Below are 54,669 nucleotides of genomic sequence, written 5' to 3'. Positions count from 1 at the left end.
GTCGCCGGCAGCCTGGCCAGCTGGATCCCGGCCGACCAGTGCCAGTACTCGCGGGTGAGCGCCATGCCCTCGACGCTTCTCCACAGCCGCCCGCGGTCGTACTATTTCGGAAATAGCCGAAAGAGACGCCACATGATCGAGCTCGAGCTGACCGCGCCGGGCACCCACCGGATCCGGTTCGCCATCTCCCCGCTGGAGGAGGCGCTGGGTGCGGTGCAGGTGGTGCTCGGCCTGCGCGGCCACCCCGCGTACCTGCCCTGGCTCGACGGTGCCCGGCGAACGGCGGCGCGGTTGCCGATCGACGGGCTGCGCCGGGTGCTGTCCGCGCGGCACTACATCACCGATTTCCTCAGCCCGCCGCCGGACAGCCCGGAAACCACCGCCGAGCTCCAGCTCGCCGCGATCCGCCGGACCCCGCCCGCCCAGGTCGCCGCCGAACTGGCCATGGTCGACGCCGATCTGGCGGAACTCCCGGCGGATCCCGGACTCGCGCGTGACCGGCTGGCCGAGGAAATGGCCATCGTGTGGTCGGAACTCGTCGCGCCGCACTGGACCCGGATGCGCGCGGTGCTGACGGACGACATCGCGTACCGCTCGCGGCGTCTCGCCGAGGGCGGAACAGCGTTGGTGCTCAACGAGTTGAGCCCGCGCGTCCGGCTGGCAGGCGACTCGCTGCTGGTCGAGAGCCGCAGCCGCGCCCGCGGGCGCATCGACGAACGCGGGCTCCTGCTCATCCCCTGCACCTTCGCGTGGCCACGCGTCGGAGTGATGTTGCTCGAACCGTGGCAGCCCGCGCTGCTGTACCCGGCGCGAGGGGTCGCCCGGCTGTGGGCGGCCGAGCGGAAACCCGACGCCCGGCTCGCCGCCGTCCTCGGCCGGACCAAGGCGGCTTTGCTTGTGGCGCTTGACGAACCGGCCGGCACGACGGCGCTCGCGCGGCGGCTCGGGCTCTCGGCCGGCACCGTCTCCGAGCACCTCACCGCGCTGCGCGACGTGGGCATACTCACGGCGACCCGTACCGGACTTCAGGTGCGATACCGCCGGAGCGATCTTGGCGAGTCTCTGCTCGCGGGCCTACGCTGACCTGGTCATCTGCACGAGGAGTGAACCACGATGCGCATTGTCCACTATGGACACGCCTGTGTGCTGCTGGAGACCGACGGCGAGCGGATCCTGCTCGACCCCGGCGCGTTCTCCGAAGGGTTCGAGAAAGAGCGCGAGCTGTCCGCGGTCTTCATCACCCACCAGCACTTCGACCACATCGACGCCGAGCGGCTGCCGGGCCTGCTGAAGGCGAACCCGGACGCGAAGCTGATCGTCGACCCCGGCACCGAGGAGACGGTGGCCAAGCTGGGCCTGGAGTTCCAGGTCGCCCGGCCCGGCGACGCGCTGGAGATCGGCGGCACCGCGGTGCACGCCGTCGGCGGCCAGCACGCGGTGATCCACCAGGACATCCCGGTCATCCCGAACGTCGGGTTCCTGTTCGGCCACGGCGCCTTCTACCACCCCGGCGACTCGTTCCACGTGCCGGAGCAGAAGGTGGACGTGCTCGGCCTGCCGACCGGGGCGCCCTGGCTCAAGGCCGGCGAAGCGGTCGACTTCCTGCGCGCCGTCTCACCGCGGCTCGCGGTGCCGATCCACGAGGCGGTCCTCGCGAACCCGGCGCTGCACTACGGGTTGTTCACCAACCTGGCGCCGGAGGGCACCGAGGTCCGCGTCGCCGCGAGGGGCGAGTTCGAGAAGGTTTCGTAGGTCGCGCCGAAGGCCCGGTTCTCCAGCGAGACGTCCACGGCGTCGAGCAAGGCCTGCCGGAGGCCGGGCCTGGCGAGGTCGGGAGCGTGCACGCCGAGCCGCACGAGCCCGCCGCGTTTGGCGATCCGGGCGGCGGCGAGCACCAGCGCGAAGCAACGCACGGTTTCGGTGCGCTGCTGGCTCGAAAACTCCTGCACCCTGGCGCGATGCAACGCGCCGGTGCGCAGGTTGTGCACGGCGGTGAGGCTCGCGCAGAGCCGGAAACCCTGCCCGCGCAAGGCATCCAGCGTGCCACGCGACGCCAGCCAGCGTGGCGGTGCGAAGCCGTCGGCGGTGAGCCCGGCCTGCTCCAGCGCGGCCTGCGCGGCGATCAGCCGGAGCCGCGCTTCGTGCGCGGGCAGCGCCGCGAACTCGGCGCGACGGCCGAAATGCGGCCGGTGCGACGGCGTGACCTGATGGTCGGAACCGTGCAACAGCAGTCCGTCACCCTTGTCCTGACGGGTGCGGATCCATTCGTCGACGGCGGGCGTCCTCTCCGTGCGCGGCGCGAACAGCAGCGACAACGGGACTTCGCGCCGGTCCAGCTCGGCGGCTAGGTCGGCACATCGATGGAGTGTCCGGGGACCGATGCCGGACAACGAGACCAGCAGACGGGCAGCCATGACCTCATTGAGACAGCCGAGTGTGACCTCACGTTGAACTCACAGCACCCGCGAGCCGAACAGTCGCTACAGGATCGGCTCCGGCACGTAGTTCGTGGCCTCCGGGAAGCGGGTCAGCACGTGCTCGACCTGCTTCGCGACCGCGGTGACCTGCGAAGGGGCCACGCCGGTGAACGAAAGCCTGTCCGCCAGCAGGCCGTCCAGGTCCTCCCGGCTCAGCGGTAGCCGCTCGTCCGCGGCGAGCCTGTCGAGCAGGTCGTTCTCGGTCAGGCCCTGTTCCCGCAGCGCCAGTGCGGCCGCGACGGCGTTCTCCTTGATCGCCTCGTGCGCCGTTTCGCGGCCCACGCCCGCGCGGACAGCCGCCATCAGCACCTTCGTCGTGCCGAGGAACGGCAGGTACCTGTCCAGCTCGCGCGCGACCACGGCGGGGAACGCGCCGAACTCGTTCAGCACCGTCAGGAAAGTCTCGATCAGCCCGTCGAGCGCAAAGAAGGCGTCCGGCAAGGCGACCCGGCGGACCACGGAGTCGGACACGTCGCCCTCGTTCCACTGGTCGCCGGCCAGCTCGCCGATCATCGACAGGTGCCCGCGCAGCACCACGGCCAGCCCGTTGACCCGCTCGCAGGACCGCGTGTTCATCTTGTGCGGCATGGCCGACGAGCCGACCTGCCCCGGCTTGAAGCCTTCGGTGACCAGCTCGTTCCCTGCCATCAGCCGGATCGTCTTGGCCAGGCTCGACGGGGCCGCGGCCAGCTGCACCAGCGTGGAGAGCACATCGAAGTCCAGCGACCGCGGGTAGACCTGGCCGACGCTGGTGAACGTGCGGTGGAAGCCGAGGTGCTCGGCGATCCGCCGCTCCAGCAGGTCCAAAGTGGACTGATCGCCGAGCAGGTCGAGCATGTCCTGCGCGGTGCCGACCGGGCCCTTGATGCCGCGCAGCGGGTAGCGGCCGATCAGCTCGTCGAGGCGCTCGAAGGCCACCAGCAGCTCGTCGGCGGCGGTCGCGAACCGCTTGCCCAGCGTTGTCGCCTGTGCCGCCACGTTGTGCGAGCGGCCCGCCATCACGAGGTCCGCATGCTCGACGGCGAGCGCCGCCAGCCGAGCGAGCACGGTGGCGACCCGGCCGCGCATGAGTTCGAGCGAACGCCGGATCTGCAGCTGCTCGACGTTCTCGGTGAGGTCACGCGAGGTCATGCCCTTGTGCACGTGCTCGTGCCCGGCGAGCGCGTTGAACTCCTCGATGCGGGCTTTCACGTCATGCCGGGTGACACGTTCGCGTTCGGCGATGGAGGCCAGGTCGACCTGGTCGAGCACGCGCTCGTAGTCGGCGATGACGCCGTCTTCCACCTCCACGCCCAGCTCCTGCTGTGCCCGCAGCACGGCCAGCCACAGCTCGCGCTCGAGGGTCACCTTGCGCTCCGGGGACCAGAGCGCGACCAGCTCCGGCGAGGCGTAGCGGGTGGCGAGGACGTTCGGGATGCTGGGCTTCTGCGTCACGGCCCAAGCGTAGACGGCCCGTGGTCAACCCTGCTGGGGTTGGTCGGCGGGCAGTGCCCGGCGCAACATCGCGCGGGCGGCCGCGCGCGGATCCGGGTCCACCTCGATCAGCGCGTTGACCACGGCCCCGTCGACCAACGCGATCAGTTCCTTCAGCCGGTGTTCGTCGATCGGCACGTCGGAGCGGCGGAAGATCTCGGCGAGCAGTTCGTGGAACTCGCCTTGCATGGCGCGCATCAGCGGCCGCAGGTACGGCCGCCTGCCGGTGGCGACCAGCTGTTCGTAGCGCAGCAACACGGCTTCGTACCGGGTGTCCACGCCGAGCAGCTGGTCCAGCACCAGCTCGACCACCGCCTCGCGGTCCCGGTGCTCGGTGCTCAGCTCGGCGAGCTGGGCCCAGCCCTCGTCCAGCTCCGCGCGGCCCTTGTGCCCTGCGGCCGCGGTGATCAGGTCGTCGAGGGAGTCGAAGTAGTAGGTGGTGGACGCCAGCGGCAGCCCGGCCCGCTCGGCGACGGCGCGGTGCCGGATCGCGTCGAACCCGCCCTCGGCGAGCAGTGCTGCGGCGGCTTCGATCAACGCGGAGCGCCTTCGCTCGCCTTTGGGCGTGCTGGCTGCGGTCATGCCTGGAGTTTAGAAATGAGCCGCCAGGTCCGCCGCGATGCGGGTCAGCTGGTCGGCCAGTGGGGCCGTGCCGCCGGGGCCGGGGACGCTGATCACCACGATCGTGCCGCCGCTGATCGCGGCCCTCTGCTGAGCGACGGCGCTGCCGGGCTCGGACGCGGCCGGGACGGCCGTCCCACGCGGGATCAATGCCGCCGTGACGAACCCCTGCTGCACGTGGAACTCGGCCGAGCGGGCGCCCGTCACACAGACCTGACCGGGGAACGGCCCGGTCCTGCCGGTCGCCGGAAGCTCGCCAGCGAGGGCAGTGGCGAGCTCCCGGTCGACCTTGTCGCACCCGGAGGTGCTGTCGGCCGAATGGCCGTCCTCTCCGGTTCCGGCGGTTCCCTGCGAGGCCGACGGAGCGGAGAGGATGCCTGGAGGACGTTCCGGCGCGTTCGCGGGTTGCGCGGAGGACGACTCCCCACCCCGAAAGTAGGTCAAACCGACGACCCCGGCAGTGCCGAGCAGCAGGACCAGGCAGGTTGTCACGAGCAGCGCGAACTGGTTGCGGCGCGCCTTGGCGCGGGCGGAGCCGCTCTTCACCGAGTCGAGGCTGAACCTCGGCGCCGGTGGCTCGCCGGGCGCGGACCGGAACAGCTCGGCCAGCTCCTTCTCATCCATGCGTCTCCACCTCCTCGCCGAGTGCCGTGCGCAGATGCGCCAGCCCGCGGGCCGTCTGGCTCTTCACGTTTCCTTCGCTGCAGCCGAGCACTTTCGCGACCCCGGCCACGTCCAGGCCCTCGAAGTAGCGCAGCACCAGCACCGCGCGCTGCTTCGGCGGCACCTCGCGCAGCCCGGCCATCAGGTCGGCGCGCGTGGCGACCTGCTCGTCCAACCGCACCCCGGTCGGCTCCGGCTCGGGCAGCCGTTCGGTCTGCTGCTCCCTTCGCCACGGCCGCCGCGATTCGTCGATCGAGGCCCTGATCAGCGTTTTCCGCAGGTAGGCGTCGGTCGCGTCGCGGTCGCGGATCTTGTGCCACCGCCGGTGCAGCGCGACGAACGCCGTCTGCGCGAGATCGTCCGCCCGATGCCAGTCACCGCACAGCAGGTACGCGGTCCGGCGCACGGAGTCCCGCTTGGCAGCGAAGTACTCCGCGAACTGGCGTTCCCCGTGCTCGTCCACCGGCCTCCCGAACGTCTCTCCTGTTAGACGGAAGGTGCGCACTTTACGGTTGCATAGCGGGTTGTAGATCAACTATTTCGTGTGATGTGATCTCCTCGTGACCTCTAACGACGGCGCCACGCTCGATTTCCGCTCGGACACTGTCACCCGGCCGGATGAAACGATGCGGAGAGCGATGGCGTCGGCGGAGGTGGCGGACAACGTTATCGACGTCGATCCCACGATCAGGGCCCTCGAGGAGCGCGCGGCCGCGGTGCTCGGCATGCCGGCGGCGCTGTGGACCCCGAGCGGGACGATGGCCAACCTCATCGCGCTCAGTGTGCACCTGCAGCGCGGCGACAGGTTCCTCGCGCCGAAGGGCGCGCACGTGCTCAACAACGAACTGGGCACGGCGGCCTGGCTCGCCGGCGGGATGCCGGAGCCGCTGGAGCACGACGCCGGCCCCGGCAGGCCCACCCCGGAAACGCTTTCCGCCGCCATCGGCGCGCGCGGCGGCCCGTACTACGCGCTGCGCACCACCCTGCTGTGCTTGGAAAACACGCACAACGCCGCCGGTGGCGCGGTGACCCCGCCGCACGAGCACGCCCAGCTGCTGTCCACCGCGCGGCAGGCCGGACTGCGCGTGCACCTCGACGGCGCCCGGATCTGGCACGCGGCGACGGCGCTCGGGCTGCCGCCCGCGGCGCTGACCGTCGGGGTGGACACGGTTTCGGCCTGCTTCAGCAAGGGCCTCGGCGCCCCCGTCGGTTCGGTGGTCGCGGGGAGTGTGAATTTCGTCGAGCGCGCCCGCCGGATGCGGCAGATGCTCGGCGGCGGCGTGCGGCAGGGCGGCATACTCGCCGCGGCGGGCCTCGTCGCGCTCGACCGCATCGCCGACCTGGAGCAGGACCACGAAAAGTCCCGCAGGCTCGCGGCGGGACTGGTCGAACTGGGGTGGGAGGTCAACGCCCCGGAGACCAATATCCTGCTCGCCCGCGTGGCGGACATTTCGGTCACGCTGGAGTCCCTGCGCGCGCTCGGCGTGCTGGCACTGCCGATGGCCGGGAAGGTACGGTTCATCACGCACCGGGACCTGTCGCTCGACGACATCGACGAAGCGTTGCGCCGGATCAAGGCTGGGGGCCATCCGTGACCAACTGGGTCGTTTTCGACTACGGCGAAGTGATCTGCGGTCGCAACGAAGAGCTGCCGGCGCTGGCCACCACGCTCGGAGTCGAACTCGCCCGGTTCGAGCCGGAGTACTGGGGCAGGCGCGACGTCTACGACCGCGGCGCCACGGACCTGGAGTACTGGAGCGCGATCGGCGCCGCGCTCGGCGTGTCCGTCGATCAGTCCACTTCGGACAGACTGACCGAGATCGACATCGCGGGCTGGTCGAACGTGCGGCCGGAGTCGCGGGAACTACTCGCCGCGCTGGACGACGCCGGAGCCGCACTGGCGCTGCTTTCCAACGCCCCGTCGTCCTTCGCGCGTTACGCGGAGAAACAGGCGTGGGCGGAGCACTTCCGCGTGCGGGTGTTCTCCGGGGACGTCGGCGTGGCCAAACCGGACGCGAAGATCTTCGAACTGCTGCTCGCCCGCCTCGGTGCCGAGGCGGGCGAGTGCCTGTTCTTCGACGACCGGCAGTCCAATGTGGATGGTGCGCGCGCGGTGGGGCTGCACGCGCACCGATGGCTCGGCGTCGAAGCGGCGCAGGCGCTCCTTTAGCGCAGCCGTTTCGGCTCGTTGCGGTTCTTGATGGCGCCGTAGGCTGCGGTGCCGAGGAAGACCGCACCCCCGATGATGGCGATCCAGACGACGGCCTTGAGCAGGAAGCCGATCACCGATCCGATCACCATGAACGCCAGCCAGGCGACGATGAGTGCCCCGACGATCTTCCAGAACATGGCATCCCTCCGGTGTTGCGTCGCGGACCATCCGGCCCGCTAGAGCAAGGTTGCCAGGTCCTGGCCAACGAAGCTCGTGTTCTGGCCAACGTTCAGGGGAAAGCCGGGGTTCCCCCTGAGCGGAGCCAGCCGCCGAGCCGCCGCACGCCTTCCTCGACCTCGGCCGCGGCACCGGCGAACGAGAACCGGACGAACTTCCCGCCGTCGACCGGGTCGAAGTCGATGCCCGGGGTGATGGCCAGCCCGGTGTCGGCGAGCAGGCGCTGGCACCAGCTGAGACTGTCCACGGTGTGCTCGGAAACGTCCACGTAGGCGTAGAAAGCACCGTCCACGGGTGCCACCCTGTCCAGCCCGATCCCGCGCAGGCCGTCCAGCAGCAGGTCCCGGTTCGCGCGGTAGTGCGCGACGTGCCCGTCGAGTTCCTTGTAGGACTCCGGCTCGAACGCCGCCACGGCCGCGTGCTGCGCGATCGCCGGGGCGCAGATGTTCAGGTTGCCGGTCAGCACGTCCACCGCCCGGTGCAGCCTGCGCGGCACGAGCATCCAGCCCAGCCGCCAGCCGGTCATCGCGAAGTACTTCGAGAACGAACCGAGCACGATCGACTCCGGCGAGCTCTGCCACGCGCAGCCGAGCTCGGTGTCGTACGAAATGCCGTGGTAGATCTCGTCGCTGATCAGCTGCACGCCGCGGCTCGAGCACCAGCCCGCGATCGCGGCCAGCTCGCCCGGCGGTAGCACGGTGCCCGCCGGGTTCGTCGGGCTCGCCACCACCAGCCCGGACAGCGGGCCGAGCTCGTCGAGCAGTTCGACGGTCGGCTGGAAGCGGGTGCTCTCGTCGGTGGCGAACTCGACGACCTCACAACCCAGTGCCGTCAACAGGTTCCGGTACGCCGGGTAGCCGGGCCGCGCCATCGCGACACGGTCGCCCGCGTCGAAGGCACCGAGGAACGACAACAGGAAGCCACCGGAGGAACCGGTGGTCACGATGACGTCCTCGGGGCTGACGTCCAGCCCGTACCGGTGCTCGTAGTGCCCCGCGATCGCCTCGCGCAGTTCCGGGATGCCCAGCTGCACCGTGTACCCGAGGTTCTGTTCCCGCAGCGCCCTTTCCGCCGCCGCGACGACCGGCGCCGGTGCCCCCGCCGTCGGCTGCCCGGCGGCGAGGGAGATCACGTCTCCGTGGGTGCGCTGCCGCGCCTCCGCCGCGGAAAGCACTTCCATCACGTGGAACGGCGCTACCTCCGCGCGCCTAGCCGGACCTGGGAACGCCGCGATATCGACCATGCATCCCAGGTTAAGTGGTGCGCTGAGTCACCCGGGCGGCATTGTGCGTAATCAGTAACCGACGTACCCGCCGCCATGCGACATCGACGCCAGGCCCGGCGTGTTCGCGATGCTGCCGTAGCGGCCGATCGTGTAGCGGACACCGGCGATGATGTTGTCCACCGGGTTGTAGATGTTGTCGTGCCCTGGCAGTTTGTTGGCGTTGAAGGTCGAGTCGATGCACTGCATGAGCCCCTTGGACGGGTGCCCGGCCTGCGCGTTGGAGTCCCACAGGTTGATGGCGTTCGGGTTGCCGCCCGACTCGTGCTGGATGATCGCCCAGATGTTCTTGACGTCGGCCTCGGTCACGTTCACGCCCGCCGCCTGCAGCTCCTTGATCGCCTCGTCGATCCACTGCTGCACGTTGCCCGGCGGCGCGCTCGTGGGCGGGCCACCGCTGGAGCCGAGGCCGCCGGCACCGCCGCCGCCCCCACCGGAACCGCCGCCGCTGGAGTGGTGCGAGCCGCCGCCGGTCAGCCCGCCGGTGCTGTGCGCCGCGGCCGGTGCCGTGCCCAGCGGCGGGACCGAGGAGTAGCCGCCCTCGACGTCCTTCTGCACCAGGCCCATCACGCGCTGGATCTCCTGGTTCGCCGCGTCGAGCTTGCCGCCGATCTGGCTCTGCGCGTCGTTCGCGATGCCCGTGGTGACCTCGAGGTTCGACGCGATGATCGCGTCCGGGGTCTGGGCGGGCATGGTGGCGCCGTCCTTGTGCGCGTTGGCCGCGTCCAGCTGCGCCTGCGCCGCGTCGGCCTTCGCCTGCGCGTCCTTGTTCAGCCCGTCGATCTTGGTGTGCGCGTCGTCCCGGAGCTGCTGCACCTCCTTCTGGGTGCGGTCTAGGAACGACTGCAGGTTGCCCAGTTCGGTGGCGACCTCGTCGAGGTGGTCGTTCACCTTCTGGCCGGCGTCCCCGATCTTCTTCACGTAGTCGAAGAACGCGTCGGCGGACGGGCCGGTCCAGGTGCCGCCGCCGAGGCCGGCCGTCGCGTTGCGCAGCGCCACCGTGTGGTCCGCGGAGTCCTTCGACGCCTGCTGGAACTGGTCGGCGACGCCCTGGATCTGCGCCGGGTTGACCTTCTCCACCTGCTGCGTCTTCGACTCGACGTCCTGCCAGTTCGGCGGAAACTCAGCCTTGGCACTCATGTGTCCAGACTTCCGTCCTTGACGGTCAGGCTGTCCTTCGCCGCGTTATCGGCTTCGCGCAACGCCTTCGCCGCCTCGCGCAGCGCGCCGCCCGAGGACTTCATCAGGTCCGCCGCCGCGTCGAACTGGCTGTGCATCCGGTCCTTGAAATTCCCGAGCGCCTGTACCGCGTGCTCCGAGGGGTGCGGCTCGCCGGGGCGGGTGTCGGGGTGCTTGATCTCGCCGAACGGGTTCTGCCCCGTCACCCCGGTCATCTTGGCCTTGGAGTCCTTGAAGTGATCGTGCAGGACTTCCACCTTGCCCGCCACGTGCTCCAACGAGTCCGGATCGCTCTGCTGCGGCACGCCTGTCATCCCCCTTCGCGCGGCTGCTTCTCTCAGCTCGGACGCTCCCGCGGGAGCACCGGTTCCGGACTCTTTCTAGCACCGGAAACGGGTGCTCACACCTCTTCCAGCAATTCCCACACCCGCGTCGCGAGCAGGTTGTTGTCCGCGGGCGCGACGGTCAGCCAGTCCTGCCCGTCACCGCCCCCGCCGAGCTGGACGAGGTACCGCCCGGCGTCGGTGTCGTGGAAGGCGATCACCCGGCCCGCCCGGTGCATCGCGCCGTCGCGGCCGAGGCGTTCCACCCCGAACTGGCCACGCGCGAGCACGCCGACCATCATCCCGGCCAGCTCCTGCGCCTGCCACAGTTCGACGCCCTTGTCCTCCAATGCCGTGACCAGCGCTTTCGGATCGCCCTTGGCCTCGGAGTCAGCCGTGCGCAGCAGGCCGTGCGGCAGGCTCACCGAATGGCCGACCCCGGGCGCCAGCTCCCCGGCGACCGAAACCGCGGACTGCGGCAGCGACGTGTCCCGCGCCGGGATCAGCCACACTTCGCCGCGATCGACCACGCCGAGCAGCGCCTGGCTGCCCGTGCTCACGGCCAGCCCCTTGATCTCGCGGTCGCTCCACACCCAGACGTCGATGCTCACCTTGGGGTTGGCCAGCAGGTTGAGCTGGTCGACCAGCTCACCGGAGGCCCTGTCCCCGCGGGCGAGCCCGCGCGCGCCGAGCGATTTCCACGCCTTGCCGACCAGCTCGCGCCGCTCGGTGTGGGTGCGGCCGGGGCTGAGCACGCGCAGCGCCGGATGGGGCGGCGGGAGTTTCGCGGACTCCCACAGCACATCGAATTCCAAAGTGGACAGTTTGGTGGTCACGGGCGGTCGTCCGGCACCGCGCGCTCACCGATCACGTCCGGCGAGACGCCCCGCTGGTCGGTGAACAGGTCCCGGTCGTCCACGCCGAACCGGCGGATGTGCTCACCGTCCTCCTCGCCGTCCTGCGTGGCGGCCGGTTCGAGGATCGACCTGGTGCGCTCGCGGCTCGGCGGCTCCGGGGCCGCCTTCTTCGCGAGCTGGGCCTCTTCCTCCTCCGGCAGGTCGCCGACCGGCAGTTTGTGCACCCGCTTGCCGGCGTCGGTGTTCTTGCCGAACCCACGGCCGGGCCGCTCGTTCTCGCCGCTGGTCGCGCCGCCCGCGCCAGCGGCACCGATCGCCGGGGCGCCCTCGGCGACGCTGCCGACACCGGCCGCGCGGACGTTGGTCAGGCCGGGGCCGACGTTCGTCGACGAGGAGCTGATCGGCGACGAACCGAACACCTTTCCCTTGCCCAGCGCGGAGGATTCCCCGCTGCCACCCGGCTTTCCTTCCACCGCACCGGGTTTACCCCAGGCCGATGCCGACCTGTCGCCGGCGGGCGCACCCCCGGGCGCGCCACCGGTGACCGGGCCGCCGGTGACCGGGCCGCCGGGCGTCAGCGTGCTGCCGCCCGGGCCGACCTGAGTGGCCCCGCTGCCCTGGGGAATTCCGCCTGGCCGCTGCGTTTCCCCTGTCGCGCCGGGCTTCTGCCCGCCGGACGTCCCGCTGATCGGGGCCGTGACCGGGGTGACGTTCGTGGAACTCGGCGCCGTGGACTGTGGCGCTGTCGCCGAGGAACCGCTCGACGGCGCGACGATCCCCATCGCCGGGGTCGGCGCGCTCGCCGCCGGGGCGGAGGACACCGGGGCCTGGTGGACGACCGGCGTGGAGTGCGCCACCGGTGCGTCCTTCGCACCCGCCGCGACCGTCGGCGACGTGTCCGGCACCGAAGAGACCGGCGGCACGGGCTGGATCGACGGCGTGCCAACGGATTGCGCGGCCGCGCCCGGCGAAGCGAAGGTCTCCATCGACTGTGGTTCGCCCACCGGCTGCGACGAAGACAGGTAGTCGCCGGTGTCGTGCGCGTAGTCGTTGAGCGCGTCGATGGCCTGCGCCTGCGCCTCGATACTGCCGCGCACCGCCTTCGCGTGGTCGGTCTCGAACCCGAACAGGCTGAACAGCGAATCCGTGGCCGAGTACGTGCCGCCGCCCTGGCGCAGCGCGTCCGGGTCCGGCAGCTTGTTCTTGGTACGGCTGAACGCCTCGCCCTGCTCGAAGATCAGCTGCGCCGCCTGCGCGACCTTCGTGTTGGCATCACTGGAAAATCCGGCCTGATCGGCGAGTACCGCGCTGGCCTGCCCGCCGGCCTTGCTCTCCCACGTGACGCCGAGCGCCTTCAGCTGGTCCCGCAACGTGGTGTCGGTGTGCGACAGCGCGCCCGCGATCTGCTTCAGCGCGTCCACCGCGTCGCCCATGCTCGCCGTGCCGCCACCGCCGCGGAACTTCTCGACCTCGCGGGCGAGGCTTTCGGCGTCGTAGCCGTCGAAGCGCTGGTCCCGCAGTTTGGCGATCAGCGTCGGGATGTCGTATTGGCTGCTGTCGAAGGTGGTCACCGCAACGTCTCCAAGGTCTGGACGGCCATTTTCGCCACGTTCGTGGCCATGTCGCAGAGCTGCTGCTGACTGAACGAACTGTCGTCCGGGGCGGTTTCGGCGCGCAGCGTCTGCCCCGGCGCGACCCCGACGAGCGCCTCGCAGTCCTGGATCCCGTTGCTGGGCGCGAAGTTCACCAGCGCCGGGAATCCGGGCACGGACACCGGCTGCTGGGTCATGCTCGTCTTGTGGTGACCGCCGGACAGCCAGTCCTCGATGTCGGCTGTCGTGACCGTCTCCAGGTAGTAGGTGTACGAGGGCGCCGTGGCGTCCACGTCGAACGCGCAGGTGGGCCCGTCGCGCTGGGGAGCCTGCCGCGGCGCGCCGTTCTCCTTCAGCTCGGTCAGCTGGGGCGCGGTGAGCAGCGTGCACGGGTCAACCCCTTGCAGCGAAAGGTCCTTCGTGCGCGCGGCCAATCGCGGCACGGCGGAAGCGGACGACGGCGGGTCGGCCACCCCGGCCACGCTCGTCGTGCAGCCACCGAGGGTGATCATCGCGAGCAGGCCAGCCGCGGCGGCCTCAGCCTTGGCTGCCATCGCGGTCCCCGAACGCCGCGATCTTCTCGTCCTCGCCCGCCTGGTAGTGCTGCGCCGCCTCGCGAAGCTGGCGGGACAGCTGCCGCAGGCCCCTGATGTAGTTCTGCACCCGGTGCGCGTAGGAACCGTCGCCGCGGGCGACCAGCCTGTTCCACGCGTCGGACGCCGTGGAGCTGACCACGTCCGTCGCCGGCGCGTCGATGTTCAGCTCGACGAGCAGCTGCCGGGTGCGGTCGTCGAGTGCGTCCGCCTCGTCGTTCACGATCTTGGCGACCTGCAGCAGGTGTTCGGGTTCGACCTTGATGTCCAGCAGTCCGGGGACCGCGGGCACGGCCGTGCTCAGCGCGCTGACGGTGTTCTCTGCCATTGCCGGACCCACCTCACGTTACCGACGGTAGCCAACCGGTTCCCGGGGAAAGGCTACCAACGCGAGCGTCAACGGGGGTTCAGTTCCGCCGAGCCGGGACGGTGACTTCGCCCTCGGCCGCGCGCAGCCCGATGTCCGTGCGGTGGTGCGAACCGGCGAGGTGCACCTTCGCGACCCGCGCGTACGCCTCCTCGCGGGCGGCGCGGAGATCCGGCCCCGCGCCCACGACGGACAGCACCCGGCCGCCGTGCGCGACCACGGCACCGTCGTCACGGCGGCGGGTGCCGGCGTGCAGCACGCCCTCGGCCTCGCCGCCGGTGATGACGTCCCCGGCGCGGGGGACGCCCGGGTAGCCGTCGGCCGCGATGACCACGGTGACCGCCGCGCCGTTGTGCCAGCGCAGCGGCGGCTGTTCGGCGAGGGTGCCCGTGGCGACGGCGTTGAGCAGCCCGGCCAGCGGTGTCTCCAGCAGCGCCAGCACCACCTGCGTTTCCGGGTCGCCGAAGCGGCAGTTGAACTCGATGACCTGCGAGCCTTCGGAGGTCAGCACCAGCCCGGCGTAGAGCAGGCCGGAGAACGGGGTCTCGCGCGCGGCGAGCTCGTCGACCACCGGCTGCACGATCTCGGCGACGATCTGCTCGACCAGGCCATCGGGCGCCCACGGCAGCGGCGCGTACGCGCCCATGCCGCCGGTGTTCGGGCCCGCGTCCCCGTCGCCGACACGCTTGAAGTCCTGCGCCGGCAGCAGCGGCACCACGGTGCGGCCGTCCACGAGGCAGAACAGCGAGACCTCCGGACCGTCCAAAAAGGACTCCAGGAGGACCGGGTGGCCACCGTCGAGCAGCGTCATCGCGTGCGCCCGCGCCTGGTCGTAGTCGGTGGTCACGACGACGCCCTTGCCGGCGGCGAGCCCGTCGTCCTTGACCACCCAGGTGGGGCCGAAGCGGCTCAGCGCCGCGTCGAGGTGGGCGGGGTTGTCGACGATCTCGCTGTGCGCCGTGGCCACCTTCGCGGCCGCCATCACGTCCTTGGCGAAAGCTTTCGAGCCCTCGATCCTGGCCGCGGCCGCGGACGGGCCGAAGCAGGCGATACCGGCCTTCCGCACCGCGTCGGCGGCGCCCGCGACGAGCGGCACCTCCGGCCCGATCACGACGAGATCGGCCTTCCAGCCGGTGGCCACCTCGACCACGGCGGCCGGATTCGCCACGTCGACGCCGAGCTGCTCGGCGACGGCCGCGGTGCCCGCGTTGCCGGGGGCGCACGCGATCGCGGTCACCGCCGGATCGTGAGCGGCGGCGAGGACAAGGGCATGTTCACGGGCACCGGACCCGATAACGAGAACTCGCACAGGGCCTAACCCTAGACGGCCCTGAACAGCACGTTCCGTTCACCTGCCGGTCGCCGGGGCGTCGGGCGCCCGACTGGCGCCGGTAGTGCGCGGCGGTGAGAGTGGCCCCCGACGTCCCGAAGATCCCCTATGCGGAGGTTGGTCGAGCATGCGGAAACGATGGGTGGTGGCGCTGTTGTCCGGGCTCAGCCTGCTCGGCGTGGCCGGTTCCTCGACGGCGGCCGAGGACAGCAGGCCCGCCGACGACGGCCCGGTGGTCGTCGGGCATCGCGGCGCGCCCGGCTACCGGCCGGAGCACACGCTCGCGTCGTACGAGCTGGCCTTCCGCCAGGGCGTGAACTGGGTGGACGTCGACCTGGTGCCCACCAAGGACGGGCAGCTCGTCGCCCGGCACGAGCCGGAGATCGGCGGCACCACGGACGTCGCGCGGCACCCGGAGTTCGCCTCGCGCAAGACCACCAAGGTCATCGACGGCGTGAGCATGACGGGCTGGTTCACCGAGGACTTCACCCTCGCCGAGCTGAAGACGCTGCGGGCGACCGAGCGCATCCCGGACGTGCGGCCGAACAACACGATCTACAACGGACTGTGGCAGATCCCGACCTATCAGGAGGTGCTGGACCTGACCCAGCGCCTCGGCCGCGAGCTGCACCGGACGCTGGGCACGTACCCCGAGGTCAAGCATTCCACCTACTTCTCCTCGATCGGCAATCCGACCGAGGAGAAGCTCGTGGACATCCTGAACCGCAACGGGTTGAACAAGAAGGACGCGCCCGTGGTCATCCAGTCCTTCGAGGTTTCGAACCTGCAGGCGCTGAGCAAGCAGGTGCGTGTCCCGCTGCTGCAGCTGACGTCGGCCGCCGGCGCCCCCGCGGACTTCGTTGCCAAGGGGGACAAGCGAACCTACGCGGATCTGGTCACCCCGGCCGGACTCAAGGAGGTCGCCACCTACGCCGACTACCTCGGCCCGGACAAGTCGCAGATCATCCCGCTCGACGCCGCCGGCAACCTGACCGCACCGACCTCGCTGGTGCGCGACGCCCATCAGGCCGGGCTGAAGGTGGCGCCGTACACCTTCCGCAACGAGAACAACTTCCTGCCGGCGAACCTGCGTTCGTCCGCCGACAAGACGCGGTACGGAAACATTTTCGCGGAGGAATCCGCTTTCCTGGCAACAGGTATCGACGGCTTCTTCGCCGATCAGCCGGACACGGCGTTGCTGTCGGTGAGCGGTTCGTGACCATATTTGCCGAAAGCGAAAAAAGGTGGCGCCGGGTTTTTCCGTTTCGCTAATCTCGGGACAGGTCGAGGGGGTTCTCGCGGGGGCAGCAGTGCTTCTTCGGCTGCCGTCTGCCCATCTTCCAGCGAGAAACGGACCTCATGACTACAGCCGAAGCCAGACCGGCGGATTCCGGCAAACTCGATTCCGCCGTGCTGAAGGTCGCGGGCGTGGTCGTCCTCGGCGCCGTCATGGCGATCCTGGACACCACGGTCGTGAACGTCGCGCTGCAGGCGCTGACGCTGCAGTTCCAGACCTCGCTCGACACGATCCAATGGGTCGTGACGGGCTATCTGCTCGCGCTCGCCACGGTCATCCCGGTCACCGGCTGGGCGTGTGACCGCTTCGGCACCAAACGGCCGTACCTGTTGTCCATCGGGCTTTTCCTGCTCGGTTCGGTGCTCGCCGGGATGGCGTGGAACATCGAGTCGCTGATCGCCTTCCGGGTGCTGCAGGGCCTCGGCGGCGGGATGCTGATGCCGGCCGGCATGACGATCATGACCAGGGCGGCGGGCCCGCACCGGGTCGGCAGGGTGATGGCCGTGCTGGGCGTGCCGATGCTGCTCGGCCCCATCGGCGGCCCGATCCTCGGCGGCTGGCTGGTCGACGCGGTGAGCTGGCGCTGGATCTTCTACATCAACGTGCCGATCGGCGCGATCGCGTTCCTGCTGGCCTGGCGGATCCTGCCGAAGGACGAGCCGCGCGCGGCCGAGCGGTTCGACTTCCCCGGGATGCTGATGCTTTCGCCGGGGCTCGCGCTGCTGATCTTCGGCGTCTCCAAGATCCCGGCCGAGGGCGGCGTCAGCTCGCTGAGCGTCTGGCTGCCCGGGCTGCTGGGGCTGGCGCTGATCGTCGCGTTCGTACTGCGCGCCACCCGGATCCCGAATCCGCTGGTGGACCTGAAGCTGTTCAAGGACAGGACGTTCTCGGTAGCGATGATCACCATGACCTTCTTCATGGTGGCGTTCATGGGCGCGATGCTCGTGCTGCCGACGTACTTCGTGCTGGTGCGCGGGGAATCCGCGCTGCAGGCCGGGTTGCTGCTGGCGCCGCAGGGCATCGGCGCGATGCTCACCATGCCGGTCGCAGGCAGGCTCGCCGACAAGATCGGCGCGGGCAAGATCGTGCTGCCGGGGATCGTGGTGATCCTCGCCGGGCTCGCGGTGTTCACCCAGGTCGGCGCGGAGACCCCGTATCCGGTGCTGCTGGCCGGGTTGTTCGTGATGGGGCTCGGCATGGGCATGACGATGATGCCGATCAGCGCCGCGGCGCTGCAGACGCTCACGCAGCGTTCGGTGGCCCGCGCGTCTACGTCGATGAACATCATCCAGCAGGCGGCGGGCGGCATCGGGTCCGCGGTGGTGTCGATCATCCTGGCCAGCCTGCTCGCCGGGAAGTTCGGAGTCCCGACGTCGCAAGGGCAGCTGACGGCGACGGTGGCGCTGATGAACCCGCAGACGCACGCGATGGCGGCCGGTGCCTCGGCGGACGCGTTCGCGAGCACGTTCCTGTGGGCGCTGGTGCTGATCGCGTTGTGCCTGATTCCGGCGTTGTTCCTGCCGAAGAAGCCGGTCGCGCCCGCCGAGGATCCCGAATTGGTCACCACTGAGACAGCCGCTTGACCCGCGTTCGTCCACCGGGCTAGGTTTCTCCGATTCCGCAATGGAACGTTCGGAGACCTTTGGGGTGAGCCCGGTGGACGACGACAGTGCGAGGCTTCATCAACTCGGTTACGCCCAGGAACTCAGGCGGACGATGTCGGCGTTCTCCAACTTCGCCGTCTCGTTCACCATCATCTCGATCCTGTCGGGCTGCCTGACCCTCTACGGGTTCGGCCTCAAGACCGGCGGCCCGGTGGCGATGATCTGGGGCTGGCCGCTGGTCGGGGTGTTCGTCATCCTGATCGGCCTCGGCATGGCCGAGGTCTGCTCCAGCTATCCCACCGCGGGCGGGCTCTACTACTGGGCCGCGAAACTCGCGCCGTCCGGCGGCGCCGCCTGGTCCTGGTTCACCGGCTGGTTCAACCTGATCGGCCAGGTCGCGGTCACCGCGGGCATCGACTTCGGCGCGGCGCTGTTCCTCAACGCTTTCCTTGACCTGCAATGGGGTTTCGCCGCGACGCCGGGGCACACGATCATCCTGCTGGCGATCATCCTCGCGTTGCACGGACTGCTGAACACCTTCGGCGTGCGGCTGGTGTCGGTGCTCAACGGGGTCAGCGTGTGGTGGCATCTGATCGGCGTGCTGGTGATCGTCGCGGTGCTGGTGTTCGTGCCCGCGAAGCACCAGTCGGCTTCGTTCGTGTTCGGCCATTTCGAGAACCAGACCGGCTGGGGCGCGGCGCCGTATGTGTTCGCGCTCGGCCTGCTCGTCGCGCAGTACACGCTCACGGGCTACGACGCGTCGGCGCACATGACGGAGGAAACCAGGCAGGCGGACCGGTCCGGCCCGCGCGGCATCATCAACTCGATCCTCGTCTCGCTGGTCGCGGGCTGGATCCTGCTGATCGGGATCACCTTCGCGATCCAGGACTACGACGGCGCGGTCAACTCGAGCACCGGGGTGCCGCCGGCGCAGATCTTCATCGACGCCGCCGGCGCCACCACCGGGAAGTTCCTGCTGCTGATCGCGATCGGCGCGCAGCTGTTCTGCGGCATGGCATCGGTGACGGCGAACTCGCGGATGATCTACGCCTTCGCCCGCGACGGCGCGATCCCGGGGTCCCGGCTGTGGCACCGGATCAACAAACGCACCCGGACGCCGACCAACTCGGTGTGGTTCGGCGCGGTGGGCGCGTTCATCCTCGCGCTGCCGTACTTGTGGAGCGCCACCGCGTACGCCGCGGTCACGTCGATCGCGACGGTCGGTCTGTATGTGGCGTACGTGATCCCGGTGTTCCTGCGCGTGCGCAAGGGCGACGCGTTCGAGCGCGGCCCGTGGCACCTCGGCCGCTGGGGCAGGCCGATCGGGATCATCGCCACGGTGTGGGTCGTGTTGATCTTCGTGTTGTTCATGCTGCCGCAGGTGTCGCCGGTGACCGTGAGCACCTTCAACTACACGCCGGTCGCGTTCCTCGTCGTGCTCGGCGGGGCCACGATCTGGTGGTGGGCCTCGGCTCGGAAGTGGTTCACCGGGCCCAAGGTGCAGGGCACGACGGCCGAGCTGGAGGCGGTGGAGGAAGACCTTCGCGCGGTGTGAACCGCTGGGCTGAGCGAAGATTGCCCGCATGGAGTTGCTCGTCCTGATGGGAGTGCTGGCCGCCGCGCTCGGCCTGACCGCCCTCGCCCGCCGGTACAACCTGTCCGCGCCACTGCTGATCGTGGTGGTGGCGCTGGCGGTTTCGTTCATCCCCGGCGTCCCGCGGGTCGAGATCGACCCGGAGCTGATCCTGACACTGGTGCTGCCGCCGCTGCTCTACTCGACGGCGTTGGAAAGCTCCTTCGCGCAGTTCAAGGCGGCGTCCCGGCCGATCATCGCGCTCGGCGTGGTGCTCGTGGTGGTGACGGCGGTGATCGTCGGGTTCGTGGTGCACCTGCTGCTGCCGCAGCTGCCGATGGCCTCCGCGCTCGTGCTGGGCGCGGTGGTGGCGCCGCCCGACGCGGTGACGGCCGTCGCGATCGGTCGCAGGCTCGGGCTCCCGCGCCGGCTGATGACCGTGCTCACCGGCGAAAGCCTCGTGAACGACGCGGCGGCGCTGACGCTGTACAAGATCGCGCTCGCGGCCGTGCTCGGCACGGCGGGCTCGATCGGGCACGGGTTCCTGATCTTCCTCGTGGCCGCGGTGCTCGGGATCGCCGTCGGACTGCTCGCCGGGGTCATCGTCGGGGCGATCCGGCGGCGGCTCGACGATCCGCTGATGGAGTCGGCGTTCGGGATCATCGTGCCGTTCGCGGTGTACGTGATCGCCGAGCACCTGCACCCGCTGTCCGAGGACTTCAGCGGTTCCGGGGTGCTCGCCGTGGTCGCGGCGGGTTTGTACCTCGGCAACCAGTCGCTGCACGCGGGCTCGGCGACCCGCGTGCAGGATTCGACGATCTGGGCCTCCTTCGACGTTTTGCTGGAAACACTGGTGTTCGCGCTGATGGGCCTGCAGCTGCCGTTCGTGCTGGAGGACACCGACAAGGCCGCCGCCGACAACGGCACGCTCGTCGTGTCCGCGCTGATCGTGCTCGTGGTGACGATCGCGATCCGGATCCCGTACGTGTTCCTGTCCGGGATCGCGCCGCGGGCGATGCGGCTGTTCGGCAAGGAACGCACGAAGATTCCATGGCGGTACTTCACTGTCCTGTCGTGGACCGGGATGCGCGGCGTGGTGACACTGGCGGCGGCCACCGGTGTGCCGTTGGTGACCCACGACGGGTCGCCGTTCCCCGGCCGCGAGGAGATCCAGCTGTTCGCCTTCGTCGTCGCTGTCGGCACCCTGCTGATTCAGGGCCTCACCCTGCCCGTGCTCATCCGCAAGCTGGGTGTCAGCAGCGACGCCGAGGCCGAGCGCGACGCGGCCGAGGAGATGCACGCCCGCGAGGCGGCGATGGAGGCCGCGCTCGCGAAACTGGACACGATGATGCCCGATCTGCTGTCCAAAGTGGACATCACGCCCGAGCGCGCGGAACGGCTGACCTCCCGGCTGCGCGGTCTGGTCGAGACGCGCTACCGCGGTGCGATAGCGGCGATCTCGCTCTCCGCGGACGAACGGGAGTCCAGCCCGCACGCCGCTTTCGTACAGGCGCGCCGGGAACTCCTGCTGGCGCAACGAGAAGCCGTACTCGCCTGCCGCGACGAAGGCGAGCTCGACGACGACGTGCTCCGGAAGGTGTTGCGGGAGCTGGATCTCGAAGAGCTGGCGCTGTCGGACACCCTCACGTCGCGACTGGCCTGAGCGGGACGAGCATCTCCACCCCGGTCGAGACCATGCTCTGGATCTCGTCGGCGCGGGGCCGGAACTTCCTTTCGTACTCGGCGAAAGCGGTTTCGTGGTCGGTGTGCTCGGCCAGAGCTTCGGCGAGCGCGGCCGCGCCCAGCATGGCCGCGCTCGTGCCCATGCCCGTCAACGGCGACGGGCAGGCGGCGGCGTCCCCGATCAGCGCGATCCGGCCCCGCGACCAGCTCGGCAGGTCGACCTGGCTGACCGAGTCGAAGTAGAAGTCCTCGGTGTCGAGCGCGCCGTCGAGCAGCTGCGGCACGATCCAGCCGTGGTCGGCGAACGTTTCGCGGAGCAGGTTCTTCTGCCGGCCGATATCGCGGTAGTCGTAGTCGAGCCGCGGGGCGCGGAACATGAACGCCGCCTTCCCGGTGCCGCGGAAGCTGTACACGCCGACCAGCCGGCCCGGGGTCTGCCGCATCAGCCCCCAGTCCGGTTTCCCGAGCGCAGGGTCGCAGGGGAAGATCGCGACATACACCCCCACGTGCCGGAGGAACTCCTGCTCCGGTCCGAAGGTCAGGCGGCGGACCTGTGAGTGCAGACCGTCGGCCCCGAAGACGAGGTCGAACCTGCGCGGCGCGCCGCGGGCGAATTCGACGTCCACCCCGGCGCCGTCGTCGTGCAGCGCGGTGACGCCGTCACCGTAAATGTATTCGACCTCGTCCTTCGTGGCGTCGGTCAGAATGCGCACGAGTTCGCCGCGATACAGCTCGATGTCGTGGTCGTCGGTGTTCGGGATCGTCTGCGCCTCGGCGCCGTCGGCGTCGACGAACACGATGCCCCGCGTGTTCCCCCGCACCGCTTCGACGGCATCGAGCAGGCCCATTTTCGCTGTCAGTTCAACGGCTTCCGCCCGGATGTCGATCGGTGCGCCGCCGAGTCGCCGCCCGGCGGCGCGCTCCACCAGCGTCACCTCCGTGCCCTGGCGGGCCAGCCAGTACGCCAGCGAAGGTCCCGCGATACTCGCCCCGGAGATCAAAATTCTCATGTGCCCCTCCTTGTTTACTGACCGTCGGTCAGGCAATTTCGAAGGTAGTCGACTGACCAGTGGTCAGGCAACGGTAAGCTGAGAGAATGCTGAACACTCGGGCGAGGATCCTGGACACCGCGCAGCGGCTGTTCGCCGAGCAGGGTTACCAGCACACGTCGGTGCGCCAGATCGCCGAGCGGCTCGGCCTGACGAAAACGGCCGTGCTGTACCACTTCCCGGCGAAGGTGGACATCCTGCTCGCGCTCGCCGAGCCCTTCCTGGCCGACCTGGAGGCGGCGGTGGGGGTGGCCGAGGACAGGTGGGGCGCGATCGAGGGGCTGCTCGAGGCGCACCTCAAGCACCGGCATCTGTTGCACAACAACGTGTTGCAGGACCTGGCGATGATGGCGCAGGAGTCGGTCGCGCGACGGTACGCGCGGCTGATGCTGGAGGCGAACCGGCTGGTCGCCGGGCCCGGCCCGGACTTCGCGACGAAAGTCCAGGCCGCGCAGGCGATCGCGATGCTGAGCGACCCCGTGATCATCTACGCCGACGCGCCGATCGACGACCTTCGTGCCGCGGTGCTGGCCGGGGTCAAGGCTTTCTATTCAGACGATTCAGAGTGAGCCGAGCAGTTCGAAGGATCGTTGCTGGTCCTCGGGGCCGTTGATTTCGGTCGTCGAGACGATCACCTCGGTCGCGCCGGCGTCGTAGTAGCGCCGGACGGTGTCGGCGAGGGTCTTCTCGTCGCCGATCGCGGCGAGTTCACCGGCGCGGGTCGCGCCCTCGGCGGCGATCACCCGCTGATACGAGGGCACCTGCTCGTAGAAAGCCATGTTCGACACGGCTTTCTCGCGCACCGCTTCGACGTCGGAGGTCACCACACCGGGCACGAAGGCGACGATCCGTGGCGCCGGGCGCCCGGCCTTCTCGGCGGCTTCGGTGATCGCAGGCACGATCTGCTCGCCGAGCGTGCGCGGCCCGGCGAGGTACGGCAGCGTCCCGTCGGCGAGCTCCCCTGTCACGCGCAACGCCTGTGGGCCCATCGCGGCCACGAGCACCGGCACCCGCGGCTCCGCACCGGGCACCTTCGCGGGCAGGTTCGGCGCGGCGGTGAGCAGTTCGCCCCGGAAGTCGGCGGCGCCCTCGTCGAGGAGCGGGCGCAGCGCGGTCAGGAACTCGCGCAACCGTTTGATGGGCCGCTCGAACGGAAGCCCGAAGGAGTTCTCGACGATGAACCGGGCGCCGAGCGCGAGCCCGAGGTGGTAGCGGCCGTGCGTGGCGGCCTGCGTCGTCTGCGCCTGCGAGGAGACGAGCAGCGGATGGCGGCCGAAGATCGGGATCGCGGAGGTGCCGACGTGCAGCCCCGGCACCTCCCGCCCGACGATCGCGGCCAGCCCGGCCGAGTCGTAGTCGAGCCGCTGCCCGAACCAGGCGGACCGGAGGCCCGCGTCGGCCGCCTTCCGCGCCAGCTCGACCGACGAGTCCACGTAGTTGGTGGTGTCCGGAACCGTGAGCGCTACCCCGATGGTCATGATCACGCCAACCCGGCGCGCGTGGCCCGCATTTCCGCTCCCACGTTCTGGGAGGACTCGCGTGTGGCGCGCCGCGGTGGCCACTGTGGACGCGTCGAGTCGCCGAGCACGAGGAGCGCCGGGAATGTCTCTGAACGACGTCATCGAAGGGACCCGCGCGGCCGTCGCGGTCGACCCCGCCAACGCCGCGGTGTCTTTCAGCGTCGGGCACGAGCTGCGGTCCGGCACCGCGACCGTGGTCGAGGTCAACGTCCGCGAGCACTCGTTCACGGTGGACGAACCGGGCGCGCTCGGCGGCACCGACGTGGCCGCGAACCCCGTCGAGTACGCGCTCGCCTCGCTCGGCTCGTGCCAGGTGATCACGTACCAGTTCTGGGCCGCGAAGCTCGGCGTCCCGCTCGATGCGATCAAGGTGACGGTGAACGGAGACCTCGACCTGCACGGGTTCTTCGGGTTCTCCGACACCCGCCCCGGCTTCACCGGTGTGCGGGTGGACGTGGAGCTCACCGGCCCCGCGGGCGCCGAACGCTACGCGGAACTCAAGCGCCAGGTCGACGAGCACTGCCCGGTACTCGACCTCTTCCGCAACTCGACGCCCGTCAGTACCTCACTGACCTAAGTTTTTGTTCCCAAGTGGCGGAGCCGCTTGCTGTGGGCCGTCACCTTGCACCGCCGGGGGTTTGAATAGCGGAGGCGCGAAGCGTCCGTTGAGGGTGGTGGTGGGTGACGGGAGGGGGTTCCTGGCGAGGACAGCGCCGACGAGGAGAAGGCGCGGTCGCGCGGAGCGCGTCCACCTGGGGTGGTGGTCGGGCTGGCGGGTGGGCATTCGTGAGGAGGCGATCCCACAGCCAGGGACGTCCTCAGGTTCCCCTACCGGCACCGCCACGCAAACCATATTTGAAACACTTTTAGGCGAACTCGTGGCGGACGATTGTCTGGTCGCGCCCCGGCCCGACGCCGATCGCCGACATGCGGGCGCCCGAGAGTTCCTCCAGGCGCTCCACGTAAGCGCGCGCGTTGGCGGGCAGCTCCTCGAACGTGCGGCACTCCGAGATGTCCTCCCACCAGCCGGGGAGCTCCTCGTAGATCGGCACGGCGTGGTGCACGTCGGTCTGCGTCATCGGCATGTCCTCGGTGCGGAACCCGTCCACCTCGTACCCGACGCAGATCGGCACCCGGTCCAGGCCCGAGAGCACGTCGAGCTTGGTCAGGAAGTAGTCGGTGATCCCGTTGACGCGCGCCGCGTAGCGGGCGATCACCGCGTCGAACCAGCCGGTGCGCCGCGAGCGCCCGGTGGTGACACCGAACTCGCCGCCCGCCTTGCGCAGGTGCTCGCCCATCTCGTCGTGCAGCTCGCTCGGGAACGGGCCCGAGCCGACGCGGGTGGTGTACGCCTTCAGGATGCCGAGCACCGTGGTGATCCGGCCCGGCCCGATGCCCGAGCCCGCGCTGGCCCCGCCGGAAGTCGGGTTCGACGACGTGACGAACGGATACGTTCCGTGGTCGACGTCGAGCAGCGTGCCCTGTGACCCTTCGAGCAGCACGGTCTCCCCGCGCTCGAGCGCCTTGTTGAGCTGCAGCCGGGTGTCGGCGATGCGGTGCGCGAACTTCTCGCCCGCCGCCAGCACCTCGTCCGCGACCTGCTCGGCGTCCAGCGCCTTGCGGTTGTAGACCTTGACCAGCACCTGGTTCTTGAACTCCAGCGCGGCCTCGACCTTCTGCCGGAAGATCTTCTCGTCCAGCAGGTCCTGCACGCGCACCCCGACCCGCGCCACCTTGTCCTGGTAGCAGGGCCCGATGCCGCGGCCGGTGGTGCCGATCTTGCGGCTGCCGAGGTAACGCTCGGTGACCTTATCGATCGCCACGTGGTACGGCATGATCAGGTGCGCGTCCGCCGAGATCAGGAGTCTGCCGGTGTCGACACCGCGCTTCTCCAGCCCGTCCAGCTCGTCGAGCAGCACGGCAGGGTCGACCACCACGCCGTTGCCGATCACGTTGGTGACCCCCGGCGTGAGGATCCCCGACGGGATCAGGTGCAGGGCGAAGTTGTCCCCGTTGGGGAGCACGACGGTGTGCCCCGCGTTGTTGCCGCCCTGATAACGGACGACCCACTGGACACGGTCGCCGAGCAAATCGGTGGCCTTGCCCTTGCCCTCGTCGCCCCATTGGGCGCCGATCAGCACGATGGCCGGCATGTGACACTCCAGGTAATCGGCAAAGAATGGAAAGCCGATGTATGAGCGTAACGGAGGGGCACAGGGTGCGGGCACAGGTACTGGTTTGCGGAGCGTCGGCGCCGCCACTGCCCGAGGTCGACGGGCTCTCCGTGCACCGGGTCGGCGAGCGCCCGGGGAAGGCCGAGATCGACCCGCTCCTCGACGACGGGCCGCTGATCGTCGAGGGTACCGACGCGGACCTCGCGGCGGTGGTGATCCGCTTGCTGCGCAAGGAAAAACTCGGCAGCACCCCGATCGGTTTCGTGCCTGCCGACCCGGCTTCGGAGGTGGCCGCGATCTGGGGTCTGCCGACCGATCCGGCACGCGCGCTGGCGGTCGCGCTGAACGCCGAGGTGGACCCGGTGCCGTTGATCAGGGACGACAACGGCGGCGTGATAGTGGGAAGAGGCACATTCGGACCTGTCCGGGGCGTCGCTTACTGCGATGACGAGATCGCTCTTCGTGGCCCTGCTCGCTCGATCGAGGTGTCGCCGGATCCCGACGGCGGGCCCGGGCTGGTGGTCCGGGTCGTGAAGGGCCTGCTGTTCAAGCGCCCGGTGATCACGGCGGGCCGGGCCTTCCAGATCGGCTGCATCCCGACCCGGCCGAGCCTGGACGGGGTTCCCTTCCCGCGCGCGATCACCCGCTGGACCTGGTACCGGCATACCGCCGACCTGAGGCTGATCCGCGGTCTCGGCTGAGACAACGGTCACTCAACGTTAACCTACTGTCGTCGGTAAATCACTCACAGGTATTGCTATCGCCATGTTCGTCAGCAAGGGTCGGGCACGTCCTCCACAGCTCACCCGAAGGCGGCAAAATGCGTCGTTCGTTGACTGTCCTGGCCGTGTCCACCCTCGTCGTCGCCGGCTTCGTCGGCACCGCGTCCGCTACTCCGCCCGGTATCCCTTCGGAGACCGCCGCCCGTTCCGAGCTCGCCGAATTGACCGTCGCGGCGGACGGTAGCCAGGACGGTTACTCCCGTGACAAGTTCCCGCACTGGATCGACCAGGGGAACTCCTGCAACACCCGCGAAGTGGTGCTCAAGCGGGACGGAACCAACGTGCAGACCGGCTCGGACTGCGCGCCGACGTCGGGTACCTGGGTCAGCCCGTACGACGGCGCCACCTGGACCGCGGCGTCCGATGTGGACATAGACCACGTCGTGCCGCTGGCCGACGCGTGGCGCACCGGCGCCTCGAAGTGGACCACCGCGCAGCGGCAGGCCTACGCCAACGACCTGAGCGACCCGCAGCTGATCGCGGTCACCGACAACGTCAACCAGGCCAAGGGCGACGCGTCGCCGGACCAGTGGAAGCCGCCGCTGCAGACGTACTGGTGCACCTACGCGGAAATGTGGATCGCGGTGAAACACAAGTTCGCCCTCACCGTGAACGACGCCGAGAAGTCCGCGCTGACGGACATGCTCGACCACTGCTGAGGTCCACGGACTGAGACACGGGATCACGGGCCGGAATTCTGCCTACCGTGATCCCGTGTCTTCCCGTCGTAGCGCGAAAATCGTCCCCGCCGCCGCGCTGGCCCTGCTCGCCGCCGCCTGTTCGTCCACGGCCGCGACCGGTGCCGACGCGGGCCCGCCGCGGCCCGGCGGCACGCTGACCATCGCCGTCGGCTCCAACCCCGACTGCCTCGATCCCCAGCAAGCAGGCACCAACGCCTCCCTCAACGTCGGCAGGCAGCTGGTCGACTCGCTCACCGACCAGGACCCGAACACCGGTGAGATCAAGCCGTGGCTGGCCGACAAATGGGAGAGCAACGCCGATTCCACGAGCTTCACCTTTCACCTGCGCTCCGGCGTGACCTTCTCCGACGGCACCCCACTCGACGCCAACGCGGTGAAGACCAGCTTCGACGGGGTCAAGGCGCTCGGCGCGAAATCCTTGCTGGGCCTGGGATATCTGGCCTCCTACACCGGCGCCACCGTCGTCGACCCGCAGACCGTGCGGATCGATTTCTCCGTGCCCAGCGCCCAGTTCCTGCAGGCCAGCTCCACGATGTCGCTGGGCATCCTCGCCCCGTCGGCGTACCAGAAGACGTCGGACCAGCGCTGCCAGGGCGATGGCCTGATCGGCTCGGGGCCGTTCGTCTTCGACAGCTTCAAACAGAACGCCGACGTCGTGATCAGCAAGCGCAAGGGCTACGCGTGGGGCTCGTCGCTGTGGCAGCACCAGGGCGCGGCCTACCTCGACAAGGTCGACTACAAGATCGTGCCGGAGCCCGGCGTGCGCACCGGAAGCCTCCTGTCGGGCCAGCTGGACGCGACCACCGAGGTGCAGCCGGTGGACGAAGGACAGTTCCAGGGCAACGGGTTCAGCGAGAACACCCGGCCCAACCCCGGCATCGTGTTCAACCTGCACGCGAACACCACCAAGGGCGTGCTGACCGACGAGAAGGTGCGCCAAGCGGTGTCGAAGGGGATCAACCGCCAGGAGGTCACCGACACCGTGCTCAGCCCGAACTACAAGCCGGCGACCAGTATCCTCGCCTCCACGACCCCGCTCTACGCCGACCTTTCGAAGGAGCTGGCCTACGACCCGGCGGGCGCGACGGCACTGCTCGACGCCGACGGCTGGGTGCCGGGACCGGACGGAATCCGGGTCAAGAACGGGCAGCGGCTGACCGCGAGCGTGGTCTTCGCCAGCGTGTTCAACCAGAGTCAAAGCGTGCTCGAACTCATCCAGCAACAGCTGCGCAAGATCGGCTTCGACCTGCAATTGCAGCTGCACACGAACACCGAAACCCTGCAGCTCCAGCAGAGCGGGAACTACGAGTTCCTCTGGTACAACGTGACCAGGGCCGATCCCGACATCCTGCGCAACAACTTCTCCACCAAGGCCGGTAACCGCAGCAAGCTCCAGCCGGGCAACCCGCTCGACGCGCAGCTGGACCAGGAAGCGTCCACTGTGGACAACACGGTCCGGAAGCCGGCGGCGGAGCAGGCGCAGCGGCTGATCGTCGAGCAGGCGTACGCGATTCCGGTCTTCGAGCTGACACAGGTGGTCGCGGTCGGCGAGAAGGCGCACGCGGTGAACTTCGAGGCGTCGTCGCGGCTCCAGCTGTTCGACACCTGGGTCTCATGACCGGCTATCTGATCCGGAGAGTCCTGCAGGCGGTGCTGGTGCTGTGGGCGGCGTTCACGCTGTCCTTCGTCATCCTCTACCTCCTGCCGGGCGACGCGGTGCTGGCGAAGCTCTCCGGCGGTGACGGCGCGACCGCACTCACCGCCGACCAGGTGGCGCAGGCTCGCGCCGCCTACGGGCTCGACGATCCGTGGCCGGTGCAGTACGGAAAGCGCTTGCTCGGCGCGCTGCACGGCGATTTCGGCCGCTCCATCGCCACCGGCGATTCGGCCACGCACCAGGTGCTGACCGCGTTGCCGCCGACGCTCGCGGCGGCCGGGCTCGGCCTGCTGCTCGCGGTGGTCTTCGGTGGCGGGCTGGCGCTGCTGGGCACCTTCACCCGGCTGCGCTGGCTGGGCACGTTCCTGCTTTCCCTGCCGTCGCTGGGGATTTCACTCCCGGTGTTCTGGGTCGGGCTCGTGCTCGTGCAGGTGTTCTCGTTCCAGTTGCGGCTGTTGCCGGCGTTGGGCAACCAGGGCTTCCAGTCCCTGATCCTGCCCGCGATCACGCTCGCGCTGCCGACCGGCGCGGTGATCGCGCAGGTGCTGGCGAAGAGCCTGCGCACGCAGCTCGGCGAGCCGTACACGGAGATCGTGCAGGCCAAGGGCGCGAGCCGGGCGCGTGTCCACTTCGGACACGCGCTGCGGAACGCCGCGATGCCCGCGCTCACCCTGACCGGGGTGGTCGCCGGGCAGCTGCTCGCCGGTTCGGTGGTGACCGAGACGGTGTTCTCCCGCGACGGGCTCGGCCGCGTCACCGCGAGCGCCGTGACGCAGCAGGACATTCCCGTGGTGCAGGCGGTGATCGTGCTCGCCGCGCTGTTCTTCGTGGCGCTGAACCTGATCGTCGATCTCGTGTACCCGCTGTTCGACCCCAGGGTGGCGAATCATGGCTGACCTCGCGCTCGAAAGCCGGACACGGTTCGTCGTCCGGCGGCCAGGGCTCATCCTCAGTGTGCTGCTGCTCGCGCTGGCCGTGGGTTGGGCGTTCGTGCCCGGCCTGTTCACCAGCTACGACCCGATCGCCGGGGTCCCGCGCCAGAAACTGCAGGCCCCGTCGGCGGCGCATCTGTTCGGCACCGACGAGACGGGGCGCGACGTCTACGCCCGCGTGGTGCACGGGGCGGCGCTTTCGTTGTGGGCCGCGGTGCTCGCCGTCGTGATCGCGCTGATCGCCGGTTCGGCGCTCGGCCTGCTCGCCGGGCTGCGGCCGGGCTGGGTGGACTCGGTGATCATGCGCGTCGTCGACGTGCTGCTCGCGGTGCCGTCGATCCTGCTGTCGCTGGCGCTGGTCACCGCGCTCGGCTTCGGCACCACGAAAGTCGCGGTCGCGGTCGGTGTCGCGAACGTCGCGCATTTCGCCCGGCTGATGCGCGCGGAGGTGCTTCGCGTGCGCACCGGCGTGTTCGTGGAGGCGGCGCGGGCGAGCGGCGTGCGCTGGTTCGGCGTGCTGTACCGGCACGTGCTGCCGAACTCGCTGGGGCCGGTGGTGGCGCTGGCCGTACTCCAGTTCGGGGTCGCCGTGCTGGAGATTTCCTCGTTGAGCTTCCTCGGTTTCGGGGCGACGCCGCCGACGCCGGAATGGGGCTCGCTGGTGGCCGGCGGCCGGTCGTACCTGGCCACCGCCTGGTGGATGACGACCCTGCCCGGCCTGGTCATCGCGGCGGTCGTGCTCGCCACGAACCGGGTTTCCCGTGCGCTGGAGGAGAGGACGGCATGACCGAAGAACTGCTGCGGATCCGCGGGCTCGCGGTTTCCTACCGGGGCCTGCCCGCGGTGCGGGGCGCGGACCTGACCGTCCACTCCGGACAGATCGTGGCGGTGGTCGGCGAGTCGGGCTCGGGCAAGAGCACGACGGCGCACGCGGCGATCGGGCTGCTCCCGCGCGGTGGGCGCGTGGACAGCGGGTCGATCACCTTCGCCGGACGTGAGCTGACCGGCCTTTCGCCGCGTGCCTGGCGTTCCGTGCGCGGGCGGGAGATCGCGCTCATCCCGCAGGATCCGACCGTGTCACTGGATCCGGTGCAGCGTGTCGGGCACCAGGTCGGCGAAGTGCTGCGCATCCACGGGCTCGCGGACAAGCGTTCGGCGCCCGGGCAGGCCGTGGAGTTGTTGCGGCGGGCGGGGATCGACGAGCCGGAGCTGCGCGCCCGGCAGTACCCGCACGAGCTGTCGGGTGGCCTGCGGCAACGCGTGCTGATCGCCGCCGCCCTCGCCGGACGGCCGAAACTGATCATCGCGGACGAGCCGACGAGCGCGCTGGACGTGACCGTGCAGCGGCAGATCCTCGACCACCTGGAGCAGTTGGCCACGGAGTCGAACACCGCGGTCCTGCTGATCACCCACGATCTCGGCGTGGCCGCCGACCGGGCGTCGCGGATCGCCGTGATGTCCGAGGGGCAGGTGGTCGAGGACGGGCCGAGCGGGCAGTTGCTCGCGGCGCCGGAACACGAGTACACACAACGACTCCTGGCCGCGGCGCCGAGCCTGTCCACCGCGCCGTTGCGTCCGAGGCGGCCCGAAAGCAGCCCGCTCGTCAGCGCACGCGGGCTGACCAAGGACTTCGCCGGGCGGCGTGCGGTGGACGAGGTCAGCTTCGACATCCCACGCGGGCAGACGCTCGCGCTCGTCGGCGAATCGGGCTCCGGCAAGACCACCACCGCTCGCCTGCTGCTTCGGCTGACCGAACCAACGGAAGGCGGGATTTCCTTCGGTGGCAAGGAGATCACCGGCATCCGCGGCCAGGAGCTGCGCCGGTGGCGGCGCCGGATGCAGCTGATCTACCAGAACCCGTACACGTCACTGAACCCGAAGCTCACCGTCGAACGGATCGTGTCGGAACCCTTGCGCGCCTTCGGGTTGCCGAATCGGTCGGCCGAGCTGCTCGACCAGGTGGCGCTACCGGCCGCGATGCTCAAGCGCAAACCGGCGGAGCTGTCCGGCGGACAACGGCAGCGGGTCGCGATCGCGCGGGCACTGGCCCTGCGCCCGGAGTTCGTGGTGTGCGACGAGCCGGTGTCGGCGCTCGACGTGTCGGTGCAGGCGCAGATCCTGGAACTCCTGGTGCGCCTGCAGGACGAGCTGGGCCTGACGTACCTGTTCATCTCGCACGACCTCGCCGTGGTGCGGCAGGTCGCCGACCGCGTGGGCGTGATGCGCGCGGGACGGCTGGTCGAACTCGGCCCGGCGGACGAGGTGCTGCACAACCCGCGAGACGAGTACACCCGCGAACTGCTCGCGGCTATCCCTGGCCGGGAGATCGAGGAGGCCGCGTGAGTGTCCTGAGGATCTCCCTTGCCGTGGCGTCGTTCTGGCGGAACGAAACGGCGTTCGTCCGTGGCCGGGTGAAGGCACCGGCCGAGCGCGCGCTCGTGTGGGGGCCGAGGGAAAACCAGCGCGGCTGGGGCGTGCCGTCCGGCCGCACCACCCGGCCGTCGGCGACGCGGGTGTGGATGCGCCCGGACGGGATGCCGCGCACGAGTTCTTCCGCCAGCTGACCGGTTTCCAGTAGCTGCCGGAGCAACCCGTCCGACGCTCGGGACAGGCTCGCCGCCGGCAGCCGGGCCTCGATCAGCGTGGTGGCCCCGACCTTGCCGGGGTGGCTCGCGCTGCTGCCGACGAACCGGCCGTCCTCCAGCGTCACGTCCATGTCCGCGCCGAGGAACGAAACCACCCCGGCCTGCTCCAGCGCGAGCAGCTCGTCCAGCCGCCGTGGTGGCGGTCCGCTGGCGAAGTAGCTGAAGAACCCGTGGAACCATCCGTCCAAATCGGACACTTGCGAGCGCGGGTCGAGCCGCCCGGTGGCGACGAGCCCGGGCAGCCTGCCGTAGACCGAAAGCAGCGCCATGAAGGCACCGAGGTCCGCGCTGAACGCCGGGTTCGCGCGGCGCGCGAGGTCGGCCTCGATGTACTCCCGCAGGTGTTTCCCGAACGCGTCCGCGGAGTCGAAACGCTTGTCCGCCAACGGTTTGTCGAGCCGCTCGAGGTCGAGCCGATCCTGCTCACCCGGCACGGACTCCTCGATCAGCTCGTGCATTTCCGTGCTGTCCCAACGGTGGTCCGCGAACCTGTCGGCGAACTCCCCGAAGCCGAGCCGCACGCGTTCGGGGTGGCCGTTGAACAGCTCGTGGTAGTAGCCCCAGGCGAGCTCCTTGGCGATCAACGGCCACAGCTGCGCGTAGAAGTCCAGCTCGCCCGGGATCTCGTAGATGGCCTCCGGGGTGAAGAACTTCGGCAACGGCGGGCGTTCGGCTTGCAGCTTGTAGCCGGGCTTCGCGTGGTACGGCACTCCGCGGCGCGAACCGACGTGGAGCACGGGCTCGCGCCCGCTCGGCTCGTAATGAAGTCCTCCGCACAGCTCCGTGAAACGCCCGCCGCGGCCTTCGGTGAGCAGCAACATCAGGTCCACGAACGCCAGCCCGAAGCCGCGCACCAGCACGTGCTCGCCGGGCGGGACAGCCGTGTAGTCGACATCGGCGGTGTAACCGGCCGGGTAGTAGGCCAGTCCGTGCGCGGCGGCCTCCTCGGCCAGCCTCGCTTCGGCGGGATGCGGTTCGGCGTCCAGGTGGCCGACGGTGAGCACCACGATGTCGGCTCGGATGCTGCCGCCGTCCGCCAGCCGCACGACGTCGTCGGAGATGCCGGTCGCGCGCGTGTGGTGTTCGACCACCTCGATGCCGTGCGGAAGATCGGCCAGCACCTGGTGGTAAAACCAGGCGAGATAGGCACTCTGCAGCCGCCGGGTCGGGAAGTCCGTACTGGCCAAGGAGTTCAGCTCGTCCCCCAGATCACCGGCGAGCGCGTGGTCCACCTCGCCTGCCCGCAGCCGCTCCACCCACTCGAACAACGAAGGCCCCGGCCCGATCGGCCCGTCGATCCGCACCGTCTCGTCGGTGAACATCGTGACGTCCTCGGTCATCGAGTTCATCCGCAGCAACGGCGACTGCTCGTACCGCCAGATCCGCCCCGGCCCCGGCGGGAAGGGGTCGATCAGATGCACGACCAGCCGCCTGTCGCCGAGCAGCTCCGCCGCGTTCGCGGAAAGCCGTTCCAGCACGCCGACGCCGCGCGGGCCCGCACCGATGATCGCGAGCTGGGCAGGCGGCATAACTTCGAAGCTACGACTCGATCCGCCGCGCCGCCGCTGTGTCCGCGATGTGGACGGCTACCGCATCCGCTCGATGACCCCCGGGGTCTGGCTGTAGAGCCGCAGCACGCCGCCGATGGTGAACTCGGTGAGCAGGTCGATGAGCGCTTCACGGTCCGGCGGCTCCTCCGGCCAGCTCAGGTTCACCAGCGCCTCGGTCATCGCGAAGTACATCGCGACCAGCGCCGTATCGGTGCGGCCCGGCTCGACGCCGTACGCGGCCCAGCGCTGCCCGCTGGCTTCGGTGTAGATCTCCGCCAGCCGCGCCCGAAGCCGGGTCAGCGCTCTGTTCCCCGCGCGCTCGGCTTCCTGCAGGACCGGGAACGCGTCGGGGTTCTCGGCGACGAAGCCGAACAGGTTCGCGTAGTTCTTGCGGGCCCAGGACCTCAGGTCCAGATCGGCATCGCCCGAACCGCGCTCGGCGATCGCCGCGTACGCCTGCTCCTCGATGTCGGCGACAGTCTGCTCGAAGAGCTCCTGCTTGTCGCCGAACAGTTCGTACACGGCCTGCCTGGTGAGTCCTGCCTGTTTGGCGATCTCCTCGATCGTCGCGCCTTGGGGACCGTGAAGAGCGAAGACGTGCCGGGCCGCGGCCAGTGTCTGCGCGCGCTGTTCGGCGACGGGCAGCTTCCGCGGCCGCCCCGGACCACGCTTTCGGGGCATTGACACCTGTACAACTCACCTCGATCCTTTTTCCGACAGTGTTGTCGGAAATTAACCCATCGGGGAAGCGGCTATGCGTCAGACACACCGTCGCCGGCTCACGGCGACCATCATCTCGGTCCTCGGCCTGGTCTCGCTCACCGTCGGCGCGGTACCGGCAGGCGCGGCCGACTTCTACGACCCACCCTCGCCGCTGCCCGCTGGGAACAACGGCGACATCATCCGGCACGAGGCCACCCAGTTCTTCCTCGACCCGGTGAAGCTGATCGCCGCACCGGCGAACGCGCAGAAGATCATGTACCGCTCCACCGACACCCACGGCGACCCGGTCGCGGTGACCGGCACCGTGCTCACCCCCAAGACTGCCTGGGCCGGCCCCGGCGAGCGGCCCATCGTCAGCTACGCCGTCGGCACGCAGGGCATGGGCGACCAGTGCGCTCCGTCCAAGGCGCTGATGGGCGGCTACGAGTACGAAGGCCCCTTCATCGCCGGCCTGCTGGCGCACGGCTACGGCGTCGTGATCACCGACTACGAGGGCCTCGGCACGCCCGGCGTGCACACCTACGTCAACCGCAAGGCCGAGGGCTACGCGGTGCTCGACGCTGTCCGCGCCGCGCAACGGCTCCCCGAAGCGAACCTGCCGGACACCGGCCCGGTCGCCATCGCCGGCTACTCACAGGGCGGTGGCGCTTCCGCCGCGGCGGCCGAACTTCAGAGCAGCTACGCGCCGGAGCTTGACCTCAAGGGCGCGTACGCGGGTGCCCCGCCCGCCGACCTCGCCGCTGTCGCGAAGAGCCTCGACGGGCAGTACGCCGTGGGCTTCCTGATGTTCGCCGTCGCGAGCATGAACGCCGCTTACCCGGAGCTGAACATCCCGGACCTGTTGAACGACAAGGGCAAAGCGCTCGAGGCCAAGGTCGAGAACGAGTGCACCGCCGACGGCCTGATCAACAACGCGTTCACCAAGACCTCGGACCTGACCGCCGACGGCAGGCCGATCACCGACTACCTCGCCGAGGAGCCCTACGCCTCGGCCGTCGCCGAACAGCAGATCGGCCGGACCGCGCCCACGGCCCCGGTTCTGGTCGCGCACAGCGCTTTCGACGACATCGTGCCCTTCGAGCAGGGCCGCCAGATGGCGCGTTCCTGGTGCTCGGAAGGCGCCGCCGTGCAGTTCGACACCGTCCTGGCGCCCACGCACGTCGGGGGCTTCGTCGCCGCGTACCCGAGCGCGCTGGCGTGGCTCGACGGGCGGCTGCACGGCGACCCCGCCCCCGACAACTGCGGAGCATTCTGAGAAATGGTTCGACTTACGGTCTACTTCAGCCCGGTCGCCTCGGCGGCGGCCGGGTCGGAGTCGGCGATGAACGTCCGGCAGCGTTCGAACTCCTCGGCTTCGCCGATGCGTTCGGCCGCCTTGCCGAGCACGGCGAGCGCGCGCAGGAAGCCCTGGTTCGGCCGGTGGCTCCAGGGAATCGGGCCGAAGCCCTTCCAGCCGGCGCGGCGCAGCTGATCGAGGCCGCGGTGGTACCCGGTGCGCGCGTAGGCGTAGGCGGTGACGGTCTCGCCGGCTTCCAGTGACTTCTCGGCCAGCGCGGCCCAGGCTTCACTGAAATCAGGGTGCTCCGCGGCGACCTCGGCCGGATCGGTGCCCGCGTCGAGCGCGGCCTCCGGGCCGCTGCGTTCGGGCAGCAGGGTCGGTTCGGGGCCAAGCAGGTTGTGCGTCATGCCGCCATCCTCCCTCTTCTAGAGGAAGAGGCTCGCCAGTACCCCGCTGCCCAGCAGCACGAGGCAGGCGACCAGAACCGCGGCGACCATCCGTTTCGGCATCACGGGCGGACACGATGCCGAACCGTGCCCCGTCCGCGCAAATCACTCACACCTCGGGGTGAACCCTGATTTTCGGACATACCCGCCCAACGGCTTGTCCCGGCCGTGTTTGATGAGCGCATGACGATGGCGGTGGCCGGCGGTCCGGTCGCGAAGACCAAGCAGTTCTTCGCCGAGCACTGGGAACGGGGCGCGCCAGGTACGGCGACTCCGCGGTGGGTGCTGCGGTTCGCCTACGGCATGTGGCTCGTCGCGTTCGCGTTCAAGCTGCTGGGTTCCTCGTGGGACGTGTCTTGGCACTTCAAGTTCATCCGCGACGATTTCGCGCCGCCGCATCTGATCAACACCGTGGGCACCGGGATCGTGATCGTGCTGGTGGCGATCCACAGCTACACCGGGCTCGGCTGCGACCGCCGCTCGCTGCGGCTGATGCAGGCGGGGCTCGGGCTGTTCCTGCTCGCCGCGCCGCTGGACGTGATCAACCACCGGGTCAACGGGCTCGACCTGACCGCGTGGAGCCCGACGCATCTGCTGCTCTACATCGGCACCGGCGTGATGCTGGCCGGGGTGCTCGACGGCTGGCTGAAGCTCGCCGAACCGGGCCGGTTCCGCACTCTCGTGCTGACCGGGCTGTGGGTGTTCTTCCTGGAGAACACTTTCTTCCCCAACGGCCAGCAGGAATACGGGATTCTCGGCCTGCGCGCGTGGGAGCGCGGCGCGCCGGAGGCGGAGCCTTCGCTGCTGAGCTTCGCCGCCCAGCAGATCGGGCATCCGGTGGACCGCACCGCCGTCCTGCACTTCACGATGCCGATCCCGGACTGGGTCTATCCCTTGTGGGGCATCGGGGTTTCGGCGCTGGTGCTCGGGCTGGCGCGGCACACGCTGAAGCACCGCTGGGCGGCGACGAGCGTGGCCGCGCTGTACGTCGCGTACCGGATGGTGATCTGGCCGCTGCTCGTGGCAGGCACCTTCCCCGCGTCGACGATCCCGTTCTACCTGGTGTTCGTCGGGCTCGCGGTGGACCTGGCACGCGGGCAGTGGGCGACGACAGCCGCGCTCGTGGCCGCCTTCGGCTACGGCGTGCTGTGGGTGCAGAGCCTGTTCGGCGCCGCGCCGCCGTTCGCGTGGTGGACCTTGCCGATCGTGCTCGCCGCCGTCGCACTGGCGTACCGGGCGACGGCGGCGAAGCAGTGGATCAGAGCTTCTTACCGGCGGACTTGAGGTTTTCCGCGGCCTGCACGACGCGGGCCGCCATGCCGGTCTCGGCCTTCTTGAGGTAGCTGCGCGGGTCGTAGGTCTTCTTGTTGCCGACCTCGCCGTCGATCTTGAGCACCCCGTCGTAGTTCTTGAAGAAGTGGTCCGCGATCGGCCGCGAGAACGCGTACTGCGTGTCGGTGTCGACGTTCATCTTCACCACGCCGTACGACAGCGCCTCGTGGATCTCCTCCAGCAGCGAGCCGGACCCGCCGTGGAACACCAGCTCGAACGGCTTCGAACCGGCGGCGAGCCCCAGCTTCTCCGACGCGACGGCCTGGCCGCGCTTGAGCACGTCCGGCTTCAGCTGGACCGCGCCCGGCTTGTACGCGCCGTGCACGTTGCCGAAGGTGGCGGCCAGCAGGTAGCGGCCCTTCTCGCCGGAGCCGAGCGCGTCGATCGTCTTCACGAAGTCGCCCTCGGCGGTGTACAGCTTCTCGTTGATCTCGTTCGAGACGCCGTCCTCCTCACCGCCGACGACGCCGATCTCGACCTCGAGGATGATCTTCGCCGCGGCGGCCTGCTCCAGCAGCTCCGCCGCGATCTTCAGGTTCTCGTCGAGGTCGATCGCCGACCCGTCCCACATGTGCGACTGGAAGAGCGGGTTCTCGCCGCGCTTCACCCGCTCTCGCGAGATCGCGATGAGCGGGTTGACGAACCCGTCCAGCTTGTCCTTCGGGCAGTGGTCGGTGTGCAGCGCGACGTTCACCGGGTACTTGTCCGCGACCACGTGGGCGAACTCGGCCAGCGACGACGCGCCGACCACCATGTCCTTCACGTTCAGCCCGGACAGGAACTCCGCACCGCCCGTGGAGACCTGGATGATGCCGTCGCTCTCCGCGTCGGCGAAACCCTTCAACGCGGCGTTGAGGGTTTCCGACGAGGTCACGTTGATGGCCGGGTAAGCGAACTCGCCTCCCTTGGCCCTGTCCAGCATCTCGGCATAGACCTCGGGGGTGGCGATGGGCATCGTTGGTCCTCCTAGCAGCGGGTACGCCTTGTTGCCCGAATCGTACGAGGTCCGCCGTCAGACCACTATGAGAGCAGGACCTCCGCCACAGCGCGGTAGCCCGGCAGCGGGTCTTCGCCGAGCACCTGGATGCAGACCTGGTCCGCGCCGGCGTCGAGGTGGGCGGTGATCCCGGCGGCGATTTCGGCCGCGGTCCCGTGCAGGACGAGCGCGTCGATCAGCGCGTCGCTGCCGCCGTCGGCGATGTCGGCGTCGCTCCAGCCGAGGCGCTTGAGGTTGCTCACGTAGTTGGTCAGGTGCAGGTACGGGTTGTTCACCTTCGGCCTGCCGATCGCGCGGGCCCGCTCGGGGTCGGTGTCGAAGACCACCTTGTGCTCCGGCACGAGCAGCGCGTCCGGGCCGAGGATTTCGCGGGCCTGGCGGGTGTGCTCCGGCGTGGTCAGGTACGGGTGCGCGCCTGCCGCGCGCTCGCCCGACAGCTTCAGCACCTTGGGCCCGAGTGCGGCGAGTACGCGCGCGGAGACGGGAACACCGGCCTCGTCGAGCCCGTCGAGGTACTCGACGATCTTGTCGTAGGGCTTCTGGTAGACCTTCGTCGCTTCGGGATGGCCGATGCCGACGCCGAGCAGGAACCGGCCGGGGTGCTTGGCGCTGATTCGCCGCCAGGACGCGCCGACGGTGGCCGCGTCGTCGGACCACATGTTCACGATGCCGGTTGCCACGACGATCCGTTCGGTCGCGTCGAGCAGGTCCTCGACGATCTTCAGCTCCCCGTCCGGCGAGCCGCCGACCCAGATCGCGCCGTAGCCGAGCTGCTCGACCTCACGCGCGAGTCCGGGGTTCAGCGCCGGCGCGCCCTGCCAGATACCGATCTTCCCGAGTGCGTTCACCATGCTCGTCCCAACAGGCGGCCACGGTGGATTCATTCCTCTATTTTGGGGACATGGCCAAAATCGGTGACAGCGAACTGGACGTGTACGGACTCAACCTCGGCGGCAACGTCTTCGGCTGGACCGCGGACGAGGAGCAGTCCTTCGCCGTGCTGGACGCCTATGCCGCGGCGGGCGGCAACTTCGTCGACACCGCCGATTCCTATATGGCGCGCATTCCGGGCAATTCGGGTGGCGAGTCCGAGACGATCATCGGCAACTGGCTCGCCGCACGCGGAAAGCGCGACGAGTTCGTGATCGCCACCAAGGTCGGCAGCTGGGCGAAACGGCCGGGCCTGTCCGCGCGCAACATCCGGGAAGCCGCCGAGGATTCCTTGCGGCGCTTGAAAACCGACCACATCGACCTCTACTACGCGCACCGCCCCGACCCCGAGACCCCGATCGAGGAGACGCTCGGCGCGTTCGACGAACTGGTGCGGGCGGGCAAGGTCCGCTACATCGGCGGGTCCAACTACACCGCCGAAGGGCTCGCCGAAGCACTGTCCACTTCGGACAAGAACGGGCTGGCCAGGTTCGTCGCGCTGCAGCCGCACTACAACCTCGTCGAGCGCGAGTTCGAGCAGGAGCTGGCGCCGTTGCTGCAGGAGGAAGGCCTGTCCTGCCTGCCGTATTTCTCGCTGGCCAAGGGATTTCTGACCGGGAAGTACCGGTCGCGCGAGGCCGGTGCCGCGAGCCCCCGTGCCGAGGGCGCGGTGGCGTACCTCGATCACCGCGGTGAGCGCGTGCTGGAGGCGCTGGACGAGATCTCGGCCGCGCACGGCACGTCGCCCGCGGCGGTTTCGCTGGCGTGGCTGGCCGCCCAGCCGACGGTGGCGGCGCCGATCGCGAGCGCTCGCAACACCGAGCAGCTGACCGCGTTGATCGACTCGGTCGAGCTGCGGCTCAGCGGCGACGAGCTGGCCCGGCTGTCCGCTGCTTCGTCCCCGAACTGACCCTACTGGGGAGTAGCTTACTGACGGTAGGGTGCGGTACGGTGCGGGGTATGGCCAACGTAAAGGGCAAGGTCGTGCTCATCACCGGAGCTGCGCGCGGCATCGGCGCGGGGCTGGCCGAACGGCTCGCCGCGCAGGGTGCCAAGGTCGCGCTCGTCGGGATCGAAGCCGAGGAGCAGCAGAAGGTCGCCGACCGGATCGGCCCGGCGGCGCACGCCTGGGAAGCCGACGTGACGGACTGGGACGCGCTGGAGACGGCGACGGCCGGGGTCGTCGAGCACTTCGGGCGGATCGACATCGTCATCGCGAACGCCGGCATCGCGACCACCGGATTCGTCCGCTCCATCGACCGGGCCGCCTTCGAGAAGGTCCTCGAGGTGGACCTGCTCGGCGTCTGGCGCACGTTCCGCGTCACCCTGCCGCACGTGATCGAGAGCAAGGGCTATCTGCTCGCGATCTCTTCACTGGCCGCGATCACGCACGCGCCGGGGATGGCCAACTACGCCGCGGCCAAGGCCGGGGTCGAGGCGTTCTGCAACAGCCTGCGGGCGGAGGTCGCGCACCTCGGCGTGAAGGTCGGCGTCGCGCACCCCACGTGGATCCGCACCGACCTGGTCGAAAGCGCCGACGCGCACCCGGTCTTCGGGAAGGTGCGCGGCAGCATGCCCGGCCTGCTCGGCAAGACGTACCCGCTGAACGTGGCGCTCGACCACCTCGAGGCCGGGGTGCTCAAGCGGGCGCGGACCATCCACGTGCCGAAGTGGGTCGGCGCGCTGAAACTGCTGCGCGCGTTCCTGCCGCCGATCATCGAACTCGGCTCGCGCACCCGGATCCCGGCCGCGGACAAGGCGGCGATCGAGGACATCAAGGCCCGCGGGGCGCGGGAATCCGCGATCACCGGGCACGGCGGGCGCGCCGCCACCCGCTGACGGCTACGGCACCCAGGAACCGAGGACGGGCGAGAACTCGCGCACGGTGCGCTCCGCGAGCGCGCCTTCGAGGTGGTACGGGTCGGCGTCGAGGATCTTCCCCAGCGCCTGCTCGTCCTCGGCCTGGAAGATCATCACACCGCCGCTGCCGTCGCCGAACGGACCGGCCACGGCGCAGGCGCCCTCCTCCGCCAGCTTCGCGAGGTACTCGCGGTGCCGCGGCCGGACCGCCGCGAACTTCTCCGGCACATAACGGGTTTGCACCAGGAACCAGGCCATCGAACGCCTCCCGAGCGACTGCGGATGTCTGCCCGCACGCTACCGGTCGTGACCTCTGGGCCGACCCGGTGCAACCCGATACCCTTGGCGCGCGTTGAAGGATTGACGACGGGCGAGGGACGGGCAGGACATACATGCCGGAAGGCAGTGCGGAACGCAGTGTCGAGGCCACACTGGGACATTTGCGCACCATCGACGGGCTCGAACAGGCGCCGAGCCAGCCCGCCGCGCCGCTGACACTGGAAGATCTCTACCGCACCCACCGCATGCGGCTGGTGCGGCTGGCGATCCTGCTCGTGGACGAGCCCGCCACCGCGGAGGACGTGGTGCAGGAGGCGTTCACCGGGCTGCATCGCAACTGGGGAAGGCTGCGCGACGCGGCGGCCGCGGTCGGCTACCTGCGGACGGCAGTGGTGAACGGGTCGCGGAGTGTGTTGCGCCGCCGGAAGACCGCGCGCGAGTACGTGCCGCCGCACGCGGTGAACGCCCGCTCGGCCGAAAGCCTGGCGATGTTGTCGAGTGAGCACCAGGCCGTGGTCAGCGCGCTGGGCAAGCTGCCGCCGCGGCAGCGCGAGGTGCTCGTGCTGCGCTACTACGGCGGGCTGAGCGAAGCCGAGATCTCCGAAGCGGCCGGGATTTCCAAGGGGACCGTCAAATCCACCGCGAGCCGGGCGCTTGAATCGCTACAGAAGGCGATGGGCGGCTGAGTTCACCGCTGTTGGTCCAGACCAATATATGCTGGGTCCCGTGACGGACCTCGTGCTCACCGGCGGCAAGCTGGCACTCCCCGAAGGCCTGGTCGATGACGGCTGGTTGTCGGTGTCCGGTGCGCGGATTTCCGGCGTCGGCACCGGTACCCCGCCGCCCGGAACGACGGTCGAACTGGACGGCGCGCTCGTCGTGCCGGGTTTCATCGACACCCACTGCCACGGCGGTGGCGGCGGCTCGTTCTCCAGCGGTGACCCCAAGGAGATCCTGCGCGCGATCCACGCGCACCGCGGGCACGGCACCACGACGCTGCTGGCCAGCCTGGTCTCGGAGCCGATCCGCGCGCTGGTGAACCAGCAGGCCGCGCTGCGCGAGCTGGTCGAAGAGGGCGAGCTCGCCGGGATCCACCTCGAGGGCCCGTTCATCGCCGAGGCCCGCTGCGGCGCGCACGACCCGGCGGTGCTGCTCGAACCGGACGCGGCCGCCGTGGACGCGCTGCTGCGCGCCGGGCACGGGGCGGTCCGCATGGTCACGCTGGCGCCGGAGCTGACCGGTGGCGTGCGCGCGGTCCGGCAGCTCGCCGAGTCCGGGGTCATCGCCGCGATCGGGCACACCGACGGCACCGAGGAGCAGATCCGGCCCGCCATCGACGCGGGCGCCACCGTCGGCACGCACCTGTTCAACGGGATGCGCCCGCTGCACCACCGCGAACCGGGCCCGATCGGCGCCCTGCTCGACGACGAGCGGGTCACCGTCGAACTGATCTGCGATCTCGTGCACGTCCACCCCACCGTGCTGCGCCTCGCCGCCACCCACGCCGGGCGCGGGCGGACGCTGTTGATCACCGACGCGATGTCGGCCACCGATGCCGCCGACGGCCGCTACCACCTCGGTCGGCTGGAGGTCGACGTCCGGGACGGTGTCGCCACGGTCGCCGAGACGGGCGCGCTGGCGGGCAGCACGCTGACCATGGACGTCGCCTTCCGCAACCTCGTCCGCGGCGCCGGGCTCACGGTGCCCGACGCGGTCCGCGCCACCTCGGCCCGCCCGGCGGAATTGCTCGGCCTGGCCGAGGAGACGGGCGCGTTGGAGGCCGGGCTCGCCGCCGACCTGGTGGTGCTGGACCAGGACCTTCGCCCGCTGAGAGTGCTCCGCCGCGGCGAATGGGTTTGACTTGATGCTAGTTACCGCTAGCATCTGCTGGCATGAGCGACGAGGTGCTCGACTGGGTCGAGCGGGTCTCGGTCTTCCTCGCTGAGCAGTACGGCCAGCCGCCGATCGCGGGCCGCATCCTCGGCTGGCTGATGATCTGCGATCCGCCCGAGCAGTCCGCCGCGCGGATCGGGGCTGCGATCGGCGCCAGCCGTGCCTCGCTGACCACCAACATGCGCCTGCTCGTCGGAGCCGGCCTGGTCAGCAAGCGCACTGGGCGCGGGGAGCGCACCACGTACTTCCGGATGGAGTCCGACGCCTGGGAACGGATGATCCGCCGGCGCATCGAGAGCCTCGCGTCGTTCCGGCAGATCACCCAGCGCGGGCTCGAACTCGCCGGGCCGGACCAGGAACGGCTGCTCGACGCCGACCGCGCTTTCGGCTTCATGGAACGGATCTTCGACCAGAAGGATCAGCGAGATGCCTGAAGCCGTGGTGGTAGGCGGCGGGATCGGTGGGCTGACCGCGGCGATCGCGCTGCGGAAGATCGGCTGGGCGGTCACGGTTTTCGAGCAGGCGCCCGAACTGCGCGAGGTCGGTGCCGGACTTTCCTTGGCGGCCAACGCGATGCGCGCGCTCGACGCGGTGGGCATCGGCGACCGGGTGCGTGCGCACGCGGCGGCTTCACAGGTCACCGGCAACCTGCGTCTCAAGTCCGGGAAGTACCTGCGCAGGTTTCGAGAGGGGCGAGACGTCGCGCTCGCCGCGTTCCACCGCGCCGAGCTGCACGGGGCGTTGCGCGCGGAGCTGCCGGAGGAATGCATCGAAACCGGAAGGCACATCAGCGAAATCCCCGAGGCCGATCTGGTCGTGGCGGCGGACGGGGTGCACAGCACGTTCCGCGAGTCCGTCGTGCCGGACGCGCCGCGCCCGGCCCGGCGGTATGTCGCGTGGCGCGGCGTCACCGAGCCGGGGGTAAAGGTCGACGGGAGCTTCACCTTCGGCCCCGGTGGCTACTTCATGATCCATCCGTTGCCCGGCGAGCGGGCCTGCTGGGCGTACGGCACGCGGACCGGCACGCTCGACGACGTGCGCGACTGGCACGCGCCGATCCCCGAACTGCTCGACGCGTCGCCGTCGGTGCTGCGCAACGAAATCCTCGACCTCGACCCGCTCCCGACCTACGTCCGCGACAACGTGGCGTTACTCGGCGACGCGGCACATGCGGTCACCCCGGACCTCGGCCAGGGCGCGTGCCAGGCGATCGAGGACGCGGTCACTCTCGCCGCCGCGCTGCGCACCCGATCGGTCCGGGCCGCGCTGGCCGTCTACGACCGCGAGCGGCTCCCGCGCACCCACCTCGTCACGCGGATGGCACGCAGGAAAGGGCAGGTCGGGGTGTCTTCGAGCCGTCTCGTTTTCGGGCTCGTCGCCGCCTCGACACGACTTGTTCCGGATACCGCCGTCCGGCGGAGTACGGCTCGGCTCTGGGATTGGACGCCGCCCCGACTAAGCTGAAAGGGGTGAGCGAGCTTCAGGATCCGGAGCGTCTGCTGGCCGAGGCGCTGAAAGCGCAGGCGCGCAGCGCGCCGCCGCCGGACCCGGCAGCGGCGCCCAGCCAGCTGCCGCCGCAGTACGGGCTGCTCTCGGGCGCCGACGGCGGAGCGCTCGAGCGGGAGCGGGCCGCGCTCGGCCCGCCCACGACGCGTCAACCCACCACCAAGGCGAAAACCACGCCGGGCGGCCTGCCCGCGTACTGGGTGCTGGCGCTCGCGGTGCTGCTCGGGCTCGCCACGGGTGCCGTCATCGGGCTCATCACACTGCTCTGACGGCGGCCTCAGCCGCGACACAGGGTGACCCTGTACCGTTTTATGGCGTGATGCTCGCCGAGACGACGACCACGCTCGCCCTGATGCCGAAGTGGTTCAACCCCGAGTACCTGCTGACCCAGTTCGGCGCGTACGTCATCGTCGGGTTGTGCCTGGTCATCTTCATCGAAAGCAGCATCTTCCCGGTACTGCCGGGTGACTCGCTGCTGTTCACCGCGGGCCTGTTCGTCGCGCAGGGTTCGATCCACGCGCCGCTCTGGCTGGTCTGCCTCCTGGTGAGCGTCGCCGCGCTGCTGGGCAACGCGGTCGGGTACTTCCTCGGCTACAAGGTGGGCCCGAGCCTGTTCAAGCGGCCGGACTCCCGGTTCTTCAAACAGGAGTACGTCGACAAGACGCACGCGTTCCTGGAGAAGCACGGCCCGAAGGCGGTCGTGCTGGCCCGGTTCGTGCCGTTCGTGCGGACGTTCATCACGTGGATCGCCGGCGTCGGCCGGATGGACCCGAAGAAGTACTTCACCTACACGATCATCGGCGGCATCCTCTGGGCAGGCGGCATCACCGCGCTCGGCCACGTGCTCGGCAACATCTCGTTCATCAAGAACAACATCGAGGCGATCTTCATCCTGATCGTGCTGGTCTCGGTGGTGCCGCTGGTGGTCGAGTACGCCCGCAACCGCCGCAAGCAGAAGCTCGCCCCGGAGCAGGACCCCGAGGCGACGCAACACATCCAGGACGTGGAAGCCACCCAGCAGATCCCCCGGATCGACCGCTAGTCCAGCGAGAACATCGACCCGGGGTTGAAAAGGTTCTCCGGATCGAGTGCCTGCTTGAGCTGCCGGTGCACGCGCATCGCCACCGGGCCCGCTTCGCGTTCCAGCCAGTCCCGCTTGATCTTCCCGACTCCGTGCTCCCCGGTGACGGTGCCGCCGAGTGCGAGCCCGAGGTCGAGGATCGCGTCGAAAGCCTTGCGGGCGCGGGCGAATTCGTCCGCCGAGTCCGGCGCGTAGACGATCGTCGGGTGCATGTTGCCGTCGCCGGCGTGCCCGACCACCGCGATCCGCAGACCCACCTCCTCGCTGATCCGCTCGCAGCCCGCGATCAGCTCGGCGATCCTCGTGCGGGGCACGCTCACGTCGTCGGTCAGCCACACGCCGTACTGCTCCAGCGCCGTGAGCACCACCCGCCGTGCCTGCAGCAGCATCTTCCCCTCGGCCACGTCATCGGTCGCGTAGGCCATGCCCGCCCCGCAGTCGAGGCAGATCTGCTCCAGTGCCGCCAACTCACTCCGTGCCGCTTCGCCACCCGCATCCGACTGGCACAGCAGCAAAGCCTGGCAGTCCGAGCCCGCGCCGAGGTCGGTGTTGAGATAGGACTCCGCCGCCTTGATGGAACTGGCGTCCATGATCTCCATCAGTGACGGGACGAGCCCTTCGCGCACGACGCGCGCCACGGCGTCGCCGGCCTGCTCGGTCGAGTCGAAGCCCGCGACCAGCGTGCCGGGCGCCTGCGGCAGCGGTCGCAGCGCGACGGTGGCCTCGGTGATGATCCCGAGCGTGCCCTCGCTGCCGATGAACAGCTTCGTCAGGTCATAGCCCGCCACGCCCTTCACCGTGCGCCGCCCGGTGCGCAGCACCGACCCGTCCGCGAGCACGACTTCCAGCCCCAGCACGGAATCCGTGGTGACCCCGTACTTCACGCAGCACAGCCCGCCCGCGTTGGTGGAGAGGTTCCCGCCGATGGTGCACCAGTCGTAGCTCGACGGGTCCGGCGGATAGAACAGCCCGTGCTCCTCCACCGCGGTACGGAAGTCCAGGTTGACCACGCCCGGCTGCACGACCGCCAGCCGGTTGCCGGGGTCGATCTCCACGACCCGGTCGAACTTCGTCATCACCAGCACGACGCAGCCGTCGATCGCGTTCGCCGCGCCGGAAAGCCCGCTGCCCGCCCCGCGCGGCACGATCGGCACCTTCGCTTCGGCGCACGCGCGCACCGTCGCCTGCACGCCGGCGACGTCCGTCGGCAGTACCACGGCGAGCGGCTTTCCGTTGGGGGCCAACGGCATCATGTCGCGCGAGTAGCTCGCGACGACGTCGGGATCGGTGAGTACGGCGTCTTTGCCCAGGGCGGCACGGAGTTCGGTCAGCAGCGCGTCCATCCCGCCATCGTAGGCGGGTTATCCGCAGTGTGGAAGATTCTTTCCGTATGGCGTCAGCGGACGAAACCGAGGATCCGCTCCACCGGGATCCGCAGCACGAGCCGCCGGTCCTTGACCATCGCCGCGCGGTAGTCGTCCCAGTCCGGGTGCTCGCCGGCGATCTTGCGGTAGAGGTCGATCAGCTCCTCGACGGCGTCGTCGTGCGGGTCCGCCGCCACCGGCGAAAGTTCCGCGGTGCCCTCGACGACCGCGTAGGACCAGCCGTCGGGCGTGCTGACGTGGTAGGTCGCGCGCGGATCGCGGCGCAGGTTCCGGGTCTTGGCGCGGCCGTCCGTGATCGAGACGAGGATCTTGCGTGTTTCGCCGTCGTAGAAGTGGCTGACGTTCGAGAGTTGGGGCCTGCCGTCCTTGCGGATCGTGGCGAGCACGCCGAACGGCCGGTCGGCGAGGAGTCGGAGCAGGGCGTCATCGGTCATGACTGCGGCAACGGCGGCCGCTGGGACGGGCATTCCCGTCGCCGGAAATTGTCGTACCCCCGGGCTAGTGTCCTGGGCATGGTTGCGGGCTGAACGGTACGAACCGGACAGACTACCCGCGGTTATTCAGTTGCTCTGGGCAACTAAAGTGTTTTGTGACACAGGGGTAGTTATTTGAGTGGCGCAACCAACCTCTTCGGGTGCATCCTTGCTTAAGGCAACTAGTTGCAGCCGCCAAACAAGCGAAGGTGATGATCCTGATGCCGTCTGCCGCACCGGAAGAGGTGTTCTCCGCGGCCGAGCTCGACGTCGCGGACGAGCTCGGCGTCCAGCTGGTCCGCTTCATGCGCCTCATCACCAAGAGCAAATCGCAGGTGGCGGCTGCGGGCCCCGACGGGATCGAGCGCGCCGCGTACGCGATCTTGTTCCACCTGATTCACGAGGGGCCACAACGCACCAGCAGGCTCGCCGAAGCGCTGCATGCCGAGATCTCCACCATCAGCAGGCAGAGCAGCTCACTGGTGCAGCACGGCCTGGTCGAGCGCCAGGCCGACCCGGAGGACGGCAGGGCCTGCCTGCTCGCCCCCACCACGGAGGGGTTGCGGGTCTTCGAGGAGAACCGCAAGCAACGCAACAAATGGCTGGCAGCCGTGCTGGCCGACTGGCCGGAGAAGGACCGGCAATCCTTGAACGAACTGCTGGACCGGCTCAACACCGGCATCGAAACGAACATTCCGAAAGTCGCCGACCCGATGTCGGCTCAGGGCAAGGGGGCTGACGCATGACGAGTTCCACCCGACAACAACCGGCCGCGGCGGGGGGTGCGCCGGCCGATTTCGAAGGGCCGAAGCTCACCCACAAGCAGATTCTCACGATCCTGTCGGGCCTGGTGCTCGGCATGTTCCTGGCAGCGCTGGACCAGACGATCGTGAGCACCTCGATCGTCCGGATCGCCAACGACCTCAACGGTTTCGACCTGCAGGCGTGGGCGACCACGGCGTACCTGATCACCGCCACGATCGCGACGCCGTTGTACGGCAAGCTTTCCGACATCTACGGCCGCAAGCCCTTCTTCCTCACCGCGATCTCGATCTTCGTGGTGGGCTCGGCCGCGTGTACGTTCGCCAACTCGATGTACATGCTGGCGGCGTTCCGTGCCTTCCAGGGTCTCGGCGCCGGTGGTCTGATGTCGCTGGCGCTGACGATCATCGGCGACATCGTGCCGCCGCGTGAGCGTTCGCGTTACCAGGGCTACTTCATGGCCGTGTTCGGCACCTCGACGGTGCTGGGCCCGGTGCTCGGTGGCCTGCTCTCGGGCCAGGACATGATCGCGGGCATCGCGGGCTGGCGCTGGGTCTTCCTGATCAACGTCCCGATCGGCATCATCGCGCTGTTCGTCGTGGCCAAGGTGCTGAACGTGCCGCACGTGCCACGCAAGAGCAAGGTCGACTGGTTCGGCGGTATCGCGCTGGCGGTCGCCGTGGTCCCACTGCTGATCGTGGCCGAACAGGGGCGCACGTGGGGCTGGGGCTCCACCGGAGCGGTGCTCTGTTACGCGGTCGCTGCCTTCGGGGTGGTGCTGTTCCTCTTCGTCGAGTACGTGATGAAGGACGCCGCGCTGATCCCGCTGCGGCTGTTCAAGAACGGCACCTTCGCCGTCGCGATCCTCGGCGGTGTGATCGTCGGTGTGGCCATGTTCGGTGGCCTGTCGATGATCCCGCAGTACTACCAGGTCGTCGGCGGATACACGCCCACCGAATCCGGGCTGCTGATGTTGCCGCTGGTGCTGGGCATCATGTCCGGTTCGCTGATCTCCGGGCAGGTCACCGCGCGCACCGGCCGGTACAAGTTCCTGCCGGTCGTCGGCACGCTGCTGATCACCGCCGGGATGGTGCTGTTCGCCACGCTGATCAAGTACGACAGCCCGCTGTGGCAGCCGATGGTGTTCTCGCTGGTGATCGGCCTCGGTCTCGGTGGCTGCATGCAGACGCTGATCATCGCGGTGCAGAACGCGGGCCCGCGTCGGGACATGGGTGTGTCCACCGCGGCGGCCACGTTCTTCCGGCAGATCGGTGGCACGCTCGGTGTCGCGGTGTTCCTGACCATCCTGTTCAACGCGCTGCCCGGCAAGCTGACGGACGCGTTCGGCGGGAAGCTGCCCGCGAGCTTCAGCGGCGCCGGTGATCTGGCCACGAACACCAGCGGTATCCAGAGCCTGCCGGATGCCCTGCGGATCCCGGTGCTCACCGCGTTCACCAACTCGATGATCGTGGTGTTCTGGGTCGCCGCCGGTGTCGCGGCGCTGGCCTTCCTGGTGCTGCTGTTCATGAAGGAGATCCCGCTCAAGGGCAGTGGCTCCGCGCAGGAGACCGCACCGACGGAGGGCGCCGACGCGTCCCCGCAGGTCACGCAGAACAGCGCGGCGCTCGCGGCCGAAGCCGCCGAGAAGGAGGACTGGGCCGAGATCGACGCCCAGCTGGACGACCGCGAGCCGGAGCTCGTCACGGCGGGCAAGCACGCCCGGCCTGGCGAGAACGGGCACGGTGTCTTCGAGCCCGCCGCCCAGACCACGCCGTTCGCCACGGCGACGGCGGGGATGAGCAGCCCGGTGGACACCGACGGCCAGCCCATCACCGGGCACATCCGCCGGCAGGACGGCTCCTCGGTGCTCGGCGCGGCGCTGACCCTGATCGACCAGCGCGGCCGTCAGGTCGCGCGGGCCAACGCGGGCAGCGACGGCGGCTACACCATCGGCACCCCGGGGCCCGGCACGTACGTGCTGATCGTCTCGGCCGGTGGGCACCAGCCGCAGGCCTCCAGCGTGGTCGTCGGCCAGGGCCCGGCCCGGCTGGACCTGACACTGGTCGGTTCCGGCGAGCTGTCCGGCTTCGTCCGGGTGGCGGGCAGCGGCACTCCGCTCAGCGGCGCGACGGTCACCCTGACCGACTCGCGCGGTGAGGTCACCGGGGCGTCCATCACCACCGCGGAAGGCGCGTACACGTTCAACGGCGTCGGCGCGGGCACGTACACGCTCGTCGCCAGCGCGGAGCGGATGCGCCCGGTCGCCACCCTGCTGACGGTTCCGGACAGCGGCGTGCTCCGGCACGACGTGGAGCTGACCTCGGCCGTGGTGCTGGCCGGTACGGCCCGCACCGACGGGGATCGGGCAGTCCCGGACGCGCGGATCACGGTGCTCGACGTGGAGGGCAATGTCGCGGCGGTCGCCAGGACCGACAGCGAGGGCCGCTACCTGGTGAGCGATCTGCCCGAGGGCGATTACACGGTGGTCGCCAGTGGGTACCCGCCGGCGACCAGCCAGGTGAACCTGTTGGGCGGCGGCGAGATCACGCACGACGTGAGCCTCGGTTACGAGCAGGTGATCGACCAGTTCGCCGGGCACGGCGACACGGAGACGGAGCAGGCATGACAGGGCTGCGTGCCCAGATCCGCACGGCCGAAGGCTGGGCGGTGGAAAACGCGGTGCTGACGGTCACCGACATGGGCGGCCAGCAGGTCGCCCGTGCGGTCACCGACGCCACGGGGGCGGTGGACACCACGCCGCTGCCCCCTGGCGTCTACACCGCGGTGCTGACGGCCGCCGGGTACAGCCCGGTGGCCAGGACGGCGCAGATCGGTTCGGACGGCAGCGGCTCGCTCGGCGAGATCCCGCTGGCGCCGATGGCGGGAGCGGTCGAGCTCCCGCCGCCGGGGCCGTGGACGATCGACCCGGTGCACTCCACGGTCGTCGCCACCGCACGCCACCTCGGCATCGCGAGCATCAAGGCCCGCTTCGGCGACGTTGGCGGCCGGATCAACGTCGGCAGGCCGATCGAGCAGTCCTCGGTCGAGGCCGAGATCAAGGCGGCCAGCATCGACACCGGCATCCAGATGCGGGACGACCACCTGCGCTCGCCGGAGTTCCTGGACGTCGAGGCGTACCCGACGATCGCGTTCGCCAGCACCGGCCTGCGCCAACGCGGCGCGGACAGCTGGACGATGGCGGGCGAGCTGACCTTGCACGGTGAGCGTCGCGCGGTCGAGCTCGACCTGCGGTACGGCGGCTACGGCCCCGACCCGTGGGGCGGGGTGCGGGCGGCGTTCCACGCCGAAACGCAGCTCCACCGCAACGACTTCGCGATCAACTACAACGCGATGGTCCGGGCCGGGGTGGCCGCGATCGGCACCACGGTCAAGATCGAACTCGACATCGAAGCAGTTCAGGGCGAGTCTCTACCGCAGATGTAGCACCACCGGCGCCCGGGCGGGCGCGGGATCCCGGCCGGGTTTTCCCGGCGGTTCCGCGCTGGTCCGGGCGCCGGTGATTGACAACAGATATCGCAAATCCCCCCTTCGGATGGATGCGCTTCGGCGGGGGCACGTAGGCTTCGCCGGGTGAGTGTCGTCTACTCCGCGTCCGAATCACTCGGCGTGAGCTGGTTGGATACAGCCGGTCCACCCCTGGTGTGGGTGATCGTGCTCAGCTTCGTGTTCATGGAATGCGCGCTGATCATCGGCCTGTTCCTCCCAGGAGACTCGCTCCTGTTCGCCGCCGGCGTGGTGCTCGCCGCGCACGGTGCCGACGCCAACGCCTGGCTGCTCTCGCTGGCCGCGCTGGTGGTCGCGGTGGTCGGGAACCAGGTCGGGTACTACATCGGCAGACACACCGGCACCAAGTTCATCGCCCGCCGTGGCGGGCGGGTGCTCAACCGCGGCAACCTCGACCGGGCCAGGGCCTTCCTGGACCGGAAGGGTTTCTTCGCGATCGTCGCCGCCCGCTGGATCCCGTGGGTGCGCACGCTGGCCCCGCTGATCGCGGGCGCGGCGCGGATGGACCCGCGGCGGTTCCTGGTCGCCACCACACTCGGCGGGCTGCTCTGGGTGCCGACGCTGGTGCTGCTCGGCTACTACGGCGCCGGCCTGCTGGACGCGCTGCCCTGGCTCAAGACGGCGATGGTGTGGATCTCGGTGGCGTTCTTCGTCGGCGGGACGGGCTACGGGATCGTGCGCTACCGGCAGGAGATGCGCCGCCCCGTGGACGAGGACAGGGACGCCGACGACCCGGAACTCCGCAAGGCCGCCTGACGGGGTTGATCCTTGGGGCGGTGGGGTTCCTGGCCTTGCCGCAGCCGAATCCCCGCAACAGAGCGGGCTCAGCTTTCCGGGTCGGCCCAGACCTCCAGCTGGATGCCGTCGGGGTCGCGGAACACCACTACGGCCGAGCCGGGCAGGGTGCGGGACGCTTTCGCCGGGCTGTAGGTCACCCCGTAGTCGGCGAGGCGCTGCTCCCATTCCTTCAGCTCGAGGTACGTGTTCACCTTGAACGCGACATGGTCGAGCCCGGTGCGCCGCTCGTCGAAGTCGCCGCGTTCGGTGTCGGGGTGCTGGACGAGGATCACCGAGAACGAATCGGCCAGCGCCCGCATGAACACCTTGCGGATCCCCGTCTCCGGGTCCTCGCGGCGGGCGACCTCCTTCAGCTCGAGCACTCGCTCGTACCACGGCACGCTGCGATCCACGTCCGTCACCGTGAGTGCCAGGTGATGCACGCTGGTCAGCGTTGACATATCGGCAGGCCGTCCTTTCTCCACCCCAGCGCAAGGCTACCTACCCGCGCTGGGAGAAAGCGCTTTCTCCAGAATCTGTGGACAACTGGGCGAATTACTCACATGCTGTGGATAACTCGGCGTCCACGTGGCTGCGGGTCACGCTCGCAGGCCCGAGGTGAGGCGCCGATGAGTTCGCACCCATGTGGTTGCGTTCGTCACGGCCCCGGCCTGTGGACAACCGCGTCGCCAAGCCGACCGCCGCCTCCCGCCGCCAAGTCGCCAAGTCGGCCGCTGCTGCCAGCCCGCCGCCAAGGCAGCCGCCCCCCAGCCCGATCGCGGCCAGCCGCCGCCAAGCTGGCCGCCCCCAGCCCGACCGCCGCTGCCAGCCGCCGCGGCCGCGCGGCCAAGCCGACCGCCGCCAAGCTGGCCGCGGCCAGCCCGCCACCAGCCCGCCGCGGCCAGCCCGCCACCAGCCCGCTGCGGCCGCGCCGCCAAGCTAGTCGCCCCCAGCCCGACCGCGGCCAGCCCGCCGCAGGCCAGCCGCCGCGGTCGTGCCGCCAAGCTGGCCGCCGCCTGCCGCGTCCAGCCCGCTGCCAGCCCGCCGCTGCCAGCCCGCCGCCAAGCCCGCCGATGCCAGCCCGCCGCCAAGCCCGCCGATGCCAGCC

The 54,669-nt window shown here is 69.7% G+C and carries 57 protein-coding genes (1 of these 57 only partly in view); 30 read left to right on the top strand and 27 right to left on the bottom strand.

The window, feature by feature from the left end:
* A protein-coding gene (locus FPZ12_RS15095; protein WP_243769853.1) for an MFS transporter crosses the window boundary here: on the bottom strand, positions 1-65 show its beginning. It extends 1,123 nt beyond the left edge of the window; 65 of the gene's 1,188 nt are visible here — the first part of the coding sequence; its start codon is at positions 63-65; the stop codon falls past the left edge of the window.
* A 67-nt stretch (positions 66-132) separates the two neighbouring features.
* Between FPZ12_RS15095 and FPZ12_RS15090 the strand changes: the two genes are divergently transcribed.
* Positions 133-1,083 carry an ArsR/SmtB family transcription factor gene (locus tag FPZ12_RS15090; protein WP_144747127.1) on the top strand — a complete coding sequence of 317 codons (951 nt, stop codon included), beginning with the start codon at positions 133-135 and terminating at the stop codon, positions 1,081-1,083.
* A 30-nt stretch (positions 1,084-1,113) separates the two neighbouring features.
* Positions 1,114-1,752, top strand: coding sequence for an MBL fold metallo-hydrolase (locus tag FPZ12_RS15085; protein WP_144747128.1), 639 nt, complete (start codon positions 1,114-1,116; stop codon positions 1,750-1,752).
* On the opposite strand, the gene FPZ12_RS15080 is transcribed toward FPZ12_RS15085, so the two are convergent.
* The 5 genes from FPZ12_RS15080 to FPZ12_RS15060 all read right to left on the bottom strand — a co-directional run bounded on the left by FPZ12_RS15080 (position 1,671) and on the right by FPZ12_RS15060 (position 5,697).
* A complete protein-coding gene (locus FPZ12_RS15080) occupies positions 1,671-2,414 on the bottom strand; it encodes a DUF2334 domain-containing protein (RefSeq protein WP_208025852.1) in 744 nt (247 codons plus the stop codon). The genes FPZ12_RS15085 and FPZ12_RS15080 overlap by 82 nt on opposite strands.
* A gap of 66 nt (positions 2,415-2,480) precedes the next feature.
* Entirely contained in the window at positions 2,481-3,911 is a 1,431-nt protein-coding gene (gene purB / locus FPZ12_RS15075) for an adenylosuccinate lyase (RefSeq protein ID WP_144747129.1), read from the bottom strand.
* 24 nt (positions 3,912-3,935) lie between these two features.
* Positions 3,936-4,532 carry a TetR/AcrR family transcriptional regulator gene (locus FPZ12_RS15070; protein ID WP_144747130.1) on the bottom strand — a complete coding sequence of 199 codons (597 nt, stop codon included), beginning with the start codon at positions 4,530-4,532 and terminating at the stop codon, positions 3,936-3,938.
* Positions 4,533-4,541: 9 nt separating this feature from the next.
* On the bottom strand, positions 4,542-5,195 hold the full coding sequence (locus FPZ12_RS15065; RefSeq protein WP_144747131.1) for a hypothetical protein: 654 nt from the start codon (positions 5,193-5,195) through the stop codon (positions 4,542-4,544).
* A complete protein-coding gene (locus tag FPZ12_RS15060; protein ID WP_144747132.1) occupies positions 5,188-5,697 on the bottom strand; it encodes a SigE family RNA polymerase sigma factor in 510 nt (169 codons plus the stop codon). Before FPZ12_RS15060 ends, FPZ12_RS15065 begins: the two co-directional genes overlap by 8 nt.
* A 97-nt stretch (positions 5,698-5,794) precedes the next feature.
* Between FPZ12_RS15060 and FPZ12_RS15055 the strand changes: the two genes are divergently transcribed.
* The gene (locus FPZ12_RS15055) at positions 5,795-6,829 is read left to right on the top strand and encodes a threonine aldolase family protein (protein ID WP_144747133.1); all 1,035 of its coding nucleotides are present in this window, start codon (positions 5,795-5,797) and stop codon (positions 6,827-6,829) included.
* Positions 6,826-7,404 carry an HAD-IA family hydrolase gene (locus FPZ12_RS15050; protein WP_144747134.1) on the top strand — a complete coding sequence of 193 codons (579 nt, stop codon included), beginning with the start codon at positions 6,826-6,828 and terminating at the stop codon, positions 7,402-7,404. The genes FPZ12_RS15055 and FPZ12_RS15050 overlap by 4 nt, the downstream gene beginning before the upstream one ends.
* Here FPZ12_RS15050 and FPZ12_RS15045 read toward each other — a convergent pair.
* The 9 genes from FPZ12_RS15045 to purD all read right to left on the bottom strand — a co-directional run bounded on the left by FPZ12_RS15045 (position 7,401) and on the right by purD (position 15,125).
* Complete coding sequence (locus tag FPZ12_RS15045; protein WP_144747135.1) at positions 7,401-7,583, bottom strand: hypothetical protein; 183 nt, start codon at positions 7,581-7,583, stop codon at positions 7,401-7,403. The two genes, FPZ12_RS15050 and FPZ12_RS15045, sit on opposite strands and share 4 nt — an antisense overlap.
* Before the next feature lie 92 nt (positions 7,584-7,675).
* Complete coding sequence (locus tag FPZ12_RS15040) at positions 7,676-8,866, bottom strand: aminotransferase class I/II-fold pyridoxal phosphate-dependent enzyme (protein ID WP_144747136.1); 1,191 nt, start codon at positions 8,864-8,866, stop codon at positions 7,676-7,678.
* 51 nt (positions 8,867-8,917) lie between these two features.
* A complete protein-coding gene (locus FPZ12_RS15035) occupies positions 8,918-10,045 on the bottom strand; it encodes a transglycosylase SLT domain-containing protein (protein ID WP_144747137.1) in 1,128 nt (375 codons plus the stop codon).
* Positions 10,042-10,398, bottom strand: coding sequence for a hypothetical protein (locus FPZ12_RS15030; RefSeq protein WP_144747138.1), 357 nt, complete (start codon positions 10,396-10,398; stop codon positions 10,042-10,044). The genes FPZ12_RS15035 and FPZ12_RS15030 overlap by 4 nt, the downstream gene beginning before the upstream one ends.
* Before the next feature lie 86 nt (positions 10,399-10,484).
* Positions 10,485-11,243, bottom strand: coding sequence for an ESX secretion-associated protein EspG (locus tag FPZ12_RS15025; protein ID WP_144747139.1), 759 nt, complete (start codon positions 11,241-11,243; stop codon positions 10,485-10,487).
* Positions 11,240-12,835, bottom strand: a complete 1,596-nt coding sequence (locus tag FPZ12_RS15020) for a hypothetical protein (RefSeq protein ID WP_144747140.1) — start codon at positions 12,833-12,835, stop codon at positions 11,240-11,242. The genes FPZ12_RS15025 and FPZ12_RS15020 overlap by 4 nt, the downstream gene beginning before the upstream one ends.
* Positions 12,832-13,410: a DUF3558 domain-containing protein gene (locus tag FPZ12_RS15015; RefSeq protein WP_144747141.1), complete on the bottom strand. Its 579-nt coding sequence runs from the start codon at positions 13,408-13,410 to the stop codon at positions 12,832-12,834. The genes FPZ12_RS15020 and FPZ12_RS15015 overlap by 4 nt, the downstream gene beginning before the upstream one ends.
* The gene (locus tag FPZ12_RS15010) at positions 13,394-13,777 is read right to left on the bottom strand and encodes a WXG100 family type VII secretion target (protein WP_144747142.1); all 384 of its coding nucleotides are present in this window, start codon (positions 13,775-13,777) and stop codon (positions 13,394-13,396) included. Before FPZ12_RS15010 ends, FPZ12_RS15015 begins: the two co-directional genes overlap by 17 nt.
* 79 nt (positions 13,778-13,856) lie before the next feature.
* Positions 13,857-15,125 (bottom strand): phosphoribosylamine--glycine ligase, encoded by a 1,269-nt coding sequence (gene purD / locus FPZ12_RS15005; RefSeq protein WP_144747143.1) that lies wholly within the window; start codon positions 15,123-15,125, stop codon positions 13,857-13,859.
* 148 nt (positions 15,126-15,273) lie between these two features.
* On the opposite strand from purD, the gene FPZ12_RS15000 reads away from it, so the two are divergent.
* From FPZ12_RS15000 to FPZ12_RS14985, 4 genes are all read left to right on the top strand, one after another.
* Positions 15,274-16,365, top strand: coding sequence for a glycerophosphodiester phosphodiesterase (locus FPZ12_RS15000; RefSeq protein WP_144747144.1), 1,092 nt, complete (start codon positions 15,274-15,276; stop codon positions 16,363-16,365).
* 140 nt (positions 16,366-16,505) lie between these two features.
* Positions 16,506-18,026 (top strand): DHA2 family efflux MFS transporter permease subunit, encoded by a 1,521-nt coding sequence (locus FPZ12_RS14995; protein WP_144747145.1) that lies wholly within the window; start codon positions 16,506-16,508, stop codon positions 18,024-18,026.
* A gap of 40 nt (positions 18,027-18,066) precedes the next feature.
* Positions 18,067-19,602, top strand: coding sequence for an amino acid permease (locus FPZ12_RS14990; protein ID WP_144747146.1), 1,536 nt, complete (start codon positions 18,067-18,069; stop codon positions 19,600-19,602).
* A gap of 28 nt (positions 19,603-19,630) precedes the next feature.
* Positions 19,631-21,283 (top strand): Na+/H+ antiporter, encoded by a 1,653-nt coding sequence (locus tag FPZ12_RS14985; protein WP_144747147.1) that lies wholly within the window; start codon positions 19,631-19,633, stop codon positions 21,281-21,283.
* Here FPZ12_RS14985 and FPZ12_RS14980 read toward each other — a convergent pair.
* On the bottom strand, positions 21,264-22,313 hold the full coding sequence (locus FPZ12_RS14980; RefSeq protein ID WP_144747148.1) for an FAD-dependent monooxygenase: 1,050 nt from the start codon (positions 22,311-22,313) through the stop codon (positions 21,264-21,266). The genes FPZ12_RS14985 and FPZ12_RS14980 overlap by 20 nt on opposite strands.
* A gap of 86 nt (positions 22,314-22,399) precedes the next feature.
* Here FPZ12_RS14980 and FPZ12_RS14975 point away from each other — a divergent pair, with 86 nt between their 5' ends.
* A complete protein-coding gene (locus tag FPZ12_RS14975) occupies positions 22,400-22,921 on the top strand; it encodes a TetR/AcrR family transcriptional regulator (RefSeq protein ID WP_144747149.1) in 522 nt (173 codons plus the stop codon).
* On the opposite strand, the gene FPZ12_RS14970 is transcribed toward FPZ12_RS14975, so the two are convergent.
* Positions 22,913-23,830, bottom strand: a complete 918-nt coding sequence (locus FPZ12_RS14970) for an LLM class F420-dependent oxidoreductase (RefSeq protein WP_144747150.1) — start codon at positions 23,828-23,830, stop codon at positions 22,913-22,915. The two genes, FPZ12_RS14975 and FPZ12_RS14970, sit on opposite strands and share 9 nt — an antisense overlap.
* A 124-nt stretch (positions 23,831-23,954) precedes the next feature.
* Here FPZ12_RS14970 and FPZ12_RS14965 point away from each other — a divergent pair, with 124 nt between their 5' ends.
* Complete coding sequence (locus FPZ12_RS14965; RefSeq protein WP_144747151.1) at positions 23,955-24,449, top strand: OsmC family protein; 495 nt, start codon at positions 23,955-23,957, stop codon at positions 24,447-24,449.
* Positions 24,450-24,738: 289 nt separating this feature from the next.
* Here FPZ12_RS14965 and FPZ12_RS14960 read toward each other — a convergent pair whose 3' ends face one another.
* Positions 24,739-26,025: an adenylosuccinate synthase gene (locus FPZ12_RS14960; protein WP_144747152.1), complete on the bottom strand. Its 1,287-nt coding sequence runs from the start codon at positions 26,023-26,025 to the stop codon at positions 24,739-24,741.
* Between the two features lie 41 nt (positions 26,026-26,066).
* On the opposite strand from FPZ12_RS14960, the gene FPZ12_RS14955 reads away from it, so the two are divergent.
* The 6 genes from FPZ12_RS14955 (at position 26,067) to FPZ12_RS14930 (ending at position 32,461) form a co-directional block, all read left to right on the top strand.
* Positions 26,067-26,747: a hypothetical protein gene (locus tag FPZ12_RS14955; RefSeq protein ID WP_243769852.1), complete on the top strand. Its 681-nt coding sequence runs from the start codon at positions 26,067-26,069 to the stop codon at positions 26,745-26,747.
* 119 nt (positions 26,748-26,866) lie between these two features.
* Positions 26,867-27,487: an HNH endonuclease family protein gene (locus tag FPZ12_RS14950; protein ID WP_144747153.1), complete on the top strand. Its 621-nt coding sequence runs from the start codon at positions 26,867-26,869 to the stop codon at positions 27,485-27,487.
* Between the two features lie 55 nt (positions 27,488-27,542).
* The gene (locus tag FPZ12_RS14945; RefSeq protein WP_243769851.1) at positions 27,543-29,147 is read left to right on the top strand and encodes an ABC transporter substrate-binding protein; all 1,605 of its coding nucleotides are present in this window, start codon (positions 27,543-27,545) and stop codon (positions 29,145-29,147) included.
* Entirely contained in the window at positions 29,144-30,082 is a 939-nt protein-coding gene (locus FPZ12_RS14940; protein ID WP_144747154.1) for an ABC transporter permease, read from the top strand. The genes FPZ12_RS14945 and FPZ12_RS14940 overlap by 4 nt, the downstream gene beginning before the upstream one ends.
* Entirely contained in the window at positions 30,075-30,905 is an 831-nt protein-coding gene (locus tag FPZ12_RS14935; protein ID WP_144747155.1) for an ABC transporter permease, read from the top strand. Before FPZ12_RS14940 ends, FPZ12_RS14935 begins: the two co-directional genes overlap by 8 nt.
* Entirely contained in the window at positions 30,902-32,461 is a 1,560-nt protein-coding gene (locus tag FPZ12_RS14930) for a dipeptide ABC transporter ATP-binding protein (protein ID WP_144747156.1), read from the top strand. The genes FPZ12_RS14935 and FPZ12_RS14930 overlap by 4 nt, the downstream gene beginning before the upstream one ends.
* Here FPZ12_RS14930 and FPZ12_RS14925 read toward each other — a convergent pair.
* Both FPZ12_RS14925 and FPZ12_RS14920 read right to left on the bottom strand, forming a co-directional pair.
* The gene (locus tag FPZ12_RS14925) at positions 32,427-34,292 is read right to left on the bottom strand and encodes an FAD/NAD(P)-binding protein (RefSeq protein ID WP_144747157.1); all 1,866 of its coding nucleotides are present in this window, start codon (positions 34,290-34,292) and stop codon (positions 32,427-32,429) included. The two genes, FPZ12_RS14930 and FPZ12_RS14925, sit on opposite strands and share 35 nt — an antisense overlap.
* A gap of 57 nt (positions 34,293-34,349) precedes the next feature.
* Positions 34,350-34,994 carry a TetR/AcrR family transcriptional regulator gene (locus FPZ12_RS14920; protein WP_144747158.1) on the bottom strand — a complete coding sequence of 215 codons (645 nt, stop codon included), beginning with the start codon at positions 34,992-34,994 and terminating at the stop codon, positions 34,350-34,352.
* 73 nt (positions 34,995-35,067) lie between these two features.
* Between FPZ12_RS14920 and FPZ12_RS14915 the strand changes: the two genes are divergently transcribed.
* Entirely contained in the window at positions 35,068-36,291 is a 1,224-nt protein-coding gene (locus FPZ12_RS14915; RefSeq protein ID WP_144747159.1) for a lipase family protein, read from the top strand.
* A gap of 20 nt (positions 36,292-36,311) precedes the next feature.
* On the opposite strand, the gene FPZ12_RS14910 is transcribed toward FPZ12_RS14915, so the two are convergent.
* Positions 36,312-36,722, bottom strand: a complete 411-nt coding sequence (locus FPZ12_RS14910; RefSeq protein WP_144747160.1) for a DUF3151 domain-containing protein — start codon at positions 36,720-36,722, stop codon at positions 36,312-36,314.
* Positions 36,723-36,944: 222 nt separating this feature from the next.
* Between FPZ12_RS14910 and FPZ12_RS14905 the strand changes: the two genes are divergently transcribed.
* The gene (locus FPZ12_RS14905) at positions 36,945-38,045 is read left to right on the top strand and encodes a hypothetical protein (RefSeq protein WP_144747161.1); all 1,101 of its coding nucleotides are present in this window, start codon (positions 36,945-36,947) and stop codon (positions 38,043-38,045) included.
* Here FPZ12_RS14905 and fbaA read toward each other — a convergent pair.
* Positions 38,020-39,048 carry a class II fructose-bisphosphate aldolase gene (fbaA, locus tag FPZ12_RS14900; RefSeq protein WP_144747162.1) on the bottom strand — a complete coding sequence of 343 codons (1,029 nt, stop codon included), beginning with the start codon at positions 39,046-39,048 and terminating at the stop codon, positions 38,020-38,022. The genes FPZ12_RS14905 and fbaA overlap by 26 nt on opposite strands.
* Before the next feature lie 65 nt (positions 39,049-39,113).
* On the bottom strand, positions 39,114-39,941 hold the full coding sequence (locus tag FPZ12_RS14895; RefSeq protein WP_144747163.1) for an LLM class F420-dependent oxidoreductase: 828 nt from the start codon (positions 39,939-39,941) through the stop codon (positions 39,114-39,116).
* Between the two features lie 50 nt (positions 39,942-39,991).
* On the opposite strand from FPZ12_RS14895, the gene FPZ12_RS14890 reads away from it, so the two are divergent.
* Both FPZ12_RS14890 and FPZ12_RS14885 read left to right on the top strand, forming a co-directional pair.
* Complete coding sequence (locus tag FPZ12_RS14890) at positions 39,992-40,930, top strand: aldo/keto reductase (RefSeq protein WP_144747164.1); 939 nt, start codon at positions 39,992-39,994, stop codon at positions 40,928-40,930.
* A gap of 50 nt (positions 40,931-40,980) precedes the next feature.
* The gene (locus FPZ12_RS14885) at positions 40,981-41,859 is read left to right on the top strand and encodes an SDR family oxidoreductase (protein WP_144747165.1); all 879 of its coding nucleotides are present in this window, start codon (positions 40,981-40,983) and stop codon (positions 41,857-41,859) included.
* A 3-nt stretch (positions 41,860-41,862) separates the two neighbouring features.
* Here the strand turns inward: FPZ12_RS14885 and FPZ12_RS14880 are convergent, their stop codons facing one another.
* Positions 41,863-42,138: a YciI family protein gene (locus FPZ12_RS14880; RefSeq protein ID WP_144747166.1), complete on the bottom strand. Its 276-nt coding sequence runs from the start codon at positions 42,136-42,138 to the stop codon at positions 41,863-41,865.
* Between the two features lie 134 nt (positions 42,139-42,272).
* Between FPZ12_RS14880 and FPZ12_RS14875 the strand changes: the two genes are divergently transcribed.
* From FPZ12_RS14875 to FPZ12_RS14850, 6 genes are read left to right on the top strand one after another with little or no spacing between them, the layout of a single operon-like run.
* A complete protein-coding gene (locus tag FPZ12_RS14875; protein ID WP_144747167.1) occupies positions 42,273-42,845 on the top strand; it encodes a SigE family RNA polymerase sigma factor in 573 nt (190 codons plus the stop codon).
* Between the two features lie 28 nt (positions 42,846-42,873).
* Positions 42,874-44,019, top strand: coding sequence for an N-acetylglucosamine-6-phosphate deacetylase (nagA, locus tag FPZ12_RS14870; protein WP_424923607.1), 1,146 nt, complete (start codon positions 42,874-42,876; stop codon positions 44,017-44,019).
* 32 nt (positions 44,020-44,051) lie between these two features.
* Positions 44,052-44,486, top strand: coding sequence for a GbsR/MarR family transcriptional regulator (locus FPZ12_RS14865; RefSeq protein ID WP_144747168.1), 435 nt, complete (start codon positions 44,052-44,054; stop codon positions 44,484-44,486).
* Complete coding sequence (locus FPZ12_RS14860) at positions 44,479-45,516, top strand: FAD-dependent monooxygenase (protein ID WP_144747169.1); 1,038 nt, start codon at positions 44,479-44,481, stop codon at positions 45,514-45,516. Before FPZ12_RS14865 ends, FPZ12_RS14860 begins: the two co-directional genes overlap by 8 nt.
* A 5-nt stretch (positions 45,517-45,521) precedes the next feature.
* Positions 45,522-45,827, top strand: coding sequence for a hypothetical protein (locus tag FPZ12_RS14855; RefSeq protein WP_144747170.1), 306 nt, complete (start codon positions 45,522-45,524; stop codon positions 45,825-45,827).
* 47 nt (positions 45,828-45,874) lie between these two features.
* On the top strand, positions 45,875-46,600 hold the full coding sequence (locus tag FPZ12_RS14850; RefSeq protein ID WP_144747171.1) for a DedA family protein: 726 nt from the start codon (positions 45,875-45,877) through the stop codon (positions 46,598-46,600).
* On the opposite strand, the gene FPZ12_RS14845 is transcribed toward FPZ12_RS14850, so the two are convergent.
* Both FPZ12_RS14845 and FPZ12_RS14840 read right to left on the bottom strand, forming a co-directional pair.
* Positions 46,597-47,982, bottom strand: coding sequence for an FAD-binding oxidoreductase (locus tag FPZ12_RS14845; protein WP_144747172.1), 1,386 nt, complete (start codon positions 47,980-47,982; stop codon positions 46,597-46,599). The two genes, FPZ12_RS14850 and FPZ12_RS14845, sit on opposite strands and share 4 nt — an antisense overlap.
* Positions 47,983-48,035: 53 nt before the next feature.
* Complete coding sequence (locus FPZ12_RS14840) at positions 48,036-48,458, bottom strand: PPOX class F420-dependent oxidoreductase (RefSeq protein ID WP_144747173.1); 423 nt, start codon at positions 48,456-48,458, stop codon at positions 48,036-48,038.
* Between the two features lie 260 nt (positions 48,459-48,718).
* On the opposite strand from FPZ12_RS14840, the gene FPZ12_RS14835 reads away from it, so the two are divergent.
* The 4 genes from FPZ12_RS14835 to FPZ12_RS14820 all read left to right on the top strand — a co-directional run bounded on the left by FPZ12_RS14835 (position 48,719) and on the right by FPZ12_RS14820 (position 53,540).
* Positions 48,719-49,243, top strand: a complete 525-nt coding sequence (locus FPZ12_RS14835; protein ID WP_144747174.1) for a MarR family winged helix-turn-helix transcriptional regulator — start codon at positions 48,719-48,721, stop codon at positions 49,241-49,243.
* Positions 49,240-51,885: an MFS transporter gene (locus FPZ12_RS14830; protein ID WP_144747175.1), complete on the top strand. Its 2,646-nt coding sequence runs from the start codon at positions 49,240-49,242 to the stop codon at positions 51,883-51,885. Before FPZ12_RS14835 ends, FPZ12_RS14830 begins: the two co-directional genes overlap by 4 nt.
* A complete protein-coding gene (locus tag FPZ12_RS14825) occupies positions 51,882-52,703 on the top strand; it encodes a YceI family protein (RefSeq protein WP_144747176.1) in 822 nt (273 codons plus the stop codon). Before FPZ12_RS14830 ends, FPZ12_RS14825 begins: the two co-directional genes overlap by 4 nt.
* Before the next feature lie 147 nt (positions 52,704-52,850).
* Complete coding sequence (locus FPZ12_RS14820; protein WP_144747177.1) at positions 52,851-53,540, top strand: DedA family protein; 690 nt, start codon at positions 52,851-52,853, stop codon at positions 53,538-53,540.
* Positions 53,541-53,608: 68 nt separating this feature from the next.
* Here the strand turns inward: FPZ12_RS14820 and FPZ12_RS14815 are convergent, their stop codons facing one another.
* Entirely contained in the window at positions 53,609-54,022 is a 414-nt protein-coding gene (locus tag FPZ12_RS14815; RefSeq protein WP_144747178.1) for a VOC family protein, read from the bottom strand.
* Positions 54,023-54,669 lie beyond the last annotated feature (647 nt).

It is taken from the genome of Amycolatopsis acidicola, assembly GCF_007713735.2.
Classification (GTDB): Bacteria; Actinomycetota; Actinomycetes; order Mycobacteriales; family Pseudonocardiaceae; genus Amycolatopsis_E; species Amycolatopsis_E acidicola.
The sequence above is the reverse complement of the archived record's forward strand: the minus strand, read 5'-3'. Positions and strand labels throughout refer to the sequence as shown.

Bases quoted from the DNA above. Each gene is read 5' to 3' on its own strand.
- FPZ12_RS15090 (WP_144747127.1), top strand. From the start codon at position 133: ATGATCGAGCTCGAGCTGACCGCGCCGGGCACCCACCGGATCCGGTTC.
- FPZ12_RS15085 (WP_144747128.1), top strand. From the start codon at position 1,114: ATGCGCATTGTCCACTATGGACACGCCTGTGTGCTGCTGGAGACCGAC.
- FPZ12_RS15080 (WP_208025852.1), bottom strand. From the start codon at position 2,414: ATGGCTGCCCGTCTGCTGGTCTCGTTGTCCGGCATCGGTCCCCGGACA.
- FPZ12_RS15070 (WP_144747130.1), bottom strand. From the start codon at position 4,532: ATGACCGCAGCCAGCACGCCCAAAGGCGAGCGAAGGCGCTCCGCGTTG.
- FPZ12_RS15065 (WP_144747131.1), bottom strand. From the start codon at position 5,195: ATGGATGAGAAGGAGCTGGCCGAGCTGTTCCGGTCCGCGCCCGGCGAG.
- FPZ12_RS15045 (WP_144747135.1), bottom strand. From the start codon at position 7,583: ATGTTCTGGAAGATCGTCGGGGCACTCATCGTCGCCTGGCTGGCGTTC.
- FPZ12_RS15040 (WP_144747136.1), bottom strand. From the start codon at position 8,866: ATGGTCGATATCGCGGCGTTCCCAGGTCCGGCTAGGCGCGCGGAGGTA.
- FPZ12_RS15035 (WP_144747137.1), bottom strand. From the start codon at position 10,045: ATGAGTGCCAAGGCTGAGTTTCCGCCGAACTGGCAGGACGTCGAGTCG.
- FPZ12_RS15030 (WP_144747138.1), bottom strand. From the start codon at position 10,398: ATGACAGGCGTGCCGCAGCAGAGCGATCCGGACTCGTTGGAGCACGTG.
- FPZ12_RS15015 (WP_144747141.1), bottom strand. From the start codon at position 13,410: ATGGCAGCCAAGGCTGAGGCCGCCGCGGCTGGCCTGCTCGCGATGATC.
- FPZ12_RS15010 (WP_144747142.1), bottom strand. From the start codon at position 13,777: ATGGCAGAGAACACCGTCAGCGCGCTGAGCACGGCCGTGCCCGCGGTC.
- FPZ12_RS15000 (WP_144747144.1), top strand. From the start codon at position 15,274: ATGCGGAAACGATGGGTGGTGGCGCTGTTGTCCGGGCTCAGCCTGCTC.
- FPZ12_RS14995 (WP_144747145.1), top strand. From the start codon at position 16,506: ATGACTACAGCCGAAGCCAGACCGGCGGATTCCGGCAAACTCGATTCC.
- FPZ12_RS14990 (WP_144747146.1), top strand. From the start codon at position 18,067: ATGGAACGTTCGGAGACCTTTGGGGTGAGCCCGGTGGACGACGACAGT.
- FPZ12_RS14985 (WP_144747147.1), top strand. From the start codon at position 19,631: ATGGAGTTGCTCGTCCTGATGGGAGTGCTGGCCGCCGCGCTCGGCCTG.
- FPZ12_RS14980 (WP_144747148.1), bottom strand. From the start codon at position 22,313: ATGAGAATTTTGATCTCCGGGGCGAGTATCGCGGGACCTTCGCTGGCG.
- FPZ12_RS14975 (WP_144747149.1), top strand. From the start codon at position 22,400: ATGCTGAACACTCGGGCGAGGATCCTGGACACCGCGCAGCGGCTGTTC.
- FPZ12_RS14970 (WP_144747150.1), bottom strand. From the start codon at position 23,830: ATGACCATCGGGGTAGCGCTCACGGTTCCGGACACCACCAACTACGTG.
- FPZ12_RS14965 (WP_144747151.1), top strand. From the start codon at position 23,955: ATGTCTCTGAACGACGTCATCGAAGGGACCCGCGCGGCCGTCGCGGTC.
- FPZ12_RS14960 (WP_144747152.1), bottom strand. From the start codon at position 26,025: ATGCCGGCCATCGTGCTGATCGGCGCCCAATGGGGCGACGAGGGCAAG.
- FPZ12_RS14955 (WP_243769852.1), top strand. From the start codon at position 26,067: ATGAGCGTAACGGAGGGGCACAGGGTGCGGGCACAGGTACTGGTTTGC.
- FPZ12_RS14950 (WP_144747153.1), top strand. From the start codon at position 26,867: ATGCGTCGTTCGTTGACTGTCCTGGCCGTGTCCACCCTCGTCGTCGCC.
- FPZ12_RS14940 (WP_144747154.1), top strand. From the start codon at position 29,144: ATGACCGGCTATCTGATCCGGAGAGTCCTGCAGGCGGTGCTGGTGCTG.
- FPZ12_RS14935 (WP_144747155.1), top strand. From the start codon at position 30,075: ATGGCTGACCTCGCGCTCGAAAGCCGGACACGGTTCGTCGTCCGGCGG.
- FPZ12_RS14930 (WP_144747156.1), top strand. From the start codon at position 30,902: ATGACCGAAGAACTGCTGCGGATCCGCGGGCTCGCGGTTTCCTACCGG.
- FPZ12_RS14925 (WP_144747157.1), bottom strand. From the start codon at position 34,292: ATGCCGCCTGCCCAGCTCGCGATCATCGGTGCGGGCCCGCGCGGCGTC.
- FPZ12_RS14920 (WP_144747158.1), bottom strand. From the start codon at position 34,994: ATGCCCCGAAAGCGTGGTCCGGGGCGGCCGCGGAAGCTGCCCGTCGCC.
- FPZ12_RS14915 (WP_144747159.1), top strand. From the start codon at position 35,068: ATGCGTCAGACACACCGTCGCCGGCTCACGGCGACCATCATCTCGGTC.
- FPZ12_RS14910 (WP_144747160.1), bottom strand. From the start codon at position 36,722: ATGACGCACAACCTGCTTGGCCCCGAACCGACCCTGCTGCCCGAACGC.
- FPZ12_RS14905 (WP_144747161.1), top strand. From the start codon at position 36,945: ATGACGATGGCGGTGGCCGGCGGTCCGGTCGCGAAGACCAAGCAGTTC.
- fbaA (WP_144747162.1), bottom strand. From the start codon at position 39,048: ATGCCCATCGCCACCCCCGAGGTCTATGCCGAGATGCTGGACAGGGCC.
- FPZ12_RS14895 (WP_144747163.1), bottom strand. From the start codon at position 39,941: ATGGTGAACGCACTCGGGAAGATCGGTATCTGGCAGGGCGCGCCGGCG.
- FPZ12_RS14890 (WP_144747164.1), top strand. From the start codon at position 39,992: ATGGCCAAAATCGGTGACAGCGAACTGGACGTGTACGGACTCAACCTC.
- FPZ12_RS14885 (WP_144747165.1), top strand. From the start codon at position 40,981: ATGGCCAACGTAAAGGGCAAGGTCGTGCTCATCACCGGAGCTGCGCGC.
- FPZ12_RS14880 (WP_144747166.1), bottom strand. From the start codon at position 42,138: ATGGCCTGGTTCCTGGTGCAAACCCGTTATGTGCCGGAGAAGTTCGCG.
- FPZ12_RS14875 (WP_144747167.1), top strand. From the start codon at position 42,273: ATGCCGGAAGGCAGTGCGGAACGCAGTGTCGAGGCCACACTGGGACAT.
- nagA (WP_424923607.1), top strand. From the start codon at position 42,874: ATGCTGGGTCCCGTGACGGACCTCGTGCTCACCGGCGGCAAGCTGGCA.
- FPZ12_RS14865 (WP_144747168.1), top strand. From the start codon at position 44,052: ATGAGCGACGAGGTGCTCGACTGGGTCGAGCGGGTCTCGGTCTTCCTC.
- FPZ12_RS14860 (WP_144747169.1), top strand. From the start codon at position 44,479: ATGCCTGAAGCCGTGGTGGTAGGCGGCGGGATCGGTGGGCTGACCGCG.
- FPZ12_RS14845 (WP_144747172.1), bottom strand. From the start codon at position 47,982: ATGGACGCGCTGCTGACCGAACTCCGTGCCGCCCTGGGCAAAGACGCC.
- FPZ12_RS14840 (WP_144747173.1), bottom strand. From the start codon at position 48,458: ATGACCGATGACGCCCTGCTCCGACTCCTCGCCGACCGGCCGTTCGGC.
- FPZ12_RS14835 (WP_144747174.1), top strand. From the start codon at position 48,719: ATGCCGTCTGCCGCACCGGAAGAGGTGTTCTCCGCGGCCGAGCTCGAC.
- FPZ12_RS14830 (WP_144747175.1), top strand. From the start codon at position 49,240: ATGACGAGTTCCACCCGACAACAACCGGCCGCGGCGGGGGGTGCGCCG.
- FPZ12_RS14825 (WP_144747176.1), top strand. From the start codon at position 51,882: ATGACAGGGCTGCGTGCCCAGATCCGCACGGCCGAAGGCTGGGCGGTG.
- FPZ12_RS14815 (WP_144747178.1), bottom strand. From the start codon at position 54,022: ATGTCAACGCTGACCAGCGTGCATCACCTGGCACTCACGGTGACGGAC.